The organism is Flavobacterium sp. ASV13 (assembly GCF_000745775.1).
Lineage (GTDB): Bacteria > Bacteroidota > Bacteroidia > Flavobacteriales > Flavobacteriaceae > Flavobacterium.
Window position 1 is genome coordinate 173,014 of the sequence record NZ_JQJY01000009.1, and the last position, 57,671, is coordinate 230,684.

Sequence of the window (57,671 nt, forward strand, 5' to 3'; positions counted from 1 at the left end):
AGATAATCGTAAAATTATTGATGCTTTTGGAAATGTTGTTGACATTATGGTTGAAGTGAACAATATGAATGATGCAGTTAAAACTGCTCAAAGATTAACAGAAAAAGGTGATGCTGTTTTATTGTCTCCAGCCTGCGCAAGTTTCGATTTATTCGAAAACTACGAAGACAGAGGGAAGCAGTTCAAACAAGCGGTTCACAATCTGTAAAATAGTTTTAAGTTTCAAGTTTCACGTTAGGAGAAATTTGAAACTTGAAACAATGAAAAACTGAAACAAAATTAAAATGAAAGAGCTAGTAAACAAATTAAAAGGAGATAGAGTAATATGGTCATTCGTGGCTTTATTAGCACTGTTTTCGTTTATGCCTGTTTTTAGTGCTAGTAGTAATTTGGCCTATATTGGTCATGGAACTGGGAATACTTTGGGGTATTTGGTGAAACATTTGGCTCACATTTGTATTGGATTCCTGATTATTTATTGGGTGCATAAAGTGCCGTATCATTATTTCAGAGCGATTTCAAAAATTGCTTTACCAATAGTTTGGTTCTTATTGCTTTATACATTGTTGAAAGGAACTGTTATTGCAGGAGCAAACGCGAGTCGTTGGATTCAGGTGCCGTTTATCGGAATTACATTTCAGACTTCGACTTTGGCTTCTATCGTTCTGTTTATTTTTGTAGCACGTTATTTGTCAAAAAAGAAAGAAGAAAATGAGCCTTTCCAAGTGTCGTTTATACAGCTTTGGATTCCGGTGTTTATTACATTGGCATTGATTTTGCCAGCGAATTTCTCGACCACAGCATTGATTTTTGCAATGGTTTTAATGCTAACGTTCATTGGAAAATATCCACTAAAACATATTGGGATTATTATCGGTTCTGGAATTGCTATGCTGATGTTCTTTCTTTTGGTTGCAAAAGCTTTTCCGGATTCAAGATTTTTCAGCAGGGTTTCAACCTGGGAAAGTCGTATTATGAACTTTACAACGGATAAACCTGATGAGGATGATTATCAGATTGAAAAAGCTAAAATAGCAATTGCGTCTGGAAAATTAGGCGGTTTAGGTCCGGGGAAAAGCGTTCAGAAAAACTTTTTGCCACAATCATCTTCCGATTTTATTTACGCCATTATTGTTGAAGAATATGGATTAGTAGGAGGAGTTGCAATATTGATTTTGTATTTATTGCTTTTGTTTCGATTTGTTATAGCATCGCACAAAGCCAATACATTATTTGGAAAATTAGTCGTTGTCGGACTTGGATTTCCAATGATATTTCAGGCGATGATCAATATGGCAGTTGCAGTTGAATTATTGCCGGTTACAGGACAAACATTGCCACTGATAAGTTCAGGAGGAAGTTCGATCTGGATGACCTGTTTAGGCCTCGGAATTATCATCAGCGTTACAAAAAAAGAGGAAGAAATTGCTGAAGAAAAAATAGAGAAAGAACGAAGAAAAGAAGCGCTTCAAAGATTAATTGACAAAGAATTAGCAGAAGAGGATTTACCTGCTGATGAAGTATATGAAGAAGAGGCAATGTATTCAATCGAAGATAATTCAAGAAATCCGATGAATGCAGTTTTAAATAGATAAAATTAAAATATAAAGATTTTTTAAAAAGTTGTAATTTTTAGAAAGATGACAAAGTATAAATTCATACTTAGCGGAGGAGGAACAGGAGGACACATTTATCCTGCAATTGCGATTGCAAATGAATTAAAATTACAATTTCCTGATGCGGAATTTCTTTTTGTAGGTGCCAAAGATAAAATGGAAATGCAAAAAGTGCCTCAGGCTGGTTACGAAATAAAAGGGCTTTGGATAGCGGGTCTGCAAAGAAAATTGACCTTGCAAAATATGATGTTTCCTTTGAAATTGGCTTCGAGTTTATTAGAGTCAAGACGAATTATTAAAAAGTTTAAGCCAAATGTAGTAATTGGAACTGGAGGTTTTGCCAGCGGACCTTTATTACAAGCAGCAGGCGGAGCGGGAATTCCAACTGTTATTCAGGAACAGAATTCTTTTCCAGGTATAACAAATAAATTGTTAAGCAAAAAAGCAAATGCCATTTGTGTTGCTTACAAAAATTTAGAGCGATTTTTTCCAGCTGATAAAATTGTTTTGACAGGAAATCCGGTTCGTCAGGATTTAATTGATATTGAAAGTAAACGCGATGAAGCAATTACTTTTTATGGTTTAGATCCGAATAAAAAAACATTGCTGGTTTTAGGTGGAAGCTTAGGTGCAAGAAGAATCAATCAGTTAATTGAAAAAGAATTGCAAAATTTTCTTTCGCAGGACGTTCAGGTAATCTGGCAATGCGGAAAATTATATTTTGAAGATTATAAAAAATACAATCAGCCAAATGTAAAAGTGGTTGATTTTATTGAAAGAATGGATTTTGTTTACGCAGCGGCCGATGTGATTATTTCGCGTGCTGGAGCATCATCGGTTTCAGAATTATGTATTGTCGGGAAGCCAGTAATTTTTATTCCGTCGCCAAATGTTGCTGAAGATCATCAAACTAAAAATGCGCAGGCAATTGTTGATGCCAAAGGTGCTATTTTATTGAAAGAATCAGAATTGGATAATGAATTCAGTATTGTTTTTGAAGCACTTCTGAAAGATGAAGGAAAACAAAAACAATTAAGCTCAAACATAAAAAAACTGGCAATGCCAAAAGCTACACAAGATATTGTAGCGGAGATTGTGAAGTTAATTAAATAATTAAAATAAAGTCGAAGGTTTATAGCCTAAAACTTAATGCTTAAAGCAAATTAAAATGAATTTAAATCAAATACAAAACGTTTATTTTATTGGTATTGGAGGCATCGGAATGAGTGCACTGGCCCGTTATTTCAAATATATCGGAAAACAGGTTTCAGGTTACGATAAAACGCCGTCAATGCTAACAAGTGAATTAATTGAAAGTGGTATAGATATTCATTTTGAAGATAATATTAATCTAATTCCGACTGATTATTTTGTAGAAAATACATTGGTGATTTTTACGCCTGCTGTTCCAAAATCACATTCAGAGTGGAATTATTTTATAGAAAGAAATTTCGAAATTAAAAAGCGTGCCGAGGTTTTAGGAATTATTACCAAAGACACTTTTAGTTTCGCAGTGGCAGGAACGCACGGAAAAACAACAACGTCAAGTATTCTGGGGCATATTTTATATGAAAGCGGTGCTGATGTTACAGCATTTGTGGGCGGAATTGTAGAAAACTATAATTCAAATTTAATTGGAACCGGAAAAACGGTAACAGTTGTTGAGGCTGATGAATTTGACAGATCGTTCTTGCATTTGCATCCAAATATTGCCTGCATAACTTCAATGGATGCAGATCATTTGGATATTTATGGAACAAGTGATGCTATCGAAGATTCTTTTAGAGAATTTGCTTCAAAAGTAGAAGATAAAAACAATCTTTTTATAACGAAAGAATTGCCGTTAGAAGGCGTTCAGTGCGCTATAAATGAAGATGCAGTTTATAAGGCTTACAATGTTCGAATTGAAGACGGAAGTTATGTTTTTGATGTTCAGACACCGTCAGAAATCATAAAAGATCTTCATTTTGGATTGCCTGGAAAACACAATTTAATGAATGGACTGATGGCTATTGCGATGGCTAAAACGTACGGCACCCCGACCGACGCTATTGCAAAAGCCATTGCTTCATTCAGAGGAATCAGAAGACGTTTTTCTTATCAGATTAAATCGGATAAGTTAGTTTATATAGATGATTATGCACATCATCCAACAGAAATAAATGCTGTTCATCAAGCAGTTAGAGAGTTGTATCCAGGAAAGAAAGTTCTGGCGATTTTCCAGCCGCATTTATTCAGCAGAACAAAAGATTTTGTGGATGGATTTGCAGAAAGTTTGTCAAAATTCGACGAAGTATTTTTAATGGACATTTATCCTGCAAGAGAACTTCCGATGGAAGGTGTGACTTCAGAATGGCTGTTGGGTAAAATGACAAATTCGAACAAACAAATTGTTGCAAAAGAAGATTTATTGGCAAAAATAAAAGCTAATGATACGCCAATAATTGTAACAATAGGAGCAGGTGATATTGGAGAAATGGTACCGTCAATTAAACAAATATTAAATGAAAATATTTAATTGGACAAATATTAGATTAGTACTTATTTTCGGATTAGTTCTTTTTCTATATTCCTTCGCGCAACATCGAAATGGAGATAGAAAATTGAAGAAATCTATGGTCGTTTTTGTAGGAGAAAATGCGCTTTTTGTAAAGGCTGAAACGGTTAATAAATTGTTGATAGAAAATAAAAGAGACGCTTCCAGTATTAGAAAAGATGAACTAGATTTGAATAAGATAGAAAAAACCCTTGATACGCAAGACATGATTGAGAAGTCAGACGTTTTTGTAAGTATCGACGGCGTTCTAAAAGCGGTAGTAAAACAGAAGACACCAGTAGCGCGAGTTTACGATGGTGATCGTTCTTTTTATATTGACTATGAGGGAAATAAAATGCCCTTATCAGACAATTTTACAGCGCGAGTTCCTCTTGTTTCGGGGGCAATAAATGAAAAAAATAACGAAGATTTAGCTGCTTTATTTCGCACAATTTATGACGATGCGTTTTTGAAAAAAAACATCATTGCAATACAAATTATGCCTAATGGCAGCCTAAAAATGTTTAATCGAAACTTTGATTATGTCATAGATTTTGGAAGAACGATGAATGTTGATAAAAAATTTAGAAACTATAAAGCGTTTTTTCAAAAAGCAGTTTTAGATAGTTCGTTATACAAATACAATAAGATTGACCTTAGGTTTACGGAACAAGTAGTTTGCACAAAATAATAGAAAATGGAAAAAGATAACATTGCAGTAGGTCTAGATATTGGAACGACAAAAATAGTTGCCATGATAGGCAAGAAGAACGAGTATGGCAAATTGGAAATTTTGGGTATCGGAAAATCCAAAAGTCTGGGGGTTGCGAGAGGAGTTGTAAACAATATCACGCAAACTATTCAGTCAATTCAGCAAGCAATACTTGAAGCAGAAAACAATTCAGGTTATAAAATTAAAGATGTTGTTGTGGGAATTGCCGGACAACACATCAGAAGTATTCAGCATACAGATTACATCAGCCGTAATAATCCAGAGGAAGTTATTGGCGAAAAAGATATTCAGCTTTTAATTGATCAGGTAAATAAATTGGCTATGTTGCCGGGTGAAGAAATTATTCACGTTTTGCCACAAGAATTTAAAATTGACGGACAATCTGAGATTAAAGAGCCAATCGGAATGTACGGTGGAAGATTAGAATCTAGTTTTCACGTTGTAGTTGGTCAGGCTTCTTCAATCAGAAATGTTGGAAGATGTATTCAGAGTTCAGGAATTGAGCTTTCAGGATTGACTTTGGAACCATTAGCTTCGGCAGATGCAGTTTTAAGTCAGGAAGAAAAAGAAGCTGGAGTTGCGTTAATTGATATTGGAGGTGGAACTACGGATTTGGCCATTTTTAAAGATGGAATTATTCGTCACACAGCAGTTATTCCTTTTGGAGGAAATGTAATTACAGATGATATAAAAGAAGGCTGTTCGATTATCGAAAAACAAGCAGAGCTTTTAAAAATAAAATTCGGATCAGCTTGGCCGGGAGAAAATAAAGACAACGAAATTGTTTCTATTCCTGGTTTAAGAGGAAGAGAACCAAAAGAGATTTCGCTTAAAAACCTTTCGAAAATTATTCACGCACGTGTAGTGGAAATTATAGAGCAGGTTTTTGCTGAAATTAAAGCTTACGGACACGAAGATCCTCGCAAAAAATTAATTGCAGGAATTGTTCTTACAGGTGGTGGCGCTCAGCTAAAACATATTAAACAATTAGTAGAGTATATTACCGGAATGGATACCAGAATTGGATATCCAAATGAGCATTTAGCCGGAAATTCAAGCGAAGAAATTTCTAGTCCATTGTTTGCAACAGCTGTTGGTTTAGTAATGAATAGTATTGAAAACAGTACTCAAAGTGCTGTTCGAATGGAAATTGTAAATGAGCAACCTAAAGTTGTTTACAGAAATGCTCCAGTTCAGCAACAGCCACCAGTACAGCAGCGATACGAAGTAGAAGAAAATTACGTTGAAAGAGTAGAAACTATTGAAGAACCAAGAGAAACAAGAACAAATAAAGTAGAAGCAGAATCTACAGAAACCAAAATTAGGAGATCATTTTTTGACAGATACGTCGATAAAATCAAAGATTTTTTAGACAACGCTGAATAAATATAAGCCGAATAGAGAAAAGAGAAAAGGATTACTTTTTGCCCCAAGTCAAGAAGTAAAAAATGTACTAAATAAGAATTAAAAAACCAAAAAGATGATGAGCAACTCAGAATTTGGAAGCATTTCATTTGATTTGCCAAAAAACCAATCAAATGTAATCAAAGTAATAGGTGTAGGTGGAGGAGGTAGCAATGCTATCAACCATATGTTTAAACAAGGTATTAAAGGTGTTGATTTCATCGTTTGTAATACCGATTCACAAGCACTGCAGAACAGTTCGGTACCTAACAAAATTCAGTTGGGTATGAATTTGACAGAAGGTCTTGGAGCAGGTGCAAATCCTGACGTTGGACAGCAGTCTGCTATTGAAAGTATTGCTGATATCGAAAAGATGTTAGACCGTGGTACCAAAATGGTATTTATTACCGCTGGTATGGGTGGTGGTACCGGTACAGGTGCTGCTCCGGTTATCGCACAATTAGCAAAAGAAAGAGAAATCTTAACAGTGGGTATCGTGACGATTCCGTTTCAATTTGAAGGGAAAGTACGTCAGGAGCAAGCACTTTTAGGAATAGAAAAATTACGTAAACAAGTTGACTCTTTGATCGTAATTAATAATAATAAATTAAGAGAAGTTTACGGGAATCTTGGTTTCAAAGCTGGATTCTCTAAAGCTGATGAAGTTTTGGCAACTGCCTCTAGAGGTATTGCTGAAGTAATTACGCACCACTATACTCAAAATATCGATTTACGCGATGCTAAAACAGTTTTGGCAAACAGCGGAACGGCTATTATGGGATCTGCGGTGTCAGAAGGTGAAAACAGAGCAAAAGATGCGATTGTATCGGCATTGGATTCTCCATTGTTAAATGACAATAAAATTACAGGAGCCAAAAACGTATTGTTGCTTATCGTTTCTGGATCTAATGAAATAACGCTTGATGAAATCGGAGAGATCAATGATCATATTCAGGCTGAGGCTGGTTACAATGCAAATATTATCATGGGAGTTGGTGAAGACGAAGCTCTTGGTGAGGCTATTGCTGTAACTATTATCGCTACTGGTTTTGATGTTGAACAGCAAAACGAAATCGTAAATACAGAGCCAAAGAAAATTATTCACACGTTAGAAGATGAGCAGAGAAGTGTTCATAATTTAACAAATAGACCACTTACTTCTTTTGATTTGAATGCTGAAACACCTACTGCAAAATCGGAAGATAAGGTTGTTTTTGATTTAATGGAAGATACGGTTGCTCCCGTAGCTCAAACTTCAGTTGTTCCGGTTACGCCGCCAACAATCAATCAGGAAGAATTGGTAGTAATGTCTGAGTTTATTAAGAATCTTGATGTGACTTTTGAAATCGTTTCTCCAATTACAGATATCGATTTTAAAATTTCTGCACCAGAAGTGCCAGCTTACCAAGAAGTAAAGCCAGTACAGCAAAGAACTTTTGAAAAAGAAGAGCAAACGACTTTCTCATTTGATTTACCTCTTTTTAGAAGTGAACCTGAAGTTAAAAAAGAACCAGTTGCTGAGCAGGAAACTAAAATCATGTTTGAGTTAACAAACGAAACTCGCAATATTAAAGTAAACGATCCGGTTTCATTTGTTCCGGTAACTGAACTTTCTGATAACGGTATTATCAAATATTCGTTAGAAGAATATATGGAAGTTGAAAATGAATTGACAGCTTCAAAACCAGTTGAAAAAGTGGTTGAAGATGTAGTTCCTGAGGAATTAAACATTACGTTGAAACCAAGAGTTGATTTTGCAAGCCAGCCTGATTTTACAACAACTGCAGAAGTTTCTCCAATGGAATTGACAATTGAAGAAACATTGCGTTTACGTGCCGAAGAAAGAAGAAAGAAACTAAAAGAATTTAATTATAAATTCCATAACAATGTTTCTAGAATTGATGAATTGGAAAAAGAGCCAGCTTACAAAAGATTAGGAATCGATTTGTCGAATTCTCAGTCAAATAACACCAATTCGAGAATTTCAGTTGGAACAGACAGTAACAACGATTTGCAATTGCGTTCAAATAATTCATTTTTGCACGATAATGTAGATTAGTTTTCAAAATCTTAATATTTAGGATAGCCCGAAAATTGGATTTAATTTTCGGGTTATTTTTTTTATCTTCGCACAGAATTTAGAAATTTGACTTCCTAAATAGGTTTTTAAAGTGAATCTTATTATCAGTTCGAGCGAAGTCGAGAACAAATTCCAAATTAATATATCAATTAGTAAGCGTTGCTTATTCAAATAAAATAAAAGATGAGTTTACAGACACAAATCATGGAAGAAATTAAAACTGCCATGAAAGCAAAAGATACAGTAGCTTTAGAAGCATTAAGAGCAGTTAAATCTGAATTATTATTAGCTTCGACAGCATCAGGATCTAAAGAAGAATTGTCAGAAGACGAAGAAATTAAATTACTTCAAAGATTAGTAAAAACTCGTAAAGAAAGCGCAAGAATCTTTACAGAACAAAATCGTCCAGACTTAGCTGAACCAGAATTAGCTCAGGTGGCAGTAATCGAGAAGTTTTTACCAGCTCAATTAAGCGAAGAGGAAGTAGAAGCTGTTATAGCAAAAATAATTGCTGAAACTGGAGCTTCTGGAATAGCTTCAATGGGTAAAGTTATGGGATTGGCATCTGCGAAATTAGGCGGAACTGCTGAAGGAAAAACCATTTCTACAATTGTGAAGAAATTACTTTCGTAATATAATTTTAGATTTTAGTCCCGATAGCCATCGGGACAGATTTTAGATTGAATTTGAATTCTAAAGTCATAAATCTAAAATAAAAATGACCTCGTAGTTCAACTGGATAGAATATCAGATTTCGGCTCTGAGGGTTGGGGGTTCGAACCCCTCCGGGGTCACTATAAAAGCGCAAGTCTTATCTTTTAAGACTTGCGCTTTTTTATTATGCAATTGTCCAATATCTATGAGACAATTTTATGAATAAAAAAATAACGGTTAATTATTTATCAGTTTTCTTCTTATAATTCTTAATCAGTACAAAAATCGAAAATAAAAAGACAACAATATAAATAATCGCCAGACCTGGCTTTTCAAATTTTAGCGTTTCAAAGTCAAATTGCTTAAACAATACTACGCCTAAAATGATTGCGATAATCGAAAAAGTAAATCGTAATGCGCTTTTGTTTTCCATATTTAATGTTTGATTGTGATTAGTAATTCTTTTCTGATTATTAAGCTAATATAATGAAATATTTTAATTCCGATTTCCTATTTTAGCAAAGTAGAGGACGACAGGTTCTTCAATCCCAAATCAAATTTAAAATATGTTTGTTTTCTTCTTTATCGGAATCTTGATTGCTTTAGTATTAGGAGTAGTTGTTTTCAGAATCATTGAGCCTATTTATCTGTTGATGTTCAATAAGCCATTATTTTTGTTTTGGTACCCAATTTTAAAACAAATTGATCCGAGAGATAAGACCATTTTGGAAGGCGAATTTCCATATTATTTTAATTTATCGGATAAAAAGAAAAGATATTTTGAACATCGGGTAGGGTGTTTCATTGAACATTACAATTTTGAAGGAAAAGAAATTGAAGTCACTCAAGAGATGAAATTGATTATTGCCGGAACTTACGTAATGTTGACTTTCGGAATGCGAAATTACCTACTTGAGCTTTTTGAAAATATTATTATTTACCCAACAGCCTATTATTCGACAATCAATCAGGCGTATCACAAAGGAGAATATAATCCGAGGATGAAAGCCGTTGTTTTTTCATGGGAAGATTTCCAAAGCGGACATAAGACGCAAGATAATATTAATCTTGGGTTACATGAATTTACTCATGTTCTTCATTTTTATTCCAGAAAAAGCTCAGACCCAGGAGCTGTGATTTTCTTTGATGAATTTACCGAAATCGAAAAGTATTTCGATGATGAATATTTAACGAATAAACTTAAAGAAAGGAATTATTTTAGAGATTATGCGTATACCAATAAATTTGAGTTTTTGGCTGTAATTTTGGAGCATTTTTTTGAAACGCCTGAAATCTTTAAAAAAGAATTTCCAGAGTTGTTTGAACGTGTCAAATTAATGATAAATTATAGCGAACTTTAGAGTCCGCTTATTCTTCCAATATTTTTTTGGTATCTACAGCGTTGTTTTCCTGGTATAATTTTCGGCCAATTTTTCCCCTATCACCAAGAGCGCGACCTTTTATCAGCCAGGCAATTCCAAAGGCAAAAAGAGCAATAGTTTCGAAAACCAAAGTGGAATACGCAAACAGTTTAAATTTTTCTGAAATAGGCACCAGAATCAGTGATCCCAAAATCGTATAACCGCAAAATCTGTAAATATTATTTTCGTTTAAAATGCTTTTAAAAGTTCTAGTTTCGCCTGTCTGACCAATCGTAAAAACATTGATCGCGAGTAAAGCCAATACCAAAAAGAAAACTCCGGCAAAGCCATAATGAAACCATCCCAACCAAGTTTTTGTTGATGGAATAAACGTGTATATTTTTTGTGAAAAGTCAGATGGGTTTGTGGGAATTAATGCGACACCAATTGCCATAATTCCGGCAATATTGGTCAGTAAATTATCATTTTTCCAGATAGAAGCATTTCCGTGGCCTTTGTACCGAATTAAAAATAAGCCGACAGCAGATAAAGTTCCGGTGAAAATTTCCCTCAAATTAGTATAATAATAATCACTGATGGAAGGTTGTATAGAGGTTTGAAAAAAAGAAACAAGCGAAAAACCAACCAAAAGAATAGGTAGACTTATGCCTAAATACCCAATGGCGCGCCTGATTCGTCTGTAGGTGAAAATATCATAATTTTCAATTTTGATTTCTTTGATACTTATTTTCATAACTATTTCATTTATCGAAAGATAAAGTTATGAGAATATTTTGTAAGTATTTGATAATTAGTATGTAAAAAAATATGTGTTAACCCGTTTAAATCCGCGTTATCCGTGCGCCATTAAAGTTTATTTTCGAGAAAATAAATTCTCGACAACCCAAGCCGGGCCAATTAATAAAAACTGAAGATCTTTTAAGAAAGAAGGTTTTTTGCCTTCAATATTGTGTCCGTAAAATTGTCCAATCCAAGCGATAACAAAAACACCAATCGAGAACATCCACAACGGAACAAAATGGCCGATATAATAATTTAGAATTAAACAAATTCCAGAAAAAACGGCAATTTTAACCGCCATTGCAATCGATAATCGGATATAAAAAACGAGAACCAAAAGTAAAACTACAAAAGCCCAATTCTCAATAACTGGTGCATTCAGTTTTAAAGTATTAGCAATAATTCCGCTCGGAATACTCATTAACAAACCAACAATCGAAAAGAAAATTGCGGGAACGCAAATGTAATGTATCGCTTTGTTTTTAGGGTTTTGATGACTTACGGCATATTCAGCAAACCATTGATCTAATGTTCTCATTTTTTGTGGTTTTAAGTTTAGATGCGTAAATCTAATGAAATTTTTTTTAGGTTTTACCGTGTTGTATTTTCATTATTTCATCGACAATAGAAATGGCTTTTTCTAATGTAATTCCGTTTTCTTGGTCTATCGTCAAAGGATGATTTTCTTCAATCATTCTTATTTCAGGAATTAAATCTAAGCCTTGTTCAATTGCAATCGATTTTAAAGATAAAGTTTCACCGTAAGTAGGTACATTGGTTTGCATCCAACCAAAATAAGGTTCTTGATTTACTCGGTTTGGATCTTCCCATAAATCCATTCGTAAGCAGAAATTATCTTCACTTATCGTAGTCCATACATTAAAAACCAAATCTTCATGATAATCAATTATCGGAATTGTCAATCTCCCTTGATGGAAAAAAAATTCTTCATCTATATAGCACCAACTTCCTCCATATTCAATTCGTTTTTCTCTTTCTTTTGGCGGAATAGTAAAATAATAAGCAGGGAATTCGTTTCCAAAACACAAAGGCATTTGATTAAAAATTTCTCCGCAGCAGGAACATTTGTAGGTATACATTTTTTTAGTTTTTTAATAAACTTACGTTCTGATTGTATTGAAAAACATTATCCCAAAGTTCATCAATTGTGATAAGTGCTTCTTTAACCGGAATAACTTCCCACTTTCCATTATTTTCTACACCAAGTCCAATGCTTTTTAATTTTAATAAAGCATCGTTGACATCAAAATCCAAATCGGTTTTTAATTGGATTTTAAACCAGGATTCGATTTGAGAATCGAGTTCTTCTGCGCTTAATGGTTTGTCGCTTTTATGTAAAAACGAATAAGCCAAAATAGTTTCTTTCATTACTTCTTCTTCAGACGAATTCAAAAGCGAATAAAATGCGCCACTGTTGTTTCCGAGATTCTTGAAATACAAACTATCAGAAAGCATTTTAGAATATCGGATTTTTTTGTTTATGAAATTATTGTATTGGCGGAAACAATAGGCAGACAAAATTCCTAAAGCAATTAATCCCTGATTAAGAGAAGTTTTGCTGTTCAATAAGTCAATGGTTTCGCCCGTTTCATAGGCATTATACATGTTGATTAAAGCTGGAATAACTTTGGCACTTAATAACGAAATTCCACCAAAAATCCCCGGAACCCAAAGCAGCATTTTGTCTTTGACAGACATTTTCGGAATCGCATTTGGGAAAATCGTTTCAAGATCGTTTTTCGGAACACGCTTAAAGATTTTCAGTGCAATTGAACCTGGATCAATTGGCATTTTGCCTAATTTGACTTTCTTTTTATTTAGAAAATCTTCATCGCTGTAGTTTAAATAAACTAAAACACGATCATAATATTCAATTTCGATATCTTTTTTCCAGAAGAAATATTTTTTGACTTTTTCTTTTGCTTTATGATGCCCGCGCGCGTAGAGTTCAAAATCTTTGAAAGCATTAAAATCAATGGAAAGATTTAACCCAATCAAATCCGAATCGTTGAATGCCTCATCTAACGCTTTCTGATCAATTCGGTAGTAATTTCCACGTTCTAAAACAGTAAGAAGTGTTTCTTTGAAAACAGAAAAATCACTTTTGCCTATAAATTGTTTACGTTCTTTTTTACTCAAATCGGGATCAAATAAAGCATAATGCTGCTTTAAATTCCTATTAAGATTAAAAGATTCGTAATGATAGTAATGCTCAATTATATCAAACAATTTTTTAAAATCAGCTATTTTTTCCTGATCTTCAGAGAAAGCATTCATTTGCTGCTCTAATAAGAATTCTTTGTTGAACGGAATATAATGTTCTAGGGTCATGTCGATTTTTGGGCTTTTATGCGTGGCGTTTAAAGAACGCAAAAATACTGCCTGAAATTCGATTTCGAAAAAGTTTTTTGGTTAGTAACAGTATTTTAACTTCAAAGTTTGCAGTTTTACTGATTTAGGAGAAATTCTAAAATAAAAAAGTAAGATTTCGAAACACAACGCTGTGCGAAGTCTCCTGACTTCGCGTCGTTGTTATATTCCGTTTGGGATATTTTTATTTTTTTGTGGATAATTGTAGTGGGTACGAAGTCAGGAGACTTCACACAGCGATTATCGAATTTTAAAAGAACACTTCGTAGAGCTGGGTTAAATAATCTTATAATGTGGAAATTTTATTTTTTAGGGCTTCTACATAATTTCCGTATTCAATTAAAATATCTGTTTTTTTTGCGGAAGTGAGTATAGATTTTTTTAAAGTTTGTTTTAACTCTTTGTCTTTATTAACAGCTTTCTCAATATTAAAATTCACATTTTTACTTTCGTCATAAGTTAATTCATAACCATTCTTTTGAAGTTGTGATTTCACATGGCTTATTGTGAAAAAGTCTTCCATTGTAGAAGCGGGTTTGAATATATCTGCATAGCTTAACCAATAATTTTTATATTCTGGATAATTTCTTTCGAAATCTATTCTTTTCTTATTTGAGGTTTCATCTGAGTCAGCAACGATTATAAATTTTTTCTTTGCTAAAATAAGAATCTGGACTAGTGTTTCGACTCCAACAATACCACTTAAATAGACTGTTCCATAGGTATTAGTATCAAATTCAACTTTATTAAAGTTAATATATGCAGTGAACAATTCTTTATCAAGAAATCCTTCAAAAATTATATTCTTTGGTTTTAGACATTCAAAAATACTTGAGCCTATTGCACGTCTCAATAACTCATCTTTTGTATAGGGAGCGTTAATATCCTCTCTTTTTATAGTTGTAACATCGTCTATTTTTTCTACTACTAGATGTCTATCTAGATTCTCTGAATCAATCATGTATTGTGAATGTGTTGAGTAAATAACTTTTGATTTCTTACTTATCTCAATTAATTCATCTTTAAGATATTTAGCACTTGTTGGATATAAACTTTGATCAGGCTCGTCAATCAATATTATGTCATTTTCAAACATCTTATTGGCTCTTGATCTGGTAGAGATCATTAATAAGATACTGATGAATTTTTTGAATCCGTCACTTCGATCTTCAAAATTATATTTTGCTTTATCTACAATTTTGATTAAAATTTCATCACCATTCGGAATTAATTGGATAGAAGTTCCTTTGAAATCTTTCCAAATTTTTTGAAATGTTAAAGTTACTTTTTTTGAAATTTGTTCTAGTAAATTTAAGTAATCCCCATCTTCAGCCTTTGCCATTTCAAACTCAGTTTTAATATCTTCACGACCACATAAAGCAAAAATATTTTCTAATGCTTTAAAATCTGAAGGATTGGAAATAAAATCTTCAATATTGACTGTATTAGGCAGTAGAAAATTATCATTATGCTGCCAATAGTGGCATTTTAAAGGATTGGCCCCATATAATTCTTTTACAATTTCAAATGTTCTGCTGATAAGATTAAAGCTTGACATTCCTGAAATTGCTGAATTTGAAATGGTATTATCTGCAATAAAAAGTTGTTTTTCTAATTCAAATTCAGAGCCAGCATATCTCCAATATGAAAACTCAGGTTTTTGGTTTTCAGAAATGTTAATCTGAAGAAGTAGACATCGAAAGACTTTTTCTATAAATTCGCGATACGATTTACCACTTTTAAAGCTTATATTTTCAAAGCCTTTATATTTTTTTCTGAATCGTTCTTCAATTGTTTTAAAATCAGAGGGAGTTAGGTTGAAAACTGCTCGAATATAATTTTCGGTAATTTTTTCATTTTCAATTCTTTTTCTTTTGTCCTTGTCTGAAACTTTGTAAATGGCAAAAAGTGAAGAAATCGCTTTTAACACATTAGTTTTTCCAGCTTCATTTTTACCTAAAAGAACTAAGCAATTATGATTGAATTTTATCTCTTCATCTTTAATAGATCTGAAGTTTTTGATATGTATATGACTAAGATTCATGGTTTTTATTTGAAAGTTTTAATATCGTTTTTGGTTAAATCATTTTTTTTATTGTTATAATTATTTGGAAAGTAAGAGTTTTAAAAGGAAACTTGAAGTCCAATTACTTTTTTTTTTTAATCACTATTTACTAATCAAAACCTTTATGGGAAATGATAATTTTAAAACAATTATACCAATAAATAAAGATTTAACATCAAGTACTTATACGTGTTTTTATCGAAGCGTTTAGGTCTTTTCATGAAGTGGTTGGGGTATTTCGCGAAAAGCTTAAATAGAAAGGTTAAAGTTTTAGGTTCTAAACCTAAACGATTATTTGTCAAACCTAAAATTTTACATCAAAGAGCCAAAAGTTTTGGGTTAGCGACCTAAAAAAATAACGAAGTAACTTAAACACTTCATGAAAAGATCTAAACAGAAGATGTTTTGGTTAATAAGCATAAAAAAAACCTCCTAATTTACTTTCAGGAGGTTTCGTTTTTAATATTGTGTTGTATTATGATGTTGGTTCGTCAGTAGGTTTTGCCGAAGAAGTTCGCGGAAAAAACTGCGCCAGTTCTTTCACTTTTACTTCAAACCCTGTGGCTTTGCTTCCTGCTTTGTATTTGCTGTAATCGTAATCAGTTAACGCAGCGTGATAACAATCGTAATCGTGAAGAATTTTATTGTTTTTTAAGTTGTTCAGCAAAGCTTCTAAACGCATAATAGTGTTTTGCAGGAACTCTCTTGAGTCGCAATCATTTTGAAATTCTGTCCAATCAACATCAGGACTGCTCATTGTGGGTTGGCTGTTTCTAAAATCTTTGACTTTGTTAATGAACAGTTTGTTTTGCTCGTTTACGCTTCCGTACTTAGTGCGTTCTTCGGGAGTTAAGTTTTTAAAATTTGCAGTGAGCGAATTCTCCATGCTCATCATTGAAGCAATAACATTAGTTTTTTCTGCATCAGTGTAATGAAGTCCGTTGAGGTTTTCTAAAGGCATACTCTTTTTGATTTAAGTTAAAAAATAAATTGTTACCTGTAAACTTAAAAGACGATTACGATACCTAATGACCCAAATGCGGTTTAGTTGTGATAATTTAGGTTAAGAATAATATGGTATTGTGGATAATTGAAATGGGCACGAAGTCAGGAGACTTCGCACAGTGATCATCGAATTTTAGAGGAACAGAGGACACTCGCATAAGAGATAATGTGGTGACTTATATTTTTTATAAAGCATGAAAAATGTAAAGTCAGAGACATCTCCATAAAATTCCGGAAGGAATATTTCGTTAAAAAAATAATAATTTCAAGAAGTACTGTACTTTTTATTAATAAAGTTACGTTTTAATGCATTGTAAAACAGTTTATTAGTTGTTTTTCTAGGTAAGCGGATTAACGTTAAAACTTGATAGCATGAAAGAAAATATCAGACATTACGATCCAATCTTCAAAGAGAACGCAGTCCGACTAAGTTATTTAAGAAAAACGGTTTCAGAAACTGCAGAAGAATTAGGTATCAAACCTGTAATGCTCTCTAAATGGCGTAGTGCATACCTTAAGTTTGGAAAAGGAAGTTTCCCAGGTTTAGGTATCAAAAGAGTCTATTATGAAAACAAGAAAATCTACGAATTAGAAAAGAAACTTGCAGATTCCCAATTACGATTAGAAATACTGGAAGAAGGGCTGAAATATATGCATCAGGGAAAACACGTATTATGTAATTTCATACATCAGAATAGAGATAAATACCCTTTGCTAAAGATGTGCGAAGTCTTAGGAGCTTCTCATTCCACCTATAATTTATGGACCAAGCAACCTTTTTCAAAAAGGGAAACTCGTATATATCTGCTTAGAAAAGAAATAACCTCAATATTTTTTGAATTCAAGCAACATAAAGGAAGTTTACTAATTATGAGAGAGCTCCACAAGCGTGGATTTCAAATTTCTGACGCTCAAGTGTCTTTTCATATGACACAACTTGGATTACGCAGTAAAGCAAAAAAGAAATTCAAAGCCACAACAGATTCAAAACACAATCTATATGTTGCTCCCAACTTATTAAAAAGACAGTTTAAAGTAGATAAACCTTGTGAAGTTTGGGTTTCAGATATTACTTATATCCAAATAAAAAGAAGGTTTTCGTATCTTACTATTGTAATGGATTTGTATGATCGAAAAATAGTAGGATGGAATTTGAGTTCTGTACTTTCTACAACGGTTACCACTTTAGCTGCGTTTGAAAAAGCTGTTGTTAATCGTCCAATTTCAAACGGATTAATATTTCATTCTGATAGAGGATCGCAGTATGCGAATAAAATGTTTACTAATAAATTGGGTGAATTTAAGTGCATTCGAAGTATGAGTCGTAAAGCAGATAGCAAAGATAATGCTGTTGCTGAAAGCTTTTTTAATTCGCTGAAAAGAGAACTAATTTATAAGCAAACAAGATTACTAACAACAAATGAACTGAAAATTATAATATTTGAATATATAGAAAACTGGTATAATAAAAGAAGAATACATTCTACTCTTAATTACAAAACTATAGAAGAGTTCAATTTAATAAATTAGATATATAAAAATAGCACTACTTGTAGTCTTAATTTTGAATTTATGAAAGAGATTAGAAATACTTATGAACGAGATTTCAAATTAAAAGCAGTTATGTTAAGTTATGAAAGTGGAAGTTTAGCTCAGACAGCCAGAGATTTGGATATACACAAAAACCTTCTATTTCTGTGGCGTAAGGAATTTAAAGAATATGGAACAGGAAGTTTTCCAGGCTATGGATATTTAAAGTTAAATTCTGAGGAGCAAAAAATTTACGATCTCGAAAAAAAAATCAAGGAAACAGATTCAAAGTTTGAAATGATTAAAGATGCCCGTAAGTGTATTTGCCTTGGGAAACCTTTCATTTTTCATTTTATAGCAGAAAATGAAAAAAAATATCCTATAAGGTTTATGTGCAGGACATTAGGCGTAAATAGTGGAACGTATCGAATATGGAAAAAAGGTTCTTTAACAGAAAGACAAAAATGGAAAATGGCTTTAAAAATGGAAATCAATTCGATCTTTTCTGCTTCTAAAGAAACTTATGGATGTCATCGTATTGCAGTAGAACTTCAAAAATCAGGTTATTTCGTATCACATACCACAGTGTTAAAATGCATGAGAGAATTGGGGATTTATGTATCGATTAAAAAAAATAATCAAGCAATCAGAAATCAACGAATTATTACAAATTCGCATTAGAAGGATTATTTGTCTTATTGTATTATAAATGAAACCTGAATAGACTTTTTTACTTTTTGCTGTTCTATATTTTTGATAAAAAAAAATGGCAATTACAAATAGTCATATTGATTTTAAAAATGCAGAGAAATTAGTTAAAATCGAAGCCCAAAGAAAAAAAATAATTTGGGAACGAAAAAGCAAAAAACTATTAATAATCTTAATAGTTTTTCTTCTAATCATTATACTTTTAAGAGAATAAGTCTCCTGTCTGAGCGAACGTCTAAATAGCTCATAATTTTTGAAGTTGGTTACTTTCAAGAATGTGACGTTCGTATTCAGCAGGGGCTTTTTTTATTCTACGCTGTGCGAAGTTTCGCTGAGAAAAACATAAAATAAAAAAGTGAGATTTCGAAATCGGTTCCAGCGATTTCAAATCCCACTTTGTTTCAAAAAAAAGTGACAAAATTTACCCCCACCTTCCTTGCGGAAAATGTATTTTATTTCTTATAGCAGAAAAAATTATTCATCACAATTTTAATAATAAATAAAATAATGGCTATAGGTATTTATACCTGTTTTAGTGAATGTATGTGAATTATTAGTTTGTAAATGTATTTTGCCCTCAGATCTAAATAAAAAAATAAATTCCCTTGCATTTGCTTCGGGGATTTAGCCTCAAATAAATATTCATTTCTATCTTTCAAATTAGAGAATTTACTCAAATAAAAATTTCAATTTTAAAAGTTTTTATTTAACTTTAAATTACTCAAATCTAGATGGTTATGGTAGTGGAAGTTTTTAAAACAAATGTTCAGAAAGAGGCAGATAAAAATTACGTTATTGCTGTTATCCAAAGTCAGTTTCCAGATTACAAAATTAATTTTGATCTGGAGGATTGTGATAAGATATTAAGGGTTGAAGGTGTTGATCTTGAATGTGATAATATAATTGATTATGTGCATTGTTTAGGGTATACTTGTGTGAGGTTGGATTAGAATGTAGAGAATAGAAAAGCTTGGGTCTCTTCTAGGTATTATTTTTTACATTTGTGTCCTATGAAAAAAGCATTCCAACTCTTCGATTTTACTCAAAAAGTCAATTATAAAAATGAAATATTAGCCGGTTTGACCGTCGCTATGACGATGATACCAGAATCATTATCATTTGCTATTTTGGCTGGATTTCCGCCTTTGGTTGGTTTGTATGCGGCTTTTATTGCCGGGTTGGTAACGGCTATTTTTGGCGGAAGACCTGGAATGATTTCGGGTGGGGCGGGAGCAACTGTAATTGTTTTGATTGCCTTAATGAAATCGCATGGAATCGAATATGTTTTTGCTGCTGTCGCATTGGGCGGTGTCGTTCAAATTTGTATTGGACTTTTTAAGCTTGGAAAATTTATTCGGCTAGTGCCACAGCCTGTGATGTTTGGTTTTGTAAACGGTTTGGCGGTAGTGATTTTTATGTCGCAACTGGAACAGTTTAAAACCATTATCAACGGTCAGGTTTCCTGGCTTGAGGGAACGCCTCTTTACATTATGCTAGGATTAGTTGCGCTGACAATTGCTATTGTTTTGGTTTTTCCTAAAATCACAAAAACGGTTCCGGCTTCTTTGGTAGCCATTATGGTGGTTTTTGCTTTGGTTATTATCTTTAATATCGAAACTAAAACGGTTGAAGATATTGCCTCTGTTCAAGGCGGATTTCCTCCTTTCCATATTCCGAATATTCCGCTTTCGTTTGAAACTTTTAAAATCATATTTCCGTATTCGGTTATTGTTGCTGCAGTTGGTTTGACGGAAGGTTTGTTAACGCTTAATTTAGTCGATGAAATCACCGGAACCAGAGGAAACAGTAATCGTGAATGTATTGCACAAGGAAGTTCGAACATTTTAAACGGTTTTTTCTACGGAATGGGAGGTTGTCCAATGATTGCACAAACTTTAGTAAATCTTGGCGCAGGTTCACGTGCCCGACTTTCGGGAATTATTGCCGCGTTGACTATTTTGATTATTATACTTTTTGGAGCACCAGTAATTGGGAAATTGCCAATGGCTGCATTAGTTGGTGTAATGATGATGGTCGCGATTACAACTTTTGAATGGGCAAGTTTCAGGATTATCAACAAAATGCCAAGACACGATATTTTTGTGGGGATTCTGGTTGCTGTAATTACAATTGTGCTTCATAATCTGGCTTTGGCTGTCTTGATTGGCGTAATTATTTCGGCTTTAGTTTTTGCCTGGGAAAGCGCCAAAAGAATCCGTGCCAGAAATTATATTGATGAAAACGGAATAAAACATTACGAGATTTATGGCCCGTTATTTTTTGGATCGATAACTGCTTTTATGGAAAAATTTGATATTCAAAATGACCCAAATCATGTGATTATTAATTTTAAGGAGAGTCGGGTTTCAGATATGTCGGCAATAGAAGCTTTAAATAATTTGACTAAAAAATACAATCAGATAAATAAAACAGTAGAATTACAGCATTTAAGTGCTGATTGCAGACAATTGCTCAAAAATGCCGATGCGGTTATTAAAGTAAATGTAATTGAAGACCCTACTTATAAAGTGGTTTCTTAAGATTTTATATTATCCCATAGTTTAAAATTACAAGTTTAGATACTTAAAATATGAAAGAAAATCCATTAGTCCTAAAAGCAGTACAATATATTAAAGCAGATTATAATGATTATGAAATTAGAAATTTTTTATTGGAAGAAGGAGCTGCAGAAGATGAAGTAGAAGATATTCTTGAGGAGGCAAGCGCAATTTTAAAGGAAGAACAAGTTCAAATAAATAGTAAGAAATATAAAGTTTTCTTTGTGTTATTTGTTGTGCTTTTTGTAACTAGCTTTTATTATTTTCTGTTTGTATTACCTGCTAAAATAGAGTCGGCTTCGATAATTTATCCTTTATTGGGTTCAATTCTAATATGTCTTTTCGGTATTCTTTCTTTTGTCTATTTTGGCACTTGGAATAAAGATACACTTCGAAAAATAGGGAGTGTTCATCTTAAATTTGATGTTCTCTTTTTTTTTATGATGCTCCCAGTCATTCTTATGTGTGCTTTTCTTAATTCGGTATTTGAGGATGCTGCGAATGATATATTAAAAAAGGATCATATAGAAGTTGTAGGAACTGTAATTTCAAACACGGTAACAAAAAAACTAGTAAGCGGGCGCATTACGAATATTAAAATTGCAGTTGAATTTAATACCCTTGAGGGAGAAAAAATAATTGCAGATAAAGAGGTTTCACCTTATGAGTTTAATCAAATCTATGAAGGGCAGGAGGTTAACGTAGTATACTCGAGAACTAATCCGCACAATATTGATGTTTTACTTTTTGATGATGCTATCAGGAAGTTTAAAAATAGCCTGGAAAGGGATATTATACTTCAGGATTTAACCAATTTAATTGGTCTTGAAAAAGAGCAGGTTGGGGTAGAATTAAATAAAATAATATATGGCTGGAAGTATGATAATAATAAGAAAGCATGGTTTAATGAAAGAAAAAATATAGGAGTTTCTGTTCATGAAAATAAAGTAAGTTATCTTTCCTTAAATGCTCAATATGCTAATTTCTTGCTAGAAAGGAATGGTTTTGTTGTTATAAATAAAAGTGAATCAGGTTTATTGTTTAAAAAAGGAAATTTAACAGCGAGTCTTCAATTACTTAGTACAGGAAATAATGAGGAGGAGCCTTTTTCTGTACTTATTATAGAAAGAATAAAGAGTTAGTTGAGCTTCAAAAATACTATATATAATACGGCAAAACTTAAAGATAGAGAATGAAAAGAAGCCGTTTTATTTTAAATTTGAAAAAAAATGGATTTTTTGAAGAGGAAAAATTAATAATAAAGAGAATGGGTTTAACTAAATTTAAAGTTTAGTTAAACCCATTGTTTTGTTTTTGATATTTAACTTCGGTTAAAGTAAAAGGTAAGCCCTAATTTTTTTAATTTGTGATGAAAAGTTTTAATTGTCTTTCAGCATATTTTCAACTTCACTGAATTTGCCATCTATGGCTTCAAATTTTAATCCTAAAATATGAGCTATTAAAGGATAAACCGAAACATTTTGAAATGTTTTTACTTTTTTGCCAACTTTAAAAGCTGGACCTTTCGCATAAAAAATAGCATGCATATCTTTTTCATTGTTGTCATAACCATGTGTGCCACCTTTTATGTTTTGAGACTCTTTGCTAACCAAACTCCATCCTTTATCAGCTTCAATAACAAAATCATGTACGCGAGGATTGGTTCCGTAATGTAGTCTTTTTGGAACTTCAATTGATTTCCAAAAATGAATATGAGGGACTTTTTTTAAAGCATTTGCAATCGAATCCTGAAATCCAGCTTTTGCCTGCAAACTCATAATTGGGTTAATTACATCTTTATAACCTAGCCACTCTGGTTTTAAATAATCTAGGACCGCAACTTTTTTATCATTGCTTATATCGGCCATTCCATGGTCAGAAACAATAATCAAATTGATTTGTTTTCCGATTGGCAATTGATCTAGTTTTCGGGATATTTCTCCCATAATTGAATCCATTTTAATGACCATTTTTTTATTTTCTGGTGAAAGTGGACCAAAATTATGTCCGGTATGATCTGGTTCGTCAAAATATAAAGTAATCAAATGTGGACGCTGCTTTTCTGGAAGCTGTAACCATTTCATAACAGTATCGATTCTAGCTTCGTACGGAATTTTATTATCGTATTTTTTGTAAATACTTGGATTTCTATTATCAATATCAGAACCAGGCCAAAAGAAAGAAGCCGTTTTTACACCTTGTTGCTCCGCTAAATTCCAAATCGGATTTCCGCCATAAAATCTTGAATCATTTTTTGCATCAGATGATAATGAAAATGATTCATTCAAAGCTGAATCATAAAAAACATTATTAATAATTCCGTGATGATCTGGATAAAGGCCTGTAACGATAGAATAATGATTCGGGAAAGTTTTGCTCGGATAAGATGGTTTCATGGATTTTGCATGAACGCCTTCTTTTTCAATTTGCTTCAGATTTGGAAGATTGAATTGTTTTTGATAATCCCAGCGAAATCCATCCATTGAAACTAAAACGATGTAAGTATCTTTATTGGTTTGGGCTTGTGAAAAAGTAGTAAGAAGTAAGAATGTAAAAGATAGAAGCTGAGTTGTGAATTTTCTCATTTTGCAATTTTAAATAGAACTGCAAAGGTAGAGATAACAGATTTTTTAAAGAAAAAGAGAATGTTAAATAAAGGTGATAGCCACGAATTCACGAATTTTATTTTTCTAATCTTTATGGGAATTTTTTAGCCTCAGATTACACAAATTAAAAGGATTTTAATCTCTGACATAATTCTTTCACATAAAGCATTCGTTTAATTAATGATAATGATTCTCAAAGGCAAAGATTTGAAAAAATAAAATTCGTGAATTCGTGGCGAACAAAAAACGCCAGACATTAATCTGGCGTTTTAAGTTTTAAGAAAAGAACGATTACATCATTCCTGGCATTCCGCCACCCATTGGCATTCCGCCAGCGCTTTCTTCTTTAATATCAATTAATGCACATTCTGTAGTTAGGATCATTCCAGAAACAGATGCAGCATTTTCTAATGCAACACGAGTAACTTTTTTAGGATCAATAATTCCAGCTTTAAGCATATCTACATATTCGTCAGTTTTTGCATTGTATCCAAAATCTCCTGAACCTTCAGCAACTTTAGCTACAACAACAGAACCTTCAAGACCTGCATTTTCAACGATAGTTCTTAATGGAGCTTCAACAGCGCGAGAAACGATTTGAATTCCTGTTGCTTCGTCAGCATTATCTGCTTTTAAGTCAGCCAAAGCAAGTTTAGCTCTTAATAAAGCAACACCACCACCAGCAACGATTCCTTCTTCTACAGCTGCACGAGTTGCGTGTAAAGCATCATCAACTCTGTCTTTTTTCTCTTTCATTTCAACTTCAGAAGCTGCACCAACATAAAGAACTGCAACACCACCAGCTAATTTAGCCAAACGCTCTTGCAATTTTTCTTTATCATAATCAGATGTAGTAGTTTCCATCTGACCTTTAATTTGGTTTACTCTGTTTTTGATGATGTCAGCTTCACCGGCACCGCTTACGATAGTTGTATTGTCTTTATCGATAGAAACTCTTTTTGCGTTTCCTAACATTTCGATAGTTGTATTTTCAAGAGTATAACCTCTTTCTTCGGAAATTACAGTTCCGCCAGTTAAGATTGCGATATCTTCTAACATTGCTTTTCTTCTGTCACCAAAACCTGGCGCTTTTACAGCAGCAATTTTAAGAGCACCTCTTAATTTGTTTACTACTAAAGTAGAAAGAGCTTCTCCATCAACATCTTCAGCAATAATCAATAATGGTTTTCCTGATTGAGCAACCGGCTCTAAAACTGGAAGTAATTCTTTTAAAGAAGATACTTTTTTGTCGTATAATAAGATGTACGGAGAGTCTAATTCAACTTCCATTTTCTCTGGATTTGTTACGAAGTAAGGAGAAAGATATCCTCTGTCAAACTGCATTCCTTCAACAACGTCAACGAAAGTGTCAGTTCCTTTAGCTTCTTCAACTGTAATTACTCCTTCTTTTCCAACTTTAGCGAAAGCTGTAGCGATTAATTCACCAATAACTTCGTCGTTGTTAGCAGAGATAGAAGCAATTTGCTGAATTTTATCAGAATCGCTTCCAACAACTTTAGCTTGTTTTGCCAAGTCAGCAACGATAGTTTCAACCGCTTTGTCGATACCACGTTTCAAGTCCATTGGGTTTGCACCCGCAGCAACGTTTTTAAGACCTTCTTTTACGATAGCCTGAGCTAAAACGGTAGCAGTTGTAGTTCCGTCTCCAGCTAAATCATTGGTTTTAGAAGCAACTTCTTTTACCATTTGTGCACCCATATTTTCTAATGGGTCTTTTAATTCGATTTCTTTTGCAACAGAAACACCATCTTTAGTAACAGTTGGTCCACCAAATGATTTTCCGATAATTACGTTACGACCTTTTGGTCCAAGCGTTACTTTTACAGCATTTGCTAATGCATCAACACCACGTTTTAATCCGTCACGTGCTTCAATATCAAATTTTATATCTTTTGCCATTTTAATTTTGTTTAAAGTTTGAGTTGTTTCAAGTTAAATGAAGTTCTTAATGCTCCGTACTTAATACAATATTTTTAGATAATCGCTAAAATATCGTCCTCACGCATGATTAGATAATCAGTTCCTTCTAATTTTAGTTCAGTTCCTGCATATTTGCCATAAAGAACAGTATCGCCAACTTTTACAGTCATAGTATGATCTTTAGATCCGTTTCCAACTGCAACTACAGTTCCTTTTTGTGGTTTTTCTTTGGCAGTGTCTGGAATAAAAATACCTGAGGCAGTTTTAGTTTCAGCTGCAACAGGTTCAATAAGTACGCGGTCTGAAAGGGGTTTAATGTTTAATGCCATGATTTTTTATTATTATTAGTTATACGTTTTTTAATGTTCAAGAAACTTTCAGAAATTATGCCACGCTCAGTAAACTGACATTTTTTCTTAAAAAAAATGCCAGCTTTGACAGGCTGGCATTTGATTTTATATCGAGCTTTAATTATTTTGCTGGTGCTGCAGGTGCAGGAGTTCCTTGAGCAGGAGCTGCTGGTGTAGTTGCAGGAGCTTCAGTTTTTTCAATAATTTTAGATCCTGTGTCGTTTAATGATCCTGTAAAGCTTAAGCTTGAAAGTAAAATTAAAACAATCAAAACAGTAGCTAATGTCCAAGTACTTTTATCTAAAAAGTCAGTTGTTTTTTGTACACCGCCTAACATTTGTGTTCCGCTGATAGTAGAAGATAATCCGCCTCCTTTAGGGTTTTGTACCATAATTACGACGATCAATAGAAAACAAACTATTGTGATTAAAACTAAAAAAATTGAAAATGTGCTCATTACTTAATTATTGTTATTGTTATTTTGTTGTAAAATCTTTATATCCGATATGCGGTCTGCAAAGAAAGTAATTTTTTCTGGATATTTCAAAATTAATATTTCATATGCTTGAATTGCTTTTGTATATTTTTTTTGTTCCAAATATACTCGGGCTAAAGTCTCTGTCATTAGATAAGAACTCTCGTCTTTATTGATGTCGAGTTGAGCCGCTGCTGTTATTGCAGTTTGCTTTATTGGAGAAATTTTTGGGTTTGCTTCAATAAAACGATCAATTATTTCGGCTTTTTTCTTTTTTTCGTCTTCTACTTTTTCTTCTTCTGCGACTGCTCCTAGTGTTTGTTCTGCTTTTTCAATCGCATTTTCTGTTAGATTTTCTTCCATTGGCGCGTCTATGGTTCTGTCAATAGGTTCTGTTCTAGCTAATTGAAGCCATTCCTGAAATGAATGTTTTTCATTTCCTGAAAAATCCAGTGGTTTTCCGATTTCTAAATTCTCTTCTGCAGTTTTTACTGCTTCAGAAATTTCAATTTTTATTGGATCTGGAAGTGTTTCGGTTTCTTCAGCTTCGATTACCGTTTCTGGTATTTCGATTTTTTCTGGTTCTGTAATAGTTATTGTCTCTTCAGGAATCAATATTGTTTCTGGAATTTCAACTGCTTCAGGATTTTCTGAAGTTGTAGTTTCTTCCGTAGTAATTATTGTTTCCGGAATTTCAATCGAAACGGATTCTTCCGGTGTTTTAACTTCTTCAAAAATTACATTCTCTGCTTCTTTAATAGCATTGAATACTGATTTTTCAATCGGATCAATATGTATATTCGGAATTTCATCTTCTAATCTGTCTTCCAGAAAAGTTCGGCTTGGTTCCTTAATAATAGGTGTTTCTTCTTTAACAGAAAGTTCAACTGTTGGTTCTTGGAATTCAGATTGAATTATTTCTTCTTCAAAAACAGGTTCAATTGGTTTTTCTTCCGTTTTTTTTGATTCTTCAAAAGTTACAGTTGTTGCTTCTTTAATAGAATCCAAAATAGATTTTTCAATAGGATCTATTCGAACTTCAGCAAGTTTCTTTTTTTCTTCGGCCGAGATAATTTCAACATCAAAAACTGTAATATTCAAAAGATCTCTCAGTTTTCTATTGTAATACGCGCCCTGAATAGGAGTAAATTCTTCTGAAGTAATAAAATCAAATAAAACCGAACGATCGGTAGTATGTGCGGCCGTTACTTTTAGAGCATAATTATACTTAAAGCTGTTTTGTTTGTAAAGACCTTTTAATCGCAATGCGCGTGCACTTTGAAAATACGGAAATTCATTCAAAACACTTCCTAATGTTTCGGCCTGTTTTTCTGTAACGGTATCAGGTTTATTTATTAGGTATGTATAATCGGTTACGTTCATTTTTATTGTTTAATCGTTTTTTATTGTTTAATCGTTTATTCGTTTAACTGTTAAATCGATTAAACGGTTAAACGATTCAACAAATAAACATTACTACCATTTGGCCAATGACTCATTGAAAATATCTTGAGTGATTCTTTCAAAAATAGTCTGAATTGCATTGTTTAAAACAGTTCCTGTTGGCAAATCTGTTCCTGCAAAGTCATTATAAAATTCGAATTGTTTCTCGAAATCATCCTTTTCGTTTTTCTTGTTTGTAAAACGAACATTTACACGAATTGTTAAACGGTTTTGTGCAGCTCCTACGCTACCATCTGCTGCAACAGCTGTTGCTGTCATCGGACTTATTCTGTAATCTACAATTTCTCCTTCATATACTAAATCTCCACTGTTGCTTACTAAATTCAGGTTGGTTTGATTCATAATCAAATCCTGTAATGCCAATGTAAATTGTCTATCGATTCCAGGCTCAATTAAGTCTGCATTATTTTGGAAAAAGTTAACCTGAAATGTTTTGGCATCAATAGTTCCAGTTCCTGTAAAGTTGTAAACATTGCATCCGCTTAATAAAAACAAGCTTAATAAGGCAAATAAAGAATATATTTTTTTCATAATGATTATTAGAAAAGTCCAATGTTATAAATTCCAAATTCCAATTGTGTCCAAATATAGGTAATTGGGATTTGGATTTTTAAAAATTGGAATTTAATTATTTTTATAGATCGAATTGTTTGATTTTTCGATATAATGTTCTTTCAGAAATCCCCAATTCATCGGCAGCAGCTTTACGTTTTCCTTTGTTTTTTTCTAATGATTTCTTGATCATTTCGATTTCCTTTTGTTCTAAACGTAAAATTTCTTCCTCTTCAATGGTTTCGGCAAATAAATAATTATCATCCTGCATTTGGTAATTATCCTCACGGCTTGCAGGCGTCATAACTGCTGTTCGTGGTTCTTCTTCAAAATCAATTTCGCTGTCGTTTTCTTGATTCCCGTATATTTTCTGAATTAAATTTGGGTTGATATCCTGTACTTTTGAAGAACCATTTTTCATTAGTTCCAATGTCAGTTTTTTTAAATCATTAAGATCGCTTTTCATATCAAAAAGCACCTTATATAATATGTCTCGTTCTGTACTGAAATCACTTTCTTTTTTACTGTCGCTAATTACAGAAGGCAAGTTGCTTCCTTCAGCAGGTAAATAAGATTGCAAAGTTGCGAGACTAATATCACGATTAGTTTCTAAAACCGAAATTTGTTCTGCCACATTTCGGAGCTGGCGAATATTTCCGCTCCATCTGAATTTTTGCAAAAGCTGAACCGCATCGTCATCTAGTCTTAAAGGCGGCATTTTGTATTTATGAGCGAAATCGGCAACAAATTTTCTGAATAATAAATGAATGTCGTCATTTCGTTCACGCAAAGGGGGTAATGTAATTTCTACCGTTGTTAAACGATAATACAAATCCTCACGGAATTTTCCTTTTTCGATTGCATTAAATAAATTCACGTTTGTTGCAGCAACAATTCTCACATTCGTTTTTTGAACCTGAGATGAACCAACTTTTATGAATTCGCCATTTTCCAAAACACGAAGTAATCTTACCTGAGTTGTTAATGGCAATTCACCAACTTCATCAAGGAAAATTGTTCCGCCGTCTGCCACTTCAAAATAACCTTCACGCGTACTTGTAGCACCTGTAAAAGCTCCTTTTTCGTGGCCAAAAAGTTCACTGTCAATAGTTCCTTCCGGAATTGCACCACAGTTTACGGCAATATATTTTCCATGCTTTCTGTGCGAAAGCGAATGTATAATTCTAGGAATGTTTTCTTTACCAACACCACTTTCCCCAGTTACCATAACCGAAATATCAGTTGGAGCAACCTGAATGGCTTTTTCGATAGCACGATTTAATTTCGGATCATTTCCAATAATCTCAAATCGTTGTTTTATTGCTTGAACTGTTTCCATATCGATTTTGTTTCAAGTTTTTAATTGTTTCAGGTTTCAGGTTTTTCAACTTTGACCCTAAACTTTAAAATTTGGCTTATAATTTTGTTTCAAGTTTGAAGTTACAGAAATAACCTGAAACTTGAAACCTGAAACTTCAAACAATTTTAATTCATTTCACTCAAGCCAACTGCTTCACCTTTTAAGGTTCCTGAAGTACAGCTTGTGATTTTTACATTTACGAAATCTCCAATTTTGTAATTCTCTTTCGGGAAAACTACCGTTATACTTTGAGAGTTTCTTCCTGAAAATTCGTCTTTAGATTTTTTAGAAACTTTTTCGACTAAAACTTCAACTGTTTTTCCAACGAATTCTTCGCTTCTAAACCAAGCGTGTTTTTGTTGTAAATCGACAATTTCCTGCAATCTTCTTGCTTTGGTTTCTTCTTCAACATCATCTTTCATTTTTCTTCCGGCCAAAGTCCCAGGACGTTCAGAATACGAATACATATAACCGAAATTATATTTCACATATTCCATTAAACTCATAGTGTCTTGGTGATCTTCTTCAGTTTCTGTTGGAAAACCGGCAATCATATCTTGCGAAATCGAAGCGTCCGGAACAATTGCTCTGATTTTATCAATCAAAGCCATATATTCTTCACGAGAATGCAGACGATTCATTTCTTTCAAAATTCGGTTACTTCCAGATTGAACTGGCAAGTGAATGTGTTTACAGATATTTGGGTATTTGGCAATAACGTGTAGAATGCTTTCATGCATATCCTGCGGATTTGAAGTTGAGAATCTGATTCGCATTTTTGGAAAACCAACCGCAACCATTTCCAGCAATTGATCAAAATCGACAGCAGTTGCTTTTTGCATTTCAGAAGCGTTTACAAAATCTTTTTTCAATCCGCCGCCGTACCAAAGATAACTATCAACGTTTTGACCTAAAAGTGTAATTTCTTTAAAACCTTTCTCCCAAAGATCTTTGATTTCATTCATGATACTTTGAGGTTCACGACTACGCTCACGTCCGCGTGTAAAAGGAACAACGCAAAACGTACACATATTATCGCAACCACGAGTTATAGAAACCAAAGCCGTAATTCCGTTGCTCATTAAACGAACTGGTGAAATGTCTCCGTAAGTTTCTTCTTTCGATAAAATTACATTGATGGCGTCGCGTCCTTCTTCAACTTCTGCTAATAAATTAGGAAGATCTTTATAAGCATCAGGGCCAACAACAAGGTCGACTATTTTTTCTTCTTCCAAAAACTGACTTTTCAAACGCTCAGCCATACAGCCCAAAACGCCTACTTTCATTTTCGGATTCGTACGTTTTACAGCGTTGTATTTTTCTAGACGTTTACGAATAGTTTGTTCGGCCTTATCTCTAATTGAACAAGTATTTACCAAAACCAAATCAGCTTCTTCTAAAACAGAAGTAGTGTTATATCCTCCGTCAGATAAAATGGAAGCTACGACTTCACTGTCCGAAAAATTCATCGCACATCCGTAGCTTTCTATAAATAGTTTTTTAGTATTCTCAGGTTTATTTTCTAAAACAAGACTTTCGCCCTGTTTGCTTTCTTCAATAATCTTTTCCATTGTAAAAATTCAAAGTGCAAAGATAGGTTAATTGAGATTAATATGACAAGATGGCAGGGAAAGAATTAACAAATTTAATTTATAGATTTTAGAGTGTGGATTTGGATTCTGATTTCATTTTGATCTAAAATCCTGAATAAGAAATCTAAAATGAAAAGCACATTTCTCGGTCATAATCATTTAAAATTTATACCTATATATATAATAGGTAGGATTACAGATAAATCTGCAATTTTGAGAAACATAATATTAAAATAACTCAAAAATGCACTGATAAGGTTAATATTTAAAAAAAATAGATACTTTTGTTGCAGAAAATAAGAGCAATGGCAAAGAATTTAGTTATAGTGGAGTCACCTGCAAAGGCGAAAACGATCGAGAAATTTCTCGGAAGCGATTTTCAGGTGGAGTCAAGTTATGGTCACATAGCCGACTTACCATCAAAGGAAATAGGAGTAGATGTAGAGAATGGTTTTAAACCTAAATATGAAGTTTCTCCGGATAAAAAAGCCTTGGTAAGTAAACTTAAAACACTATCTAAGAATGCCGAAACGGTTTGGTTAGCATCCGATGAGGACCGCGAGGGAGAAGCTATTTCATGGCACTTGGCGGAAGAATTAAAACTGGATACAAAAAAGACTAAACGAATTGTTTTTCATGAGATTACAAAATCTGCGATACTTAAAGCAATTGAAAATCCTAGAGAAATTGATTATAATTTAGTAAACGCACAACAGGCACGTCGTGTTCTGGATCGTTTAGTAGGTTACGAATTATCTCCGGTTTTATGGAGAAAAATCAAAGGAGGACTTTCTGCCGGACGTGTACAATCTGTTTCTGTGCGTTTGATTGTAGAAAGAGAGCGCGAAATTCAAAGCTTTAATGCAGTTGCAACTTACTCAATTGTTGCAGAATTTGTAAACGAAGCTGGAAAAGTTTTCAAAGCAAAACTTCCAAAAAACTTTAATACTAAAAAAGAAGCCGAAGATTTTTTAAATAAAAACATCGGTTCTAAATATAAGGTAGCAGATTTAGAAACTAAACCTACCAAAAAATCACCAACAGCACCTTTTACAACATCTACGTTGCAACAGGAAGCAGCAAGAAAATTATACTTGCCAGTTGGAATCACAATGCAGTTAGCACAGCGTTTATACGAAGCCGGACTTATTACTTATATGAGAACGGATTCGGTGAATCTTTCAAAAGATGCAATGGATGCCGCTGAAGCTGAAATCATAAAATCTTACGGAAAAGAATTCTCAAAACCGAGAACTTTTGCAAATAAAAGTAAAGGAGCACAAGAAGCGCACGAAGCAATTCGTCCTACTGATATGTCACGCCATAGCGTAAATATCGATCGTGATCAGGCTCGTTTGTATGATTTGATCTGGAAAAGAACTTTAGCTTCGCAAATGAGCGACGCGCAGCTTGAAAGAACAAACGTAAAAATTGAAGCAGATAACCACAATGAAGTTTTTACAGCTTCTGGAGAAGTTTTACTTTTTGAAGGTTTCTTAAAAGTTTACCTGGAAGGACATGATGATGATGAGGAAGAACAAGAAGGAATGCTTCCTGCTTTAAAAGTAAACGAAAAATTGGCTAATAACTATATTACAGCCACAGAACGATATTCAAGACCGCCTGCAAGATACACTGAAGCTTCTTTAGTTAAAAAACTTGAGGAACTTGGAATTGGACGTCCTTCTACTTATGCACCAACCATTTCAACAATTATTAACAGAAATTATGTTGAAAAAGGAACGTTGGAAGGTCAGGAACGTAATTATACACAGCTTACTTTGCAAAACAGTAAAGTAGGAGAGAAGGTTTTAAAAGAAAATACAGGTTCTGATAAAGGAAAATTAGTTCCAACAGATATCGGAACTATTGTTACTGATTTCTTGGTTAAAAACTTCGGAAATATTTTAGATTACAATTTTACTGCAAAAGTAGAGCAGGATTTCGACGAAATTGCCGAAGGAAATATTGACTGGGCAAAAATGATGCAGGATTTCTACAATCAGTTTCACCCAAATGTAAAAGAAGTTGAGGCAAATGCGGAACGAGAAAGCGGTGAAAGAATTCTTGGTAAAGATGCAGACGGAAGACAAGTTTCTGTTCGTTTAGGAAAATTTGGACCGATGGCTCAAATTGGAGAAGCAGATGACGAAGATAAAAAGTTTGCCAGCTTAATGGCGGATCAAAATATTGGAAACATTACTCTTGAAGAAGCTTTAAATTTATTTTTGCTTCCTAAAAGTTTAGGTGAATATAAAGGAGAAGAAGTTGAAGTAAGTAATGGTCGTTATGGTCCTTATGTACGTCACGGAAGTGTCTTTATTTCGTTGCCAAGAGGAGAGGATCCTTTAGGTGTTTCAAAAGAAAGAGCTCAGGAATTAATTGATGAGAAAGCACTAGCTGATGCACCAATTGCCGTATATAAAGGAGAAGCAGTTCAAAAAGGTGTGGGGCGTTTTGGTCCGTTTATCAAATGGAATGGTCTTTTTGTAAATGTGAGCAAAAAATACAATTTTGATAATTTATCTCAGGCTGATGTTGAGGAATTGATTGAAGATAAATTACAGAAGAACATTGATAAAGTGCTTCACAATTGGGAAGAAGAAGGAATTTTGGTTGAAAAAGCACGCTGGGGCCGATCTGTTATTACAAAAGGCAAAATCAAAATCGAACTAAGTAAAGATGTTGATGCAACAAAATTGACATTGACTCAGGTTCAGGAAATGATTGCAGCAAAAACTCCGGCTAAAAAAGCTCCGGCAAAAAAAATAACAACAGCAAAGAAAGCTCCGGCTAAAAAAGCAGCAGCTAAAAAGAAATAATTTAAGTACTATAAATGGAATTTGATTTTCTAGAACCAGTTAACGACGGAATTGTAAATTTTATCAATTCGTTGTCTTCTCAAGAATTGGGTAGTAAAATAGTTTTGCATACCCACGATCAATTTCCTGATTTAAGTAAAATAAATATTGCCATTATTGGTGTTTTAGAGGACAGACGAAACATTAATATGGTAAATGAAGTTAACCTGACTGCAATTCGGAAGAAGATTTATGGTATGTTTCCTGGTAATTGGGACGCATCTATTGCAGATCTAGGTGATATCCTAGCTGGAGACTCAGTTGATGATACTTATTTTGCACTTAAAAAAGTTGTAGCTTCTTTAATTAAAAATAAAATCATTCCTATAGTCCTAGGAGGTTCTCAGGATTTGACGTATGCTTTGTATCGCGCTTATGACGATTTGGAGCAAATGGTAAATTTGGTTTCGGTAGACAACCGATTTGATTTTGGTAAAGAAAATGAATCAGTTTCGGCTAATTCATATTTGACGAAAATCATTATAGATGAGCCAAATAACCTGTTTAATTATTGTAATATAGGATATCAAACCTATTACAATTCTCAGGAAGAAATTGATTTGATCGAAAAACTATTTTTTGATGCTTATAGATTAGGAGAAATTTCAACTAATATTGCATTGGCTGAACCTGTTTTCAGAGATGCAGATTTGGTTAGTATTGATTTGAGTTCTGTAAAGTCTTCAGAATCAGGAAATTTGGTTTCGTTTGAGCCAAATGGTTTTAATGGAAAAGAGATTTGTTCTTTAGCAAGATATTCAGGAATCAGTGATAAAGTTTCCGCATTCGGAATTTTTAATCATAATAGTACGGTGCATGAAGCTGTATTGATTGCACAAATAGTTTGGTATTTTATTGAGGGATATCACTATCGTTCAAAAGAATATCCATTTGGAAGCCGAACAAATTATTTGAAATATATTGTTCCTTTAGAAGAAGAGGAACTTATTTTTTACAAAAGTGATAAAACAGATCGTTGGTGGATCGAAATTCCATTTGTTTCAAATGGCAGCAATAAATTGAAAAGAAATACGTTATTACCGTGTTCATACGACGAATATTTATGCGCCTGCAATCAAGAATTGCCAGAAAGATGGTGGAAAGCACAGCGAAAAAATGCTTTGTAGAAGAAAATTTCAATTAAAATCTTAATTTTTTAAAATTTTAAAAAAATATTTAAGAAATATTAATAAGAAGTAGATTACATATTATAAAATTTGATGTTTTTGGTCGATTTTTTACGTTAGTTTATCGATGAAATATTTTTTTTTTATTTTATTTAACATTATTTTTGAACGGTAAAATAAAATTCGCAAGTAGTATTGTTTTTTAGATAAATAATAAATACGTTTACGGACTTTTAATAATGAATAGATAATCCAAATTTATATGAAGAAGTTTATTGCATTTGCAGCAATGTTAACACTAGTAATTGGCTGTGGTAAGTCAGGTGACAAAGGTGAATTAGTTGGTGTTACAGGAGGGAAATGGCATCCTGAAAAACCTTATGGAATGACTTTGGTTCCAGGCGGATCTTTTATTATGGGTAAATCTGATGCTGACTTAGCTAATGTGGAAGATGCTCCAACTAAAACGGTAACAGTTCGTTCGTTCTATATGGATGAAACTGAGATCACTAATAGCGAGTATCGTCAGTTTGTGGAGTGGGTAAAAGACTCTACAATGAGAGTTCGTTTAGCAATTTTGGCAGATGAAACTGGTCAAAAAGCTACAGGTGATGGTAAAGGTAAAAAAGGCGGCAGTATTGCTGATTATGCATTTAATGATTCTGAGCCAGATAAAATGACGGCTTATGATAAATATATGTATGATAACTACTATAGTGTAGGAACAAAAGATGATCCATATGCTGGTAGAAAATTAAACAAAAAAGTAAAGTTAATTAAAGATACAAAAGCTTATCCAGATGAGTATTACACTGAAGTAATGGATTCTATGTATTTGCCAATTGAAGAATCTTACAATGGTTTGAGAACAATTGATGTAAATAAATTGAAATTCCGTTATTCTTGGATGGATATTCAGGCTGCAGCAAAAGCTAAAGTAGGAAAAAGAAAAGATTTCGTTAAAACGGAGCAAGTAAGTGTTTATCCTGATACTACAGTTTGGATTAAAGATTTCGCTTATTCATATAATGAGCCAATGCATAATGATTACTTCTGGCATAAAGCTTACGGTGATTATCCTGTAGTAGGTGTTACTTGGAAACAAGCAAAAGCTTTCTGTGCTTGGAGAACTTTAAACAAAAACAGTTATATTAAATCTAAGAAAAAAGGACGTGACTTAGTAAATGCTTTCAGATTGCCAACAGAGGCTGAATGGGAGTATGCTGCAAGAGGAGGTCTGGAATCAGCAACTTACCCATGGGGAGGTCCTTACACTAAGAGTGATAGAGGTTGTTTCATGGCAAACTTCAAACCAAGCAGAGGAGATTATGCTGCTGATGAAGCATTGTACACAGTTGAAGCTAAGTCTTATGAGGTAAATGGTTATGGTTTATATAATATGGCAGGAAATGTTTCAGAATGGACGGATTCAGCTTACAACCCAAATGCATACGAATATGTTTCTACAATGAACCCAAATGTTATTGATGGAAACAATCAAAGAAAAGTAGTTCGTGGAGGATCTTGGAAAGATGTTGCTTACTTCCTACAGGTAAGTACTCGTGATCACGAATATGCTGATTCAGCTAGAAGTTATATTGGATTCAGAACTGTACAAGATTACATGGGAACTCAAGTAACTGGAAGCAGTAAAAAAAGAAAGTAAATTATAATTAAATTCAATAACCAACAAATCTATTTTAAAACCTAAAAAAAAAGTATTATGGCATTATTAAGTAAAAAAGCAATGAATTTCGCTTATGGTATGGGAGCGGCAGTAGTAATTATTGGAGCTTTATTCAAAATTACTCACTTTGAAATTGGGCCATTGACAGGAACATTAATGCTTTCTGTTGGATTAGTTACAGAAGCGTTAATCTTTGCACTTTCTGCTTTCGAACCAGTTGATGATGAGTTAGATTGGACTCTTGTTTACCCAGAATTAGCTAACGGACAAGCTAGAAAAAAAGAAGCTAAAGCTGATACTCCAACTGATGCTCAAGGATTACTATCTCAAAAATTAGATTCATTATTAAAAGAAGCTAAAATTGATGGTGAATTAATGTCAAGCTTAGGAAACTCAATCAAAAATTTCGAAGGAGCTGCTAAAGCAATCTCTCCAACAGTTGATTCAATTGCAGGACAAAAGAAATATGCTGAAGAAATGTCTATGGCTGCTGCACAAATGGAATCATTAAACAGTTTATATAAAGTACAATTAGAAAGCGCTTCAAGAAACGCACAAGCTAATAGTGAAATCGCTGATAATGCTGCTAAATTAAAAGAGCAAATGCAATCTATGACTGCTAATATCGCTTCTTTAAACAGCGTTTACGGTGGAATGCTTTCTGCAATGAGTAACAAAGGATAATTAGTTTTTAACTATTATATTAAAATTATTAATAAGAACTAATTAGAAAAAAATGGCAGGAGGAAAATTAACCCCTAGACAGAAGATGATCAACCTGATGTATCTGGTTTTCATCGCGATGTTAGCAATGAACATGTCCAAAGAAGTTTTATCTGCTTTTGGATTAATGAATGAAAAATTTGAAAGTGCTAACACGTCTTCAGAAACATCAAATGCAGGTTTGTTGATGTCGTTAGACCAAAAAGCAGCTGAGGCAAAAGGAGAATTTGCTACAGCAGCGGTAACGGCTCACAAAGTTGAAACAACTTCAAAAGAATTTTATGCATACATTGGTTCATTAAAAGCTGATGTTTTAAAAGGTTTTGAAACTGATAAAGAAACTGGAAAATTGCCATATGAGGCAATGGACAAAGGTGATAATATCGACAACTGGTTTACTGGTGAAGGATACACTAAAAAAGGAAATGAAATCATTTCTAAAATTGAAAAATATAAAGCAGACATGAAAGCTGCTTTGTCAGACAAAAAATACGCTGCAATCTTAGCTGAGATTGAAAAGAAATTTGATGTTTCTGATGTTAAAAATAAAGAAGGTTTAAAAGATAAATATTTAGCTTACCACTTTAAAGGTTTTCCTGCGGTTGCTTCATTAGCTAAACTTTCTGCTTGGCAAAATGACGTTCAAAAAGCTGAATCTGATGTTTACAGTGCTGCTTTAGGAAAAGCTGCGGTTGCTGCTGCTTCTTATAGCAATTACCAAGCAATTGTAGTTTTAGATAAAAATGCTTACTTCCAAGGTGAAAAAGTTACAGGTAAGGTAGTTTTAGGTCGTTATGACGAAAACACTAAACCAACTTCTTTCCAAGGTCCAGGACAAATCGTAAACGGACAGGCTGTTATCTCATTAACTGCTGGTGGTGTAGGAGAACAAAACATCAATGGACAATTTACTTTCTTAGAAGATGGAAAGAATATTCCACTTAAATTCGCTGGAAAGTATGTTGTAGTTCCAAGACCAAACTCTGCTACAATTTCTGCAGACAAAATGAATGTAGTATATAGAGGTGTTGTTAACCCAATCTCTGTATCATTCGCTGGTGTTGCTGACAATAAAGTTGTTGCTAGTGCTCCTGGATTAAGTTCAGCTGGTAAACCAGGTAAATATAACATGAGCCCAGGTACAGGTACTGAGACAACAATTTCAGTTACTGGTACATTACCAAATGGAGACAAAGTTTCAGATAAGAAAACATTCAGAATTAAAGGTATTCCTGGACCAACAGGTACAATTAGAGGTGATTATGGTGTTGTTAAAGGACCTAAATCTAACCTAGAAGTTGCTACAATTGGAGCAAAATTAATGGATTTTGATTTCGAAGTTGGTTTAGACGTTGTTGGATTTAACTTGAAAATTGCTGGACAGCCTACAGTTGTTGTTACAGGAAACAAATTAAATGCTCAATGCAAATCAGTTCTTGCAAGAGCTGGTAGAGGGGATCAGGTTACTATTTCTGAAATTAAAACTAAACTTGTTGGAGCTGGAAGTTATTTATTACCAAGAACTGCTCCAGTAATTTTCGAAATACAATAATAAAGTAGTTTATACTACGTTCAATATCTTATAATGATACCACGATGAAAGTAAGAAATTTTTTAATAGCCATTGTTTCTATTGCTGGAGGTTTTGCTTCTAATGCGCAATCGAATTTGCTTAACGCGAAAACACCTGCTCAAATAGGACTTAAAACTCCTGCGCAACTTATCTCAGATAATGATAAGCCTTTAGCTTACGGTTATGTTGATGATAGAGATATTTTGATGGGAAAAACAACTTGGGAGATTATCGATTTGAATGAAAAAATCAATTTTCCTTTATACTTTCCTATAGATACAGCTAACATTGGTGCTGATAGACGTTCATTGTATGACGTTTTAACAAAAGCTATCAAAAAAGGTAAGATAACTGAAGTTTATACTGATAGTTATTTTAACACTAAAAAGTCAATGAAAGACATCGAAGGATCATTATCTCGTATTGATACAACTGATGCTGGTAGAGAACTTATCAACCAAAATCCAGACGACTATAGATCACGTGTTGTGAAGAAAAAAGTTGTAACTGGAACTGGTAAAAAGAAAGTTGTTACTTATGTTGATGAAACGGTACCTGCTTCAAGAACGGTACCTGCAGAATATATCTTAAAGCAAGATTTAACTGCTCAGGACGTTACGCAATACAAAATCAAAGGATATTGGTATTTTGACAAACGTCAAAGTGAATTGAAATATCGTTTGCTTGGAATTTGTCCTGTAACTCCAGACGTTTACACGATGAATAGTGATGAAAAGGATTATATTGAGTTATTTTGGGTTTTCTTCCCAAATTCAAGAGAAGCTTTGCATGAAGCAAAAGCATTTAACGATAATAACTCTGCATTACCAATTTCATTCGATCAGATCTTAAATTCTAGACGTTTTAATGCGGTTGTTTACAAAGAGGAAAACCTTTATGGAGACAGAGCGATCAGTGATTATATGAAAGATAACGCTCAAAACCAATTATTAGAATCTGAAAGAGTAAAAGAAAAGATTCGTAATTTCGAACAAGATATGTGGAACTACTAAGTTGAAACATAGCATTATATAAAAACTCTTACTACCTTTGTAGTAAGAGTTTTTTTTTGCCTGGAACTTTTTTGATGGACAATAAAATCTTTAGGATTTTAATTTTGTAAGAAAATTTATAATATTTTGTAAAATGTTGCGTTTGGTTTCTTATACTATTAATTATGATGAAAGTGAGAAATTTTTTGATCGTTATTTTTTTTGTTGCAGGAAGTTTTGTTTCTATTGCACAATCTAATTTGCTTAATGCAAAAACCGTTTCCCAAATTGGGATTAAGACACCCGCTCAACTTATCGCAGATAACGATAAACCTTTAGCATATGGCTACGTTGAAGACAGAGATATTTTGATGGGGAAAATGACATGGGAAATTATTGATTTAAATGAAAAAATTAATTTTCCGTACTATTTTCCTGTGGACACTGCGAACATTGGTGCTGATAGACGTTCGCTTTATGATGTTTTGACCAAAGCTATCAGAAATGGTAAAATAACAGAAGTGTATTCAGACAGTTATTTTAATACAAAAAAAACCATGAAAGATATTCAGGGTTCATTATCTCGTGTAGATACTACAGATGCAGGTAGAGAACTAATCAATCAAAATCCGGATGATTATAGGTCGCATGTTGTAAAGAAAAAAGTGGTTACTGGTACTGGCAAGAAGAAAAACGTGAGCTACAAAGAAGAGACAGTTGGACCTACACGTACAGTTCCGGCAGAGTATATTTTAAAACAGGATTTAACGGCTCAGGATGTTACACAATATAAAATAAAAGGATATTGGTATTTTGATAAACGTCAAGGAGAATTGAAGTATCGCTTAATTGGTATTTGCCCGGTTACTCCAGATGTTTATACTATGAACAGTGACGAGAAAGATTATATTGAGTTATTTTGGGTTTTCTTTCCCGATGCCCGAACGGTATTACATGAAGCAAAAGCTTTTAACGATACAAACTCTGCAGCATCAATTTCGTTTGACCAGATTTTAAATTCTAGACGTTTTAATGCAATTATTTACAAAGAAGAAAATATGTATGGCGATCGTGAAATAAAAGATTACATGAAAGATAATGCACAAAATCAATTGCTGGAATCTGAAAGAGTAAAAGAAAAGATACGCAACTTTGAAGAAGATATGTGGAATTACTAAATCAAGTTAATTTTATTAAGACAAACTCTTACTATCTTTGTGGTAAGAGTTTTTATTTTATCTATACATTACACAATGCTTGATTATCTAATTGTCGGATCTGGATTGGCCGGAATTTCTTTTGCCGAAGTGGCCCTTAAAAACAATAAAACCATTTTACTTATTGATGATAAGTCGCAACATTCTTCCAGAGTTGCGGGTGGGCTATACAATCCGGTAATTTTAAAGCGTTTTAGTGAAGTGTGGAATTCTCAGGAGCAATTGGTTTTGATGAATGAATTTTACAATCGCGTAGAAGACAAATTGAATCAGAAATTCAACTATAAAATGCCAATCTTGCGAAAGTTTTTTTCAATAGAAGAGCAAAATAATTGGTTTGCAGCTTCAGATAAGATAAACTTGGCTCCTTTTTTATCTTGTAAACTGATTACTAGAAAATTCAATGGAATCGAGTCGCCATATGATTACGGAGAAGTACTGCACACGGGCTATGTTGATACTGCTTTACTGTTAGAGCACTACCATAAATATCTTCTTGAAAACAATTTGCTTTTGGAAGAATCTTTCGATAGCAGCAATATTGAATTTTTGGATTCTGGAATTCAGTATAAAAATATTCAGGCTAAACATATCATTTTTGCAGAAGGCTTTGGAATGCACAAAAATCCATTTTTTAATTATTTGCCTTTAGATGGTACCAAGGGCGAACTGTTTATTATAAAAGCACCCGATTTAAATTTAGATCTTATCGTTAATACAAGTGTTTTTATTTTGCCTTTAGGAGAGAATTTGTTCAAAGTTGGAGCTACTTACAATTGGTTTGATAAAACTGATGCACCTACAGAAGAAGGCAAACAGGAACTTTTGGAAAAAATAAAAGAAATTATAACCTGCGATTTTGAAATTGTAAAGCATTTTGGCGGAGTTCGTCCAACAGTTGCAGACAGAAGACCTTTGCTTGGTACTCATGAAGTTCATAAGTCACTACATATTCTCAATGGTTTGGGTACTCGCGGCGTAATGCTTGGACCTGCAATGGCACAAGCTTTATACGATCATATTGAAAATCAGGTTCCTTTAGATAAGGGAGCTGATATTAAACGATTTCATAAAAGATATTTACGAACCCTTACTTCTGACCAGCCTTCGGGTCGTAAGAAATAAACATATTGATATATAAATTTCTGGAAAGTCTTAAAACAAAAGGGAATAATACAATTAAAGTAACTACTATTGCAATGAATGATTGCTCAACAGTACTTCCAAAAAAAACAAATGAAACTATAAAAGCTGCAATCCCGACAGCCACATTTAGACCATAACTTACATACATTGCTCCATAAAAAAAGGAAGGTTCAATTTGATATTTTAAACCGCAGTGACTGCAATTTTCATTCATTTTTAGAACTTTGGTCAAATGTAATGGGTTTTTGTCCTCATACATGCTTTCATTTTGACATCTTGGACAGCTTCCACTGAAAATACTGTTTATTTTAGATCCTTTTTTAAACATTGTTATGTCTGTTTTTTTATTCTGAAATCAAAGAAATTGATTTCTAAAAGAAGAATATTTTTAAATGAAGTTATCTTACAAAGATACTATTTTATTTGAGTTTTAACTTTGTTTCAATACAATTGCCAATAAAAATGAAACTAAAATTTCTAATAATTTGTGGTCTCTTTTTTATTCGAAATATCCAAATTAGCTGAAATTCAGAAATATTGATTAAGCTGTTCTTTTCAGTCCCAAAACTTTCAATTAAAAGTTATACTTTTGCACTTTCAAAATTGCAAAGGCAATTGGCTTATTTGCAATGATTTTAATTTCTAGTTTTTCAGCAATACATTATGCTTAATATACACAATCTTTCTGTTTCTTTTGGTGGAACTTATTTATTTGAAGAAGTTACTTTTCGTTTAGGCGCTGGCGACCGCGTTGGTCTTGTTGGTAAAAACGGAGCAGGTAAATCGACAATGCTTAAAATGTTGGCCGGAGATTTTAAACCTGATTCAGGAGTTATTTCTCAGGAAAAAGATATCCGAATGGGATTTTTACGTCAGGATATTGATTTCGAACAAGGAAGAACAGTGCTTGAAGAGGCGTATGAAGCCTTTACAGAAATTAAAGTTGTAGAGAAAAAATTAGAAGAAATCAATCATCAATTGGTTACAAGAACCGATTATGAAAGCGAAGAATACGGTCAGATTATTGAAGATTTATCTGATTATACACATCGCTTTGAACTTCTTGGTGGTTATAACTATGTTGGAGATACTGAAAAAATTCTTTTAGGTCTTGGTTTTAAAAGAGAAGTCTTTAATAATCAGACAGAAACATTTTCTGGAGGATGGAGAATGCGTATCGAACTTGCAAAGCTTTTATTGCAATCAAATGACGTTTTATTGCTGGATGAGCCAACCAACCACTTAGATATCGAAAGTATCATTTGGTTAGAGAACTTCCTTCGCAGTTATCCGGGAGTTGTGGTGATTGTATCGCACGATAAAATGTTTTTGGACAATGTTACTAATAGAACAATCGAAATTTCGTTAGGGAAAGCATACGACTTCAATAAGCCTTATTCTCAGTATTTAGAATTGCGTCATGAAATTCGTGAAAAGCAATTAGCTACGCAGAAGAATCAGCAGAAAAAAATTGAAGAAACAGAAAAATTAATCGAGAAATTCCGTGCAAAAGCCTCAAAAGCTTCAATGGCGCAATCGTTGATTAAAAAATTAGATAAAGTAGAAAGAATCGAAGTTGATGAAGACGACAATTCGGTAATGAATATTTCGTTTCCAGTTTCAAAAGAACCAGGAAAAGTAGTAATCGAAGCTGAAAACGTTACAAAGGCTTACGGAGACAAAACGATTCTAAAAGATATTAGTTTATTGGTTGAGCGCGGAAGTAAAATCGCTTTTGTTGGACAAAACGGACAAGGTAAATCGACTTTCATCAAAGCGCTTGTAAACGAGTTTGAATACCAAGGAAACATCAAATTAGGACACAATGTTCAATTAGGATATTTTGCTCAAAATCAAGCAGAATATTTAGATGGAGAAATTACTTTGCTGCAAACTATGGAAGATGCCGCAACAGATACAAATCGTATGAAGGTTCGTGATATGTTAGGTTCGTTTTTATTCCGTGGTGATGATGTCGAGAAAAAAGTAAAAGTACTTTCTGGAGGCGAGCGAAACCGTTTGGCACTTTGTAAATTATTGCTTCAGCCAATCAACGTTTTGCTGATGGATGAGCCTACAAACCACTTAGATATCAAATCTAAAAACGTTTTAAAAGCGGCACTTCAAAAATTTGGCGGAACATTATTATTGGTTTCTCACGACAGGGATTTCCTTCAGGGAATGTCGAATATTGTTTACGAATTCAAAGACCAAAAAATCAAAGAATATTTAGGCGACATCAACTATTTCTTAGAGCAGCGCAATCTTGAGAATATGCGTGAAGTAGAGAAAAAAGATGTTGTTAAAGCTGCGCCAGTAAAAGAAAATACCAAAACTTCATACGAAGATCAGAAAAAAGGAAAAGCGCTTCAAAACAGGCTAAGCAAAATCGAAAGCCAGATTCAGCAATTAGAAAAAGATATTCAGCATAACGATAAAATGTTGGAAACTAATTATGATAAACACATTGAAGACGCGTCGTTTTTTACAGCATACAACAAAAAGAAAGCTGATTTAGAGCAATTACTTCTAGATTGGGAAATCGTTCAGGAAGAGATTGATAATTTTAATGTTTAAGAAAAGTTTTAAGTTTCAGGTTTCAAGTTGTAATCTTGACGCGTAAATTTAACCGCAAAGCACGCTAAGTTTTTTATAGTTTGCATTTACAACGCGCAAAGTTCGCAAAGCTATTTATTAATAAAGCTTTGCGAACTTTGCGTTTTATGAAACCTCGCAAATCAAAAAACTTAGCGTGCTTTGCGGTTAAATATTCATTCAGTTCAAAACCTGAAACTTGAAACTTGAAACAAAACTATTTAATAATTCCAATTGATTTTGAGTGTTCAATTGCCTGGCTACTTTCTTTAAAATAACAAACAGAAACATCCAGAGTTTCTAAATTTTTCATAATTTTTTTGACTTCTTCTTTCTGTTTCTTTCCTGTTTGTCGAATGTAAACGGCAATAACTGTAACGGGAAATATTTTGCAGATTCTTTCATATAAAACTGGATCATGCTGTGAATCATCTCCTAATAAAATATATTTCAAGTTGGGGTAAAACTCTAAAACATGTTTTATTTTCTCGAATTTATGATCATGATTGCCGCGTCCGCTCATGAAAAAATCGGTAATTCCCCTTTTAATGTCTTTTAATAAAATAACAGCTCTTGGCAAATGATGGATTTTGGTAAACTGTACGATAAAACGATACAAATTCCATTCACTGCTCGAAATATAAAAAAAGGCATTGACTTCCTCTTTATTCTTTCTTCCTGCTGAACTTAAAGCTTGGTAATGCGCTACAACATCTTTAAAGACTTTTCGGTCGTTAACATTCTTAAATAACAAAATGTAAATTTTTCTGAAGATATTCTGCGTATGCGAAATCAAAAAAGTGTCATCAATATCAGAAATAATACCTAATTTTCCCGTATGTGGGCGTATGAAGCTTCCTTTTGATGTAATCGTTTCAGAATTGTATTTAATACTGACGTCGTAATTCATCCATCCAAAATGCGTTTCATTTTCAAGCGGAATACAAAACTTAAAATGTCCGTCGTCTAATGTTTTAGTGTGAATTTCCTGATTTCCATATTTCAGATAAACATCAAAATTCTGAAGCGTTTTTATCCGAAATTGATTGATTATGGATTTTGCATTTTTTAAATTCCTCTTCTGAAAGTCATAATCATACGTTCTTTTAAAAACATGTCCCATTACAATTAATTCTTCTTCATTGGCATAACCTCGATATAATTGTAAGATTGGTTTCATTTATTACGTATATTTATGTAACTGTAAATTACTTAATTTAATTGATTTCTAAAGATAAAATTTTGAAAAAGAACATTCTATTCGTTGTGAATCCCATTTCTGGCGACCTTGATAAAACTGATTTAATCGAGACGGTTCAGGAATTTGCAACTATCAATCATTTTAATCTTGAAGTGTACGAAACAACCGGAAAAAATGATTTAAATAAAATTCAGTCGATTTATAATGAACTTCTTCCTGAGCGAATCATTGTTGCAGGCGGCGACGGCACAATCAAAATGGTGGCAGAAGCAATGGAAAATTACGATATCATTATCGGGATTTTGCCAGCTGGATCAGCAAACGGATTATCGGTCGATTTGAATTTGCCTGTTGAAATAGAAGAAAATCTAAAAATAGCTTTTTTGAATCATTATATCGAAATGGATATGATTTGTATCAACGGAAAAAAAAGCATCCATTTAAGTGATTTAGGATTGAATGCCAATTTGGTTAAAAACTATGAACAAAGTGATATTCGCGGTTTTTGGGGATATGCATTACAGGCTTTTACAACTTTAACCGAATCTGAAGAACCATTTGTCGCCACGATTTCTGCCAATAATGAAACGGTAAATCATGTAGCGAGAATGATTGTTATTGCCAATTCACAGAAATATGGCACAGGCGTAATCATTAATCCGAATGGAGCTATGAACGACGGAAAGTTTGAATTGGTGATTTTGAAGAGTTTAGATCTGCTTTTAATTGGAAAAATTATTACTGGAAATATGCCAATTGATTCTGATGATATTGTCATTATTTCAACAGACAAAGCCACAATAAAAACAGATTATCCGGTAAATTTTCAAATCGACGGCGAATATTGCGGTGCACAGACCAATTTAGAAATTTACATTCTGCACAAACAAATGAAAATGGCTGTGCCTTAAGAAGAAATGATTTTTATTTAAACGGATTTCGTTCCTGCCATTCAGTTTTTGGTTCCAAATACTGGAATAATTTGGCAATATTATGATTAATCAATGCATTGCTGTGCGTAATTAAACCATACATTTTTAAAGGTTTTGCGCCAACAGAACTTTTGATTTCGAGTGCAGTTCTCGCAAATACAATTGTTTTGAAACCCTGATTGATTGAATAGGCAATTATATCGTAAAGCATGTTTAGATACAGCATTTTTTCGCGTTGCAGATTTTCATCATAACCTAGAAAATAAGTATCCATTACATTTCCATTCTTTATTAATGTGTTGAATCCAATAAGTTTTTCATCTAAAAAATAACCATAAAACAAAAAGTTATCTTTCATGATTTCTTTGAAAAAACTAAAATGATTTCGCGCCAGAAAAAAGGTATTGAAAGGTGCATTTTTTGCCACATGAAAATACAAATCATAAATAACATCTTCATACTGTTTGATATCAGACAAAGACATTTTCTTTTTTATAATTCCTTCTGATTTTTTGCGTGCGCGCTTGTATTGATCTCTGTATTTTTTTGATAAAGCCTCGATATAATCTTGTTCGGTTTTCCAATTTTCATTGATTTCAAAAATCATATTGGGCTGTGTCGAAAACGTATAATTGTTTTTGAATTCAGCTTGAAGTGGCTTAATTTCCTCCGAAGTAAAATCTTTTATACTAGTAATGTGAACTTTTTTACCAGAAGATCTTAAATCTTTTTTGAGCTGATTTATAGCTTTATGAAGTGTTTTTACAGCTTTTTGGATTTCTGTATTTTTAGAAAAAACAAAAGCATTTTGTCCTGTAAGCATATTATTGCCAACGAACAATACATGTGAAGCAAAATTTTTGAAAGCAAAATTGCGCACAGATGTTTTTAAACATTGATCACGTTCGCCAAAAGATTCAAGTTTTTCAGCAAACAAAAATTGAGTTAAAGCAATTCCTTCTAGCTTTTCATCTTTAAAAATTCCAATAAAATGACAAATCATATTTACCGGACAAGAATTTTCCAGTACTTCGAGATATTCCCGTGTCAAAAAAATGTTTTCTGCTGCAAGCGAGTTCCATTCTGAAGGGAGCAACGACGTGCGATTGTAGATTTGAAAAGAATAAGTTGTATTCAAAAGTGTGCGCTAATTTCTTCAAAATTAGATAATATTTGCAATAACTTACTTCCTTTAAGTTATTATTAAGAAAAACCCGTTTGAGTTTTGGTTTCAAACGGGTTTTTGTATATTTTGATTATGCGTATGCACAGATAATTCCGCCCATGAGCATAAGTGTCAGCATCCAATAACCTGCGTGTATTAAAATATATTTCCACGATTTTCTTTCAAATAAACCATTGATTCCCACAATTGGTAAAGCAAAAAATAATCCAGACATAAAGCCGTGAAGTGCACCGTGCTTAAAAGTTCTGTATGCCGTTCCGTAATCTGCCATGAATGCAGCGAATGATGGTTTTGCTTCAGCTAACTTTGGTGGTCCGCCTACCATTCCAACTGCGCCTGATTGATGAATAGTCAAAGCCATTAAAATCACAGTAATCATTAAAGAAAAAACATACGTTAATCCGAAGATTTTTAGCATATTTCCAGTTCTTAATTGCTCTTGAGTGAAATTATTTTCTCTCATCCAGATTGTTCCGAATACTTTTGGATGATACCAAATAAATCCAGTTACTAAAGTAACAACAGCAGCAGCCAATAGTGCAATAAAGTTAATTTCCATAATATGAGGTTTTTAGATTAGTTGAATCAAATGTAGTCAAAAAAATGTAAACGTAGCATTTTTGTAGTAAGTAGTAAAAAAGCTGTTAATTATTTACTTATTAACACTTTATCGACATCTGATGTATTATGTCTATGAAATGTCTAATTTTGTAAGCGTAACAAACCCCAAATCTGTTATGAAAAGCTTAATTACTTTTTTTATAGCACTCGCTTTTTCTATCAATTCTTTTGCAGATACTGTTTCAGATAAAGAAAAAGAGGCCCTGATAAAATTATACCATGCCACAAATGGTCCGGAGTGGAAAATGAAATGGGATTTATCCCTTTCTGTATCAACGTGGTATGGAGTTCGTGCCGAAAATGGAAAAGTAATAGCGTTAGATTTGTCAGACAACAATTTGCAAGGAGAATTGCCTGCAGAATTTTTTGACTTGATAAATTTGGTTCAGGTAAATTTTCAAAAAAATCAATTAGAAGGAAATTTGCCAAACAACATTCATAATCTCAAAGAACTTGAAGTTTTAAATGTTTCTGATAATAAATTTTCGGGAACAATTCCGGCAGAAATCTGCGATTTGCAAAAACTGAAAGACTTGGAGCTTTTTAAAAATAAAATTTCTGGAGAATTACCTGCTGATCTTGGAAAATTAAAAGAATTAGAAGTTCTTGCATTGTTTAATAATGAAATTCAAGGTTCGCTGCCAAGTTCGATTTATAAAATTTCGACCTTAAAAGTATTGCTTTTAAATGGCAATAAATTATCAGGAAATTTGAGCAGAGAAATCGTGAATTTTAGAGCTTTAGAGAATCTGAGTTTATTTGACAACAGTTTTGAAGGAGAAATTCCGGATGGACTTGGAAAGCTGAATAAACTTTCTGAAATGAATCTTTCTTACAACAAATTCAAGGGAGGAGTTTCAAAAAAAATAGCTTTATTAGACGCTTTAAATATGACAATGTTTGATGAAAATGGGAATCCGTTTTTATTAGAAATAAATGCTGAAAGACAAAAAAATATTACCGAAAATTAATCGTGCTTATGGAATGAATTTTACTCTGAAAAAAGTTGATTAAATATATTTAGTTAATTGTTGAAAACCGTAATTCGTTACGGTTTTTTTTATTTCCTTTTTCAGGATTATTGCTTTAATTTTGTGAAAATATTTAAAAAACTTTTAGTTTTTTTCTTTAATTTTAAAATTAGATTCGGCTGTTTTGGCTGAAGCCCGAAAGAGAAAAATAATTAACCTTTAATGTTAAAATTATGACACTGCAATATCAAGGCGAAGAATACGGAAAAAAAACAACATTTACACTGAGAATCATTGGGAACAACTTATCAAAAAGTAGTTCAAATTATCAAATTGATCTTTTGGTAGGAGATAAAAAAGTTCCAACTTTTACAACTGAAATCCACCAAAGTCTTTCTAATTGCCTGAAAGAAATTTATTTGTTCAGAAAACATCACGGAATCCAATTTGATGCATCTTCAGAAAAAAATGTTTCGCTGTATGTTCCTTATGACAAAGTTTTGTTCAATTATAATAAATATGCTTTGTTCAGAGCTTAAGTTTAGTGCTTAATAAAAATATAAAGACCGTTCATTTTGAACGGTCTTTTTTTTGTTAAGAAGTCTAGCTTAAAGAAAAATTAAGCTTTTTGCACTTTGTTTTTTCCTGTCAAATATTTCCGAATCGGAATATCTATATAGGTCATAACTAGATAAGCGAATCCAATTAAAAGCAGCGTTCCTATAAAAACGACTGTGTATAATGTCAGGCCAGTAAACTTATATGTTTGATTGTACGAAGCAAATATCCACATTGCGAAATAATGTGTCATATATAGCGGATAAGATATGTTTCCTGAAAAGACACAAACTTTTTCTGTATTTTTTAAAGTTCCGGCGCCAGCTCCCAAAGCAATTATAAACGGAAAATAAAACAAAACAATAAGAGGTTCTGTAATGAAATTGAATTCCTGGTTGAATGGATATATAAATGTAGGGAATAAAAGTAATGAGAGTCCTAAAAACCCAATTTTTGAAGGGATAATCCATTTGAATCTGTAAACGGTCATTCCGGCCAGAAAACAGTATGAAATCCGTGCAGCGCCATGCCAAAAAGTGTCGCCGCCCCAACCACCTGAAATGCCTTTTGCATGATAAGAAACATAAGCTAGAGCTATTCCTGCAATACAAGTTAGCAAAAGAATGATTTTACGAGATAAACGATATAAGAATATGGAATAAAAAATATTGGCAATATATTCCCAAAACAAAGACCAAGCCGGAGCGTTTAATCCAAAATTATTGTAATAACGCTCTTTCATTATTGGAAGCGGAATTAATAATAATGAACATATAAATAAGAGCAGAACTTCAGAAATGCTTCTGTTTGTAATGTCTCCATATGGTAAAACAAAATACCCAATCAAACCTAGAATTGATCCTAAAATAACAAGCGGATGTAATCGTATAAGGCGTAATTTGAAGAACTCGAAAACACCAATTTTTGCTATTCGGTCATCATAAGCGTAAGCAATCACAAAACCCGAAAGACAAAAGAAAAAATCGACAGCAAGAAAACTGTGAGCAAATAAATTCTTGCTGTAATCGGAAATTGCTATTTCTAAAAAGTGATAAATTACAACGGCTATCGCAGCAACACCTCTTAGTCCGTCAAGAACTTTAAAATGTTGTTTAGGTTTAATTGTGTCAAAATTGGTCATGTAAATATTGTTTGTATAGGAGTTGGATTTTGATGAATTGTTTGATATTTGCTTTCTTTTTCGAAGTATTTAATTGCCAAATGCATAGTTGATGCCTCCAAGCAAATGCTGTACAAAAAGCGGATCGCTGTAGCTTTCAGGACTATGACCTAAGGCTGTATAAAATGCTCTTCCGCCATCATAATTGTGATACCATGCTAAAGGATGATTGTCACCATGTTTGCCGCCCTTATAAGATGATTCATCAATTTTTATGAGCACATTTACGTCGGGATTTATATATTTGAAATTGTACCATTCGTCTTTTCTTTCCCAAATCGCAGGAAGATGTTTGGTTGATGGATGCTCTTTATTCACAATTACAAGTTTTGCAATCTGAGGTTCTGGATGACCTTCAAAAATACCGCCGATCATTTTAGTGTACCAAGGCCAGTCTGGTTCGCAGTTTGTAGCGGAATGAATCCCTACAAAGCCATTTCCTTTCTCAATGAATTTCTGTAAAGCCAATTTCTGTTCTTCTCCCAAAACATGCCCCGAAGCACTAAGAAATATAACGACTTGATATTGTTTTAAGTTTTTTGAATTAATTGCAAGAGAATCTTCAGTAGCATCTACAATAAAATGATTTTCGGTTCCCAATTTTTTGATGGCGGCAATTCCGGCAGCAATGCTTTCATGTCTGAAACCGTTTGTTTTGGAGAAAATCAAAACTTTTTTTTCTTTTTTAAAATTGATTTGTTCGGTGCTTTTCGGATAAAAAGAAAATAGAAAAAAACTTGCCAGTAGAATTAAAATGGATAAAACTGATTTTTTTATTGAAGGAAGAAAGATCATTTCGCTTGAATTTTATTTTGGGAAGATAGAAAAAATAATTTATTCTTTATGAAGGTATTTCATGTCATAAGAGACTTTCAGATGTTTTTGAAACAGCTACAAATCTTTTGTTGCAATCTGGAAAGGCATTGTAATTCTGCTTTTGGAAATGCTAAAATGAAAAACTGCACAATTCTGAAATTTTCAGAATTACGCAGTTTTTTTTATTGTTTAGAAATTTGATATTATATTTTTAAACTGTTCAATAAATCAATAAGTTTAGGGTCAGAAGGTTTTGGAGCACGTGCCGAAACAATATTGCCATTAGGATCAAGAAGTATAAATATCGGGATTTCATGAATACCATAATCTTTTATGAATTTTGATTCAAATTCCTTATCTGCCAATAATTGAATGCCGCTTAATTGTTTTTCTGAAACAAATTTGCTCCATTTTGAGTGATCCTTTATCGCATCTAAAGAAATAGCGACAAATTCAATATTCTTTCCTTTATACTGTTCTTCCACTTTCTGAAGAAATGGGAACTGTTCACGGCATGGACTGCACCAAGTTGCCCAAAGATCAATATAAATATATTTTCCTTTTAAGTTTTCTAAGCTAGTTTTTCCTCCTTTTTGATTTTCATAATCAAACTTTGGAGATGGATTACCGGGTTGTAATGCATTTGTTGCGTTATAATTGGCGGTTAGCGTTTGTTTAATAATTGGGTCATTTGTAATGGATAAAAATTCCTGATATATTTTAGCGTAATTAAGATTTTTTATATTTATATCGTTTGCTGAATTTTCAATTAAATGATTTTTTATGCTTTGACTTTTAAGAGCTTTAATTTCTGGAATTGCATTTTTAGCAGTTACAAAATCAACACCGCCATCTCCTTTAATATTTTCATAGAATTTGTATAGCACAATTCCTTGATATTCATTTGAAAATAAAAAATCAGAGTCATTGTCCATATCGATTGTTTGATCAAATTTTGGGTACTTTTCAGAAACTTTATCACCTCTTGCACTTGCAAATGCTTTATAAAAAAACAAATGTTTTTGCTCTAGATAATGAATACTTCTGGCTTCTTTTACTTTGAAATCAGCATCAGTGAATTTTGTTTTGAGGTATAAAGTGTTAATCGAATTTTTTATTTCCTGAAGTTTTTTCAGAAACTCATTTTCGTTAAGTTTATAAAGTTCTTCATCTGAAATTGCTGAAGTTATAAGCTGTTTTTTAGCAAGATATTGATTTTCTACACTTCCTTTGCCAGTAAATTTTAAAGTTGAATTTAAGTTCGCATCATCAGTAGATAGTACTAATTTAGAATCTTTAGCTAAATATACAGGAATGCTATTTTTAGTAGTTTCAATTTTATAAATGCCATCATATTGTAATGGTAGGTTTTCTGAAAAACTTCCATCTGGTTTTAGCTTGATTTCTTTATCAAACATTTCCCCTTTAATTCGGATTGTTTTATTTTCAGTATTTGTGATTTTACCTGAAACGGTTACGATCTCTTCAGGAGTTGTGAAAGAGTAGAAAGCTATAATTAACAATAAAAGAAGGTTTTTTTTCATTTTTTGGCGGTTTGATAGTTAAAATGTTAAACGAAATCTTGTTAAAAATAGCGATTATTTTTTGAGAATGGATTTATGAGACGAGATTTTCCTGTTTTTTGAAGTCTTTTTAAGAATTATGAATGTTGTTCGAATATCTCTTGATTTGATATTTATTGCCTAAATCAAATTTCTAGTTCAATGAAAACAAAAAAGCCCCAGATTTCTCTGAAGCTTATCTTATACATTCTTATGATTTACCATTCATTTTCTTGCTCTAAAGGTGTATTAAGAATTTTCTCAATCATCAAAATCTTCTTTGGCATTTCAGAATAAATAAAATCTTTAATTTCGATCCATTTTCTTTTACGAAATTTTAAGTAATCTTTGTCAGTATGAGGATATTCTTTGTTTTCAGTAATGGCTCCCATAGATATACCCATACCGGTATGCGTAATATTATCGATTAATACCTTACATCGTCCTTTTTTAAAAAATACATTTATATTAAAATCAATCACACCGTTAGCACTATTCATAAATTCATTTTTACTATAGCGCATCTCTTGCTTAATTTTAATAACTCCATTTTCTTTATCAGATTGAATAATGTTTTTATTAAAATTATTTTGTCCTCCATAATAATCAATCAATTTACTATTAAGTCTTTCGAAAAGAATTTCTTTTGATTTTGTGGAGTCGACTTGAACAATTTTTTCAAAAACTAAAGATTGCGAAAAACAATTATATGAAATTGTTAAGATAAATAGGAGAATTATTAATGATGTTTTTCTCATTGCAGTAAAATTGATTTTTATCAAATATAAAAAGATAAATATTGCTATAAACAAAAAACACCACTTGTAATAAGTGGTGTTTTTCTTAGTAGCGGGAACAGGACTCGAACCTGTGACCTTCGGGTTATGAGCCCGACGAGCTGCCTACTGCTCTATCCCGCGATGTTTCGGGTGCAAAGATAAGCACTAAATACAGTTTTTCAAAGGAATTAGTGAAATATTTTTATTTTAATAAATTTAGTTTGTAACTGTTTGTTGTGTAGTGAATTGCGATTGTTTTAGTTTTGCAATTAGATTTTATAATTCAGTAATTCTATATAAGGATCATTTTTTAAACCTAATAATTTGGCAAAAGCAGGCTCAGTTTTGTAACCGTTTTGTTTGAGTTTTATGATTTCCTGCCGAAAATTTTCGTCTCGCGATTCCAGAATTTGGTATTCGATAATCATGTGTCTGTAGCCGTTTTGATTTTTGGTTGGAATATTTTGTCCGAATATTTCAATTTCAAAATCATCTAGTTTGAAATTTCCAACTATAGATTCGTGCTGATTTATAACAGTTTCTCTGATTGTAAAATCGGATTTATTTTTAAAAAGAGAAGTGACTTTTTCGATAAAATGATTTTTATTCTTCCAAAAACAAATGATATCAAGATCGCTGTTTTCAATGTCAATATTTATTGGAATTGTGCCAACAAGAATTGGATCAAATTCAATCAAAACTTCTAAGATCTTATTTTTAGTCAAAGTTTCATAAGCCAGAATTTGTCTTTCATTTCCAGATTTTAAATATTCAATTGTGCTGAAGTCGATCATTTATTTGTCGTAATTTTTCTCTTCTTTAATTTCCTGTTCTAATCTTTTGTTGATATTGATTTTAGCTTTGGTAAAAACAAAAATTGTGGTTTTGTATTCACGGGCAAATTTGTTTGTTATCTCACCGCCAATTGCAGCTTTTTCAAAAAACGGACTTGTTTCTGCAAACTCAGTGCTGTTTTCTTCAAATTCTTTTATTCTAATTAGGTTTGTGTAATAGATGTTTAAATTGAACCAATTGACATAATCGGCATTGAAAGAAACGGCTTTAATTCCGTTTTTGGTGTAATAATTTATTGCTCCGGCCTGACCGTAATTGTCGCAAAGCACCAAGGTTTTTTCTGATTTTGGAAACAAAGCATAAACCGAATCGGTTTTTCGGGCAAGTTCTTTCCAGCCCAACATATCGGCGAAATCCTGAGGTAATTCATGATCTTTTCCGTCTTCCCAGCGAAGCATTCCAAATTTTTTATATTTTTCAGGTTTTGCAACTATTTCCTGTGGTGTTTTATTAGGAAAAGCGACTTTATAAATTGGAATAAAAAGCAAAAGCGGAATCAGGATTAAAACTGGTTGTAAGAATCGTTTCCATCCTGATTTTGAAATTTCGCCTAAAAAAACGGCACCAAATGCAATATAAATTGGATAAAGACCAATTGCATAATATGCTTTAGCTTTGAAATAAATAAAAACTAAAAGAGTAAAGACAATCGAAAGAAAAAAGAATCGATAATTTGCAAAAGGTTTATAAAAAAGCAGTGCATAAAAGGAGGAAAGAATAACGATAAATCCGCCAATAAAAAACAATAATTGTTCTTTTAAAAATCCAGCTCTATCAACATTTACTAATTGCGTTTCGGCCAATTCTTTCATGTGATGCACAATCGGAAAATGATTGTTATACTGCCATAAAAGGTTCGGAAGAATTAAAATTAATCCCAAAATCAGAGCAAAATAAAGATTTTTGTTAGCAACAATTTTTCTTTGTTTTGAAAGCAAAAGTGCAGGTAAAAGTCCGATTAAAAGAAAAAGAATATTGTATTTATTCAGAAAGCCAAAAGCAAAAATGATGGCGCCTGCATAAAGCCATTTTACTTTTTCACTTTTGATGTATTGAATAACTGTGAAATAAAAAGCGGTCCAGCATAAAATGTCTAACGAATTTGGCTGAAAAAGCATGTTTAATCGTAAAAGCGATGACAGTAAAATGCAAGTTGAAGCTAAAATCAAAGCAAATAAATTTCCTTTTAAAACCTCAATTGTTTTCCAAACCACTAAAAGTGTCAAAACGCCAAAAAGGGCAGGGAAGAACTTGACCCAAAAAACAGTATTTCCGAGTAAATAAATGATATACGAAAACCAGGAAGT

51 protein-coding genes and 2 tRNA genes (2 of these 53 only partly in view) are annotated in these 57,671 nt (G+C 32.9%); 27 read left to right on the forward strand and 26 right to left on the reverse strand.

The annotated features are described in order from the left end of the window. From murD to GQ47_RS18905, 9 genes are all read left to right on the forward strand, one after another. On the forward strand, positions 1-208 hold the end of the coding sequence (gene murD / locus GQ47_RS18865; protein WP_035651762.1) for a UDP-N-acetylmuramoyl-L-alanine--D-glutamate ligase. 1,124 nt of this gene lie to the left of the window's left edge; only the last 208 of its 1,332 coding nucleotides appear in the window; its start codon lies beyond the left edge, outside the window; it ends in the stop codon at positions 206-208. Positions 209-284: 76 nt separating this feature from the next. After that, the gene (locus GQ47_RS18870; protein ID WP_035651763.1) at positions 285-1,595 is read left to right on the forward strand and encodes an FtsW/RodA/SpoVE family cell cycle protein; all 1,311 of its coding nucleotides are present in this window, start codon (positions 285-287) and stop codon (positions 1,593-1,595) included. A 45-nt stretch (positions 1,596-1,640) separates the two neighbouring features. Further along, a complete protein-coding gene (gene murG, locus GQ47_RS18875) occupies positions 1,641-2,729 on the forward strand; it encodes an undecaprenyldiphospho-muramoylpentapeptide beta-N-acetylglucosaminyltransferase (RefSeq protein ID WP_035651765.1) in 1,089 nt (362 codons plus the stop codon). Positions 2,730-2,784: 55 nt separating this feature from the next. Then, positions 2,785-4,134 carry a UDP-N-acetylmuramate--L-alanine ligase gene (murC, locus tag GQ47_RS18880; protein ID WP_035651767.1) on the forward strand — a complete coding sequence of 450 codons (1,350 nt, stop codon included), beginning with the start codon at positions 2,785-2,787 and terminating at the stop codon, positions 4,132-4,134. Next, complete coding sequence (locus GQ47_RS18885; protein ID WP_035651768.1) at positions 4,121-4,843, forward strand: cell division protein FtsQ/DivIB; 723 nt, start codon at positions 4,121-4,123, stop codon at positions 4,841-4,843. The genes murC and GQ47_RS18885 overlap by 14 nt, the downstream gene beginning before the upstream one ends. A gap of 6 nt (positions 4,844-4,849) precedes the next feature. Further along, a complete protein-coding gene (ftsA, locus tag GQ47_RS18890; protein ID WP_035651770.1) occupies positions 4,850-6,271 on the forward strand; it encodes a cell division protein FtsA in 1,422 nt (473 codons plus the stop codon). Between the two features lie 94 nt (positions 6,272-6,365). Beyond that, entirely contained in the window at positions 6,366-8,348 is a 1,983-nt protein-coding gene (gene ftsZ, locus GQ47_RS18895; RefSeq protein ID WP_035651771.1) for a cell division protein FtsZ, read from the forward strand. Between the two features lie 204 nt (positions 8,349-8,552). Further along, entirely contained in the window at positions 8,553-9,002 is a 450-nt protein-coding gene (locus tag GQ47_RS18900) for a GatB/YqeY domain-containing protein (protein ID WP_035651773.1), read from the forward strand. 87 nt (positions 9,003-9,089) lie between these two features. Then, a tRNA-Arg gene (locus tag GQ47_RS18905) sits at positions 9,090-9,163 on the forward strand. 101 nt (positions 9,164-9,264) lie between these two features. Here GQ47_RS18905 and GQ47_RS18910 read toward each other — a convergent pair. Next, on the reverse strand, positions 9,265-9,456 hold the full coding sequence (locus GQ47_RS18910) for a hypothetical protein (protein ID WP_035651775.1): 192 nt from the start codon (positions 9,454-9,456) through the stop codon (positions 9,265-9,267). A 133-nt stretch (positions 9,457-9,589) separates the two neighbouring features. On the opposite strand from GQ47_RS18910, the gene GQ47_RS18915 reads away from it, so the two are divergent. Beyond that, positions 9,590-10,384, forward strand: coding sequence for a zinc-dependent peptidase (locus GQ47_RS18915; RefSeq protein ID WP_035651777.1), 795 nt, complete (start codon positions 9,590-9,592; stop codon positions 10,382-10,384). A 7-nt stretch (positions 10,385-10,391) separates the two neighbouring features. Here GQ47_RS18915 and GQ47_RS22975 read toward each other — a convergent pair whose 3' ends face one another. The 6 genes from GQ47_RS22975 to GQ47_RS18945 form a co-directional block, all read right to left on the reverse strand. Next, positions 10,392-11,138 carry a hypothetical protein gene (locus GQ47_RS22975; protein WP_051951655.1) on the reverse strand — a complete coding sequence of 249 codons (747 nt, stop codon included), beginning with the start codon at positions 11,136-11,138 and terminating at the stop codon, positions 10,392-10,394. A gap of 120 nt (positions 11,139-11,258) precedes the next feature. Continuing rightward, a complete protein-coding gene (locus GQ47_RS18925; protein ID WP_035651779.1) occupies positions 11,259-11,723 on the reverse strand; it encodes an Mpo1 family 2-hydroxy fatty acid dioxygenase in 465 nt (154 codons plus the stop codon). 46 nt (positions 11,724-11,769) lie between these two features. Continuing rightward, entirely contained in the window at positions 11,770-12,285 is a 516-nt protein-coding gene (locus GQ47_RS18930) for a DUF2199 domain-containing protein (RefSeq protein WP_081909383.1), read from the reverse strand. 4 nt (positions 12,286-12,289) lie between these two features. Further along, positions 12,290-13,537, reverse strand: coding sequence for a DUF3754 domain-containing protein (locus tag GQ47_RS18935; protein ID WP_035652081.1), 1,248 nt, complete (start codon positions 13,535-13,537; stop codon positions 12,290-12,292). Positions 13,538-13,862: 325 nt separating this feature from the next. Further along, a complete protein-coding gene (locus GQ47_RS18940) occupies positions 13,863-15,620 on the reverse strand; it encodes an ATP-dependent nuclease (RefSeq protein ID WP_035651783.1) in 1,758 nt (585 codons plus the stop codon). A 496-nt stretch (positions 15,621-16,116) separates the two neighbouring features. After that, entirely contained in the window at positions 16,117-16,602 is a 486-nt protein-coding gene (locus GQ47_RS18945; RefSeq protein WP_035651785.1) for a hypothetical protein, read from the reverse strand. A gap of 416 nt (positions 16,603-17,018) precedes the next feature. On the opposite strand from GQ47_RS18945, the gene GQ47_RS18950 reads away from it, so the two are divergent. The 5 genes from GQ47_RS18950 (at position 17,019) to GQ47_RS18970 (ending at position 22,584) form a co-directional block, all read left to right on the forward strand. Continuing rightward, positions 17,019-18,176, forward strand: coding sequence for an IS3 family transposase (locus GQ47_RS18950; RefSeq protein ID WP_081909384.1), 1,158 nt, complete (start codon positions 17,019-17,021; stop codon positions 18,174-18,176). Between the two features lie 42 nt (positions 18,177-18,218). Next, positions 18,219-18,857, forward strand: coding sequence for a transposase (locus GQ47_RS22980; RefSeq protein WP_051951657.1), 639 nt, complete (start codon positions 18,219-18,221; stop codon positions 18,855-18,857). Positions 18,858-19,621: 764 nt separating this feature from the next. Then, complete coding sequence (locus GQ47_RS18960; RefSeq protein WP_035652089.1) at positions 19,622-19,834, forward strand: hypothetical protein; 213 nt, start codon at positions 19,622-19,624, stop codon at positions 19,832-19,834. Positions 19,835-19,894: 60 nt separating this feature from the next. Then, entirely contained in the window at positions 19,895-21,424 is a 1,530-nt protein-coding gene (locus GQ47_RS18965; protein WP_035651787.1) for a SulP family inorganic anion transporter, read from the forward strand. Between the two features lie 50 nt (positions 21,425-21,474). Continuing rightward, positions 21,475-22,584 (forward strand): hypothetical protein, encoded by a 1,110-nt coding sequence (locus GQ47_RS18970; protein WP_035651789.1) that lies wholly within the window; start codon positions 21,475-21,477, stop codon positions 22,582-22,584. Positions 22,585-22,821: 237 nt separating this feature from the next. On the opposite strand, the gene GQ47_RS18975 is transcribed toward GQ47_RS18970, so the two are convergent. The 8 genes from GQ47_RS18975 to miaB form a co-directional block, all read right to left on the reverse strand. After that, entirely contained in the window at positions 22,822-24,027 is a 1,206-nt protein-coding gene (locus tag GQ47_RS18975; protein WP_035651791.1) for an alkaline phosphatase family protein, read from the reverse strand. Positions 24,028-24,339: 312 nt separating this feature from the next. After that, positions 24,340-25,968: a chaperonin GroEL gene (gene groL / locus GQ47_RS18980; protein ID WP_035651793.1), complete on the reverse strand. Its 1,629-nt coding sequence runs from the start codon at positions 25,966-25,968 to the stop codon at positions 24,340-24,342. 74 nt (positions 25,969-26,042) lie between these two features. Next, positions 26,043-26,318, reverse strand: coding sequence for a co-chaperone GroES (groES, locus tag GQ47_RS18985; protein ID WP_012023920.1), 276 nt, complete (start codon positions 26,316-26,318; stop codon positions 26,043-26,045). A 142-nt stretch (positions 26,319-26,460) separates the two neighbouring features. Continuing rightward, positions 26,461-26,796, reverse strand: coding sequence for a preprotein translocase subunit SecG (secG, locus tag GQ47_RS18990; RefSeq protein WP_035651795.1), 336 nt, complete (start codon positions 26,794-26,796; stop codon positions 26,461-26,463). Between the two features lie 3 nt (positions 26,797-26,799). Continuing rightward, positions 26,800-28,197, reverse strand: a complete 1,398-nt coding sequence (locus GQ47_RS18995) for a tetratricopeptide repeat protein (protein ID WP_035651798.1) — start codon at positions 28,195-28,197, stop codon at positions 26,800-26,802. A 93-nt stretch (positions 28,198-28,290) separates the two neighbouring features. Next, on the reverse strand, positions 28,291-28,809 hold the full coding sequence (locus GQ47_RS19000) for an LptE family protein (protein WP_035651799.1): 519 nt from the start codon (positions 28,807-28,809) through the stop codon (positions 28,291-28,293). A 103-nt stretch (positions 28,810-28,912) separates the two neighbouring features. After that, positions 28,913-30,169, reverse strand: a complete 1,257-nt coding sequence (locus tag GQ47_RS19005) for a sigma-54 interaction domain-containing protein (protein ID WP_035651801.1) — start codon at positions 30,167-30,169, stop codon at positions 28,913-28,915. Positions 30,170-30,315: 146 nt separating this feature from the next. Next, positions 30,316-31,761 (reverse strand): tRNA (N6-isopentenyl adenosine(37)-C2)-methylthiotransferase MiaB, encoded by a 1,446-nt coding sequence (gene miaB, locus GQ47_RS19010; protein ID WP_035651803.1) that lies wholly within the window; start codon positions 31,759-31,761, stop codon positions 30,316-30,318. 326 nt (positions 31,762-32,087) lie between these two features. Here miaB and topA point away from each other — a divergent pair, with 326 nt between their 5' ends. The 8 genes from topA to GQ47_RS19050 all read left to right on the forward strand — a co-directional run bounded on the left by topA (position 32,088) and on the right by GQ47_RS19050 (position 43,087). Continuing rightward, positions 32,088-34,604 (forward strand): type I DNA topoisomerase, encoded by a 2,517-nt coding sequence (topA, locus tag GQ47_RS19015; RefSeq protein WP_035651805.1) that lies wholly within the window; start codon positions 32,088-32,090, stop codon positions 34,602-34,604. 14 nt (positions 34,605-34,618) lie between these two features. Further along, positions 34,619-35,770, forward strand: a complete 1,152-nt coding sequence (locus GQ47_RS19020; protein WP_035651807.1) for a formimidoylglutamase — start codon at positions 34,619-34,621, stop codon at positions 35,768-35,770. A gap of 262 nt (positions 35,771-36,032) precedes the next feature. Continuing rightward, the gene (gene gldK, locus GQ47_RS19025) at positions 36,033-37,436 is read left to right on the forward strand and encodes a T9SS ring complex lipoprotein PorK/GldK (protein WP_035651809.1); all 1,404 of its coding nucleotides are present in this window, start codon (positions 36,033-36,035) and stop codon (positions 37,434-37,436) included. 57 nt (positions 37,437-37,493) lie between these two features. Then, complete coding sequence (gene gldL / locus GQ47_RS19030) at positions 37,494-38,141, forward strand: type IX secretion system motor protein PorL/GldL (RefSeq protein WP_035651811.1); 648 nt, start codon at positions 37,494-37,496, stop codon at positions 38,139-38,141. Positions 38,142-38,193: 52 nt separating this feature from the next. Next, positions 38,194-39,732 (forward strand): type IX secretion system motor protein PorM/GldM, encoded by a 1,539-nt coding sequence (gene gldM / locus GQ47_RS19035; protein WP_035651812.1) that lies wholly within the window; start codon positions 38,194-38,196, stop codon positions 39,730-39,732. 44 nt (positions 39,733-39,776) lie between these two features. Next, entirely contained in the window at positions 39,777-40,766 is a 990-nt protein-coding gene (gene gldN / locus GQ47_RS19040) for a type IX secretion system ring subunit PorN/GldN (protein ID WP_035651814.1), read from the forward strand. A 167-nt stretch (positions 40,767-40,933) separates the two neighbouring features. After that, a complete protein-coding gene (gldN, locus tag GQ47_RS19045) occupies positions 40,934-41,923 on the forward strand; it encodes a type IX secretion system ring subunit PorN/GldN (RefSeq protein ID WP_035652092.1) in 990 nt (329 codons plus the stop codon). A 75-nt stretch (positions 41,924-41,998) separates the two neighbouring features. After that, the gene (locus GQ47_RS19050; RefSeq protein WP_035651815.1) at positions 41,999-43,087 is read left to right on the forward strand and encodes an NAD(P)/FAD-dependent oxidoreductase; all 1,089 of its coding nucleotides are present in this window, start codon (positions 41,999-42,001) and stop codon (positions 43,085-43,087) included. On the opposite strand, the gene GQ47_RS19055 is transcribed toward GQ47_RS19050, so the two are convergent. Next, positions 43,053-43,436 (reverse strand): DUF983 domain-containing protein, encoded by a 384-nt coding sequence (locus GQ47_RS19055; protein WP_035651816.1) that lies wholly within the window; start codon positions 43,434-43,436, stop codon positions 43,053-43,055. The two genes, GQ47_RS19050 and GQ47_RS19055, sit on opposite strands and share 35 nt — an antisense overlap. A 335-nt stretch (positions 43,437-43,771) precedes the next feature. On the opposite strand from GQ47_RS19055, the gene GQ47_RS19060 reads away from it, so the two are divergent. Beyond that, a complete protein-coding gene (locus tag GQ47_RS19060) occupies positions 43,772-45,685 on the forward strand; it encodes an ABC-F family ATP-binding cassette domain-containing protein (protein ID WP_035651817.1) in 1,914 nt (637 codons plus the stop codon). 235 nt (positions 45,686-45,920) lie between these two features. Here GQ47_RS19060 and GQ47_RS19065 read toward each other — a convergent pair whose 3' ends face one another. Continuing rightward, on the reverse strand, positions 45,921-46,883 hold the full coding sequence (locus GQ47_RS19065; RefSeq protein ID WP_035651818.1) for an App1 family protein: 963 nt from the start codon (positions 46,881-46,883) through the stop codon (positions 45,921-45,923). A gap of 62 nt (positions 46,884-46,945) precedes the next feature. Here GQ47_RS19065 and GQ47_RS19070 point away from each other — a divergent pair, with 62 nt between their 5' ends. After that, positions 46,946-47,815, forward strand: a complete 870-nt coding sequence (locus tag GQ47_RS19070) for a diacylglycerol/lipid kinase family protein (protein WP_035652095.1) — start codon at positions 46,946-46,948, stop codon at positions 47,813-47,815. A gap of 13 nt (positions 47,816-47,828) precedes the next feature. Here the strand turns inward: GQ47_RS19070 and GQ47_RS19075 are convergent, their stop codons facing one another. Continuing rightward, positions 47,829-48,974, reverse strand: coding sequence for a peptidogalycan biosysnthesis protein (locus GQ47_RS19075; RefSeq protein ID WP_035651819.1), 1,146 nt, complete (start codon positions 48,972-48,974; stop codon positions 47,829-47,831). 118 nt (positions 48,975-49,092) lie between these two features. Continuing rightward, positions 49,093-49,581, reverse strand: coding sequence for a DUF1761 domain-containing protein (locus GQ47_RS19080; RefSeq protein WP_035651820.1), 489 nt, complete (start codon positions 49,579-49,581; stop codon positions 49,093-49,095). Between the two features lie 178 nt (positions 49,582-49,759). Between GQ47_RS19080 and GQ47_RS19085 the strand changes: the two genes are divergently transcribed. Together GQ47_RS19085 and GQ47_RS19090 are read left to right on the forward strand one after the other, a co-directional pair. Next, the gene (locus GQ47_RS19085) at positions 49,760-50,614 is read left to right on the forward strand and encodes a leucine-rich repeat domain-containing protein (protein WP_035651822.1); all 855 of its coding nucleotides are present in this window, start codon (positions 49,760-49,762) and stop codon (positions 50,612-50,614) included. A gap of 233 nt (positions 50,615-50,847) precedes the next feature. Continuing rightward, positions 50,848-51,153, forward strand: coding sequence for a hypothetical protein (locus GQ47_RS19090; RefSeq protein ID WP_035651823.1), 306 nt, complete (start codon positions 50,848-50,850; stop codon positions 51,151-51,153). Positions 51,154-51,233: 80 nt separating this feature from the next. Here the strand turns inward: GQ47_RS19090 and GQ47_RS19095 are convergent, their stop codons facing one another. From GQ47_RS19095 to GQ47_RS19125, 7 genes are all read right to left on the reverse strand, one after another. Beyond that, the gene (locus tag GQ47_RS19095) at positions 51,234-52,313 is read right to left on the reverse strand and encodes an acyltransferase family protein (RefSeq protein WP_035651825.1); all 1,080 of its coding nucleotides are present in this window, start codon (positions 52,311-52,313) and stop codon (positions 51,234-51,236) included. 69 nt (positions 52,314-52,382) lie between these two features. Then, complete coding sequence (locus GQ47_RS19100; RefSeq protein WP_035651826.1) at positions 52,383-53,147, reverse strand: ThuA domain-containing protein; 765 nt, start codon at positions 53,145-53,147, stop codon at positions 52,383-52,385. A 224-nt stretch (positions 53,148-53,371) separates the two neighbouring features. Then, on the reverse strand, positions 53,372-54,712 hold the full coding sequence (locus tag GQ47_RS23800) for a TlpA family protein disulfide reductase (RefSeq protein ID WP_035651828.1): 1,341 nt from the start codon (positions 54,710-54,712) through the stop codon (positions 53,372-53,374). A gap of 236 nt (positions 54,713-54,948) precedes the next feature. Further along, a complete protein-coding gene (locus GQ47_RS19110; RefSeq protein WP_035651829.1) occupies positions 54,949-55,488 on the reverse strand; it encodes a DUF4468 domain-containing protein in 540 nt (179 codons plus the stop codon). A gap of 89 nt (positions 55,489-55,577) precedes the next feature. Continuing rightward, positions 55,578-55,650, reverse strand: a tRNA-Met gene (locus GQ47_RS19115). A 128-nt stretch (positions 55,651-55,778) separates the two neighbouring features. Beyond that, positions 55,779-56,303, reverse strand: coding sequence for a DUF4269 domain-containing protein (locus GQ47_RS19120; RefSeq protein ID WP_035651831.1), 525 nt, complete (start codon positions 56,301-56,303; stop codon positions 55,779-55,781). After that, on the reverse strand, positions 56,304-57,671 hold the 3' portion of the coding sequence (locus GQ47_RS19125) for an ArnT family glycosyltransferase (RefSeq protein WP_035651832.1). 159 nt of this gene lie beyond the right edge of the window; 1,368 of the gene's 1,527 nt are visible here — the last part of the coding sequence; its start codon lies off the right edge, out of view — the gene reads right to left on this strand; it ends in the stop codon at positions 56,304-56,306. It abuts the gene before it with no gap.

Coding starts and splice junctions, on each gene's coding strand:
- GQ47_RS18910 (WP_035651775.1), bottom strand. CDS start 9,456: ATGGAAAACAAAAGCGCATTACGATTTACTTTTTCGATTATCGCAATC.
- GQ47_RS19090 (WP_035651823.1), top strand. CDS start 50,848: ATGACACTGCAATATCAAGGCGAAGAATACGGAAAAAAAACAACATTT.
- GQ47_RS18970 (WP_035651789.1), top strand. CDS start 21,475: ATGAAAGAAAATCCATTAGTCCTAAAAGCAGTACAATATATTAAAGCA.
- GQ47_RS19055 (WP_035651816.1), bottom strand. CDS start 43,436: ATGTTTAAAAAAGGATCTAAAATAAACAGTATTTTCAGTGGAAGCTGT.
- GQ47_RS18870 (WP_035651763.1), top strand. CDS start 285: ATGAAAGAGCTAGTAAACAAATTAAAAGGAGATAGAGTAATATGGTCA.
- GQ47_RS22975 (WP_051951655.1), bottom strand. CDS start 11,138: ATGAAAATAAGTATCAAAGAAATCAAAATTGAAAATTATGATATTTTC.
- GQ47_RS19100 (WP_035651826.1), bottom strand. CDS start 53,147: ATGATCTTTCTTCCTTCAATAAAAAAATCAGTTTTATCCATTTTAATT.
- gldM (WP_035651812.1), top strand. CDS start 38,194: ATGGCAGGAGGAAAATTAACCCCTAGACAGAAGATGATCAACCTGATG.
- GQ47_RS18995 (WP_035651798.1), bottom strand. CDS start 28,197: ATGAACGTAACCGATTATACATACCTAATAAATAAACCTGATACCGTT.
- GQ47_RS19085 (WP_035651822.1), top strand. CDS start 49,760: ATGAAAAGCTTAATTACTTTTTTTATAGCACTCGCTTTTTCTATCAAT.
- gldK (WP_035651809.1), top strand. CDS start 36,033: ATGAAGAAGTTTATTGCATTTGCAGCAATGTTAACACTAGTAATTGGC.
- GQ47_RS19000 (WP_035651799.1), bottom strand. CDS start 28,809: ATGAAAAAAATATATTCTTTATTTGCCTTATTAAGCTTGTTTTTATTA.
- GQ47_RS19120 (WP_035651831.1), bottom strand. CDS start 56,303: ATGATCGACTTCAGCACAATTGAATATTTAAAATCTGGAAATGAAAGA.
- GQ47_RS18885 (WP_035651768.1), top strand. CDS start 4,121: ATGAAAATATTTAATTGGACAAATATTAGATTAGTACTTATTTTCGGA.
- GQ47_RS18930 (WP_081909383.1), bottom strand. CDS start 12,285: ATGTATACCTACAAATGTTCCTGCTGCGGAGAAATTTTTAATCAAATG.
- gldN (WP_035652092.1), top strand. CDS start 40,934: ATGAAAGTGAGAAATTTTTTGATCGTTATTTTTTTTGTTGCAGGAAGT.
- ftsZ (WP_035651771.1), top strand. CDS start 6,366: ATGATGAGCAACTCAGAATTTGGAAGCATTTCATTTGATTTGCCAAAA.
- GQ47_RS23800 (WP_035651828.1), bottom strand. CDS start 54,712: ATGAAAAAAAACCTTCTTTTATTGTTAATTATAGCTTTCTACTCTTTC.
- GQ47_RS18935 (WP_035652081.1), bottom strand. CDS start 13,537: ATGACCCTAGAACATTATATTCCGTTCAACAAAGAATTCTTATTAGAG.
- ftsA (WP_035651770.1), top strand. CDS start 4,850: ATGGAAAAAGATAACATTGCAGTAGGTCTAGATATTGGAACGACAAAA.
- gldL (WP_035651811.1), top strand. CDS start 37,494: ATGGCATTATTAAGTAAAAAAGCAATGAATTTCGCTTATGGTATGGGA.
- GQ47_RS18975 (WP_035651791.1), bottom strand. CDS start 24,027: ATGAGAAAATTCACAACTCAGCTTCTATCTTTTACATTCTTACTTCTT.
- GQ47_RS19080 (WP_035651820.1), bottom strand. CDS start 49,581: ATGGAAATTAACTTTATTGCACTATTGGCTGCTGCTGTTGTTACTTTA.
- groL (WP_035651793.1), bottom strand. CDS start 25,968: ATGGCAAAAGATATAAAATTTGATATTGAAGCACGTGACGGATTAAAA.
- GQ47_RS19050 (WP_035651815.1), top strand. CDS start 41,999: ATGCTTGATTATCTAATTGTCGGATCTGGATTGGCCGGAATTTCTTTT.
- GQ47_RS18965 (WP_035651787.1), top strand. CDS start 19,895: ATGAAAAAAGCATTCCAACTCTTCGATTTTACTCAAAAAGTCAATTAT.
- GQ47_RS19065 (WP_035651818.1), bottom strand. CDS start 46,883: ATGAAACCAATCTTACAATTATATCGAGGTTATGCCAATGAAGAAGAA.
- GQ47_RS18940 (WP_035651783.1), bottom strand. CDS start 15,620: ATGAATCTTAGTCATATACATATCAAAAACTTCAGATCTATTAAAGAT.
- GQ47_RS22980 (WP_051951657.1), top strand. CDS start 18,219: ATGAAAGAGATTAGAAATACTTATGAACGAGATTTCAAATTAAAAGCA.
- secG (WP_035651795.1), bottom strand. CDS start 26,796: ATGAGCACATTTTCAATTTTTTTAGTTTTAATCACAATAGTTTGTTTT.
- GQ47_RS18960 (WP_035652089.1), top strand. CDS start 19,622: ATGGTAGTGGAAGTTTTTAAAACAAATGTTCAGAAAGAGGCAGATAAA.
- GQ47_RS18925 (WP_035651779.1), bottom strand. CDS start 11,723: ATGAGAACATTAGATCAATGGTTTGCTGAATATGCCGTAAGTCATCAA.
- GQ47_RS19110 (WP_035651829.1), bottom strand. CDS start 55,488: ATGAGAAAAACATCATTAATAATTCTCCTATTTATCTTAACAATTTCA.
- GQ47_RS18950 (WP_081909384.1), top strand. CDS start 17,019: ATGAAAGAAAATATCAGACATTACGATCCAATCTTCAAAGAGAACGCA.
- GQ47_RS18900 (WP_035651773.1), top strand. CDS start 8,553: ATGAGTTTACAGACACAAATCATGGAAGAAATTAAAACTGCCATGAAA.
- murC (WP_035651767.1), top strand. CDS start 2,785: ATGAATTTAAATCAAATACAAAACGTTTATTTTATTGGTATTGGAGGC.
- topA (WP_035651805.1), top strand. CDS start 32,088: ATGGCAAAGAATTTAGTTATAGTGGAGTCACCTGCAAAGGCGAAAACG.
- gldN (WP_035651814.1), top strand. CDS start 39,777: ATGAAAGTAAGAAATTTTTTAATAGCCATTGTTTCTATTGCTGGAGGT.
- GQ47_RS19095 (WP_035651825.1), bottom strand. CDS start 52,313: ATGACCAATTTTGACACAATTAAACCTAAACAACATTTTAAAGTTCTT.
- GQ47_RS19020 (WP_035651807.1), top strand. CDS start 34,619: ATGGAATTTGATTTTCTAGAACCAGTTAACGACGGAATTGTAAATTTT.
- groES (WP_012023920.1), bottom strand. CDS start 26,318: ATGGCATTAAACATTAAACCCCTTTCAGACCGCGTACTTATTGAACCT.
- miaB (WP_035651803.1), bottom strand. CDS start 31,761: ATGGAAAAGATTATTGAAGAAAGCAAACAGGGCGAAAGTCTTGTTTTA.
- GQ47_RS19060 (WP_035651817.1), top strand. CDS start 43,772: ATGCTTAATATACACAATCTTTCTGTTTCTTTTGGTGGAACTTATTTA.
- GQ47_RS19005 (WP_035651801.1), bottom strand. CDS start 30,169: ATGGAAACAGTTCAAGCAATAAAACAACGATTTGAGATTATTGGAAAT.
- GQ47_RS18915 (WP_035651777.1), top strand. CDS start 9,590: ATGTTTGTTTTCTTCTTTATCGGAATCTTGATTGCTTTAGTATTAGGA.
- murG (WP_035651765.1), top strand. CDS start 1,641: ATGACAAAGTATAAATTCATACTTAGCGGAGGAGGAACAGGAGGACAC.
- GQ47_RS18945 (WP_035651785.1), bottom strand. CDS start 16,602: ATGCCTTTAGAAAACCTCAACGGACTTCATTACACTGATGCAGAAAAA.